Genomic DNA, 41,884 nt, shown 5'->3' on the forward strand with positions numbered 1-41,884 from the left:
GGCAATCGCGCCGCACCGCCCGTACCGGCGTCTGCTCCGTTTCTGCCCGGTCAGCGTCCTGCCTGCAGCGCCGCCCAGGTGCCGCTGCCGACGATCCCGTCGACCGTCAGCCCGTGGCCGCTCTGATAAGTGCGTACCGCCGTCACCGTTTTCGGACCGAAGCTCCCTTCGGCGTCCACGGTCGTGCCGAGTGCCGCGGTCAGCGAGCGCTGGAGCCGCTTCACGTCCGCACCCGAGTCCCCCTGCTTGAGCGTCGGCACGGCCCCGGCCGACAGCAGCGCCGTCCAGGTGCTCCCGCCGACGATGCCGTCGGCGCGCAGTCCGCGGGCAGTCTGGAACTTCTTGACCGCGTCCAGCGTGGCCGGGCCGAAGCTTCCGTCCACCGCGCCCGCGTCGAAGCCCTGCGCGGTCAACAGCTTCTGCACCGCCGTGACCTGGGCGCCCGTCGATCCGCTCTGCTGGGTGGCGTACGAGGCGAAGGTCAGCCCGTCACTGCTGCTGCCGCTGTCCTCGCCCCCGACGTAGCGCATGTAGCGGGCCCAGTCCCAGTGCGGGCCCGGGTCGGTGTGGTCATTGCCCGCTGCCTCGCTGTGGCCGATGATGTGCGCCCGGTCCTTCGGGATGCCGTACCTGTCGCACAGGGCGCTGGTCAGGGCGGCCGAGGAGCGGTACATCGTGTCCGTGAACCAGGACGGGTCGTCGATGAACCCCTCGTGCTCGATGCCGAGCGCCGAGGCGTTCAAGCCCCGGGCGTGGTAAGCGGTGTCGCTGTTGCGGACCATCTGGGTGATCTGCCCGTCGGAGGATCGGATCACGTAATGGGCGCTCACCTCGGCCGTGGGGTCCTGGAACCAGTTGATCGAGCCCGAGTACGACCCCTGCGTGACATGGATGATCACCTTGCTGATCGGCGCCGACCGGCCCTGGGTGAAGTTGTTCGGGTCGGCCGGGACCCACAGCGCCGACGGGTAGTCGGGGCTCTGGGTGCGTACCTCGCTGTCGGAGAAGGTGCCCTTCTCCGGGGCGACCGGTCGGGCGGTCACCGAGACCCGCTCGCCGCCGGGGACGGTGGTGACGATCCCGTTCTTGAGGAACGTGTAGACGGCGTCGGCGTAGAGGGCGGCGGCGCGGCCCGTCGTGCCGCTGTACTGCGCCACGGCCGGGTACCAGGCGTCGATGTCGTTGCGCTCGTCGCCGTCGAGGCCGATGCGGTCCGCGTACGCGCGCAGCACGGCCGCGCCGCCGAGGATGTTGGCCGCGGTGTCCCGACGGAGCTTCGACAGCGGCGTGCCGGTGAGTGCGGCCGCCTTTTCCAGTGTGCGGTTCCCGGGGTTGCTGACCAGGTGCATCACGCCGTACCCGTTCGCCTGACTGGGGCGCCCGGCGTGGCCGTCGAGGTGCGTCTCGCTGTAGCCGACGGCGGCGAGCAGATCGCGCGGTACGTCGAACTTCCGTGCCGCCTGCGCGAACGCCTGGTTCATGGAGGAGCCGGCGGCGACGGGAGGGGGTGCGGCGAGGACCGGCGTGCCGGTCGCGGCGAGCGCGGTGGCGGTGAGAGCCACCAGCACGGATGCGCGGCCCCTCGTGTGGGCTGCGGCGCGTCTGGGCATACCTGCTCCTGCTGTGTGGGGGAGAAAGAACGGCCCCCGGACCCGAGTGGGGTGGGTCGAGGGCCGCGAAGCGGGCTCAGGCTATCCATGCGTCCAGGGCATGACAATCATTTACCTGCGTGTCGAACTCCCTTTCACTCCAACAGGGTTGACCGGTACGCAGCAAGCCGCCCTGCGACCGTGCAACCGGTCCCCGGACGGATTGACTTGGCGTCAGATATGCGTCGCGCCTCGCTCGCGCTCCGCGACGAGCTGCAGCGCGACATCGGTGATCATGTCTTCCTGACCGCCGACACACCCTGCCTCGCTCACCTTTCGCAGGATCTCGTGCGCCGCGCCGTCGTACCGCGCGCCGGCCCGTTGCGCGTGCAGCAGGAAGCCGGAGTGCACCCCGGCGTACCTCTGCGTGATCGCCGCCCGGTCGGTGTACGGCAGCCGCGGGACGAACGGCCGGGCGACCCCCTCGGCGACGGCCGGCACCTTCTGGGTGTCCACCCCGGTGGGTACGCCCATCTGCTCCAGCACCGGCACCAGGCTCTCGGTCGGCGAATTGCCCGCGCCCGCGCCCAGCGCACAGGGTGCCGTCGATCTGCCGGGCCCCCGCCTGTTACGCCGCAAGGGAGTTCGCCACACCACGGCGCCGCCCTCGCCGGTGTCCCCGATCCGGGAGTCGACGATCTCCAGGACGGGCAGCACGTACGCGATGCCGACGGAGCCGAACCGGCGTGCACCCCTGAGGAGTTCGGGTCGACGAGCGGCTGGACGAACCCGTTCCGCCGCGGCGAGCCGTAGCTGTCGTCGTGCGCCCTCCGGGGATGACGGGACAGTCCCCGGGTCAGACGCTGCGGGAGAGCTCCTCGGCGGCGGCCAGCATGCCGGTGACCGAGGCGCGCGCCACCTCTTCCCGGGTGGTGATCAGGTTGACGCACAGCTGCATCGCCGGATCGGCCGAACGCAGCGGTACGGCAACCCCGAAGGCGCCCGGCTCCACCCGGCCGAACGTCATGGCGTAACCGCGCTCGCGCACCTCGGCGAGCTCGGCCGAATCGTCCGGCGACGGCGCCCGGAACGAGGCCAGCGCCAGACCGGCCGCGCCGACCCCGATCGGGTTGCGGCTGCCGACCCGGTAGGAGAGGTGGTAGTCCACCGACTGCGGCTCCACCACCGCCACCGCCACCGCGTCCTCACCCTCCGCGGCGATCAGCGCGACCGTGGCCCTCAGCTCGTCGGCGGTCCGCCGCAGCACCGGCAGCGACGCCTCCCGGATCCCGGCCGCATAGCCACGCGCCAGCGCGGCGGTGCCGGACCCCGCCCGGTAGCGGCCGTCCGCGCCCCGGAACACCAGCCGGAACTCCGCCAGGGTGGTCAGGATGCGGTACGCGATGGTGCGATGCACGCCCAGGCGGTCCGCCACGTCCTGCACCGCGAGCCCGTGCGGCGTCCCGGCCACCAGCCCGAGCGTGGTCAGGCCCCGAGCCAGGGTCTGGGACCCCGTGGCGCGGGAGGAGGTCTTGTCGGGAACCGGCTTGTCGCTCACCCGGCAATCCTAGGGCGTGTGTCGGAAGTCCCGCCGTCCGCCGGAAGGCCGCCGCCGTCGGCCGGTCCCGTCCCGGCGGGCGCGGCGTCGGCCGTTCCCGGTTCCTACCAGCGGTCGCGGTGGATGACGTCGGCCACCGGGCGCCGCCGCACCGGCCCGAAGTTGCCCTGCGGCCATCCCACCGGAATCGCGGCGAAGGTCTGCATGTCCTCCGGGATGCCGAGGGCTTCCTTCCACTCCTGCTCCAGCATCAGATGCCAGATGGTGATGTTCGCCGCGAGCCCCAGCCCGCGCGCGGCCAACAGGATGTTCTGCACACCCGGGTAGACGCAGGAACCCTCGGCGAGCGCCTGGAACCGCGTCTGCGTGTTCATCATGTGCTCGGTCCCCGCCGGACCGAGCGCCTGCGCGTAGGCCACCAGTCCCTCCTCCTCGATCCGTGGCTCCGGGAACCGGTAACAGGGGACGATCAGCGCGGGCGTGTCGGCGAAGTGGTCACGCTGGTACTCGATCGCGGCGACCATCCGCCCGTAGGCGGCGTCGTCCATGCCCTTCGGCGCGTATTTCCCGGTAGTCGCCAGATAGGCGTCCACGCACCGTTTCCACAGCGGCGCCAGACGGGCCATCACCTCCCGATCCGTCACCACCACGTACTCGTAACACTGCATGTTGCCGCCGCTGGGAGCCCAGACGGCGGCCTGTACGAGCTGCTCCAGCGTCTCCTCCGGCACGGGATCCGTCTTGAGGCGGCGCATGGCGCGCATGGTGGACATCGTTGCGAACAGGGTGGGTCCGTCGGTCGCGGACTCGGCGGTCTGAACCGTTTCGATGGTCATGATCGCGGAGTGTACGGGCGAAGCTCCCGCAGAGGGAGGCCCGTTGGCCGGGGCCGTCCGGTTCCCGTCCGTGCGGAGCCGAGGGATCTCACCGTCGTCGACGGCGCCACCACCTGCGCACCCCGCGCCGTCGGCTCGGCAGCGGCCGCGTCCACGAGCGCGGCGACATCCTTCTGCTCGGCGGAGGACTGCCCGACGACCACAATCCTGGCCCCAGCGACATCCAACGGCGCGTCAGGCCGGACAGCTCCCGCCGTTCGTGCACGTGGGCGGGGCCGGTGATCCCGTCCGTGCTTCCGGTTCATGCCCACACCGTGGACACACCGGTACCCGGGGCGAGCCGGGAGCAGGCCGGTCACGCGGTCGGGATCCATACACGCATGGCTCCGGCCCCCCGGTTCGCCCACACCGCGTACGGCACGGCGGTCAGCTCACCGGCCGTCACCACTGTTACGCCGTCCAGCAGTTCGGGGCGATGCTCGGCCCTGAGCGGAGTGTCCCGGTCGAGGGCCACCGCGTCCAGGCGTCGGGTCTGGTCGGCGGACTCCAGGCAGTACACGAGGGGCCCGCGCTCGATCGCGACACAGCCGCGCACCGCGTCGACGCGCGGGTCGGGGCGGGTCAGCCGCGGTTCCATCGGCAGATCGAGCACGATGGTCTCGCCCGGCTGCCAGTCGCGGCGTACCCGCAGCCAGCCCGCCTCGGCAGCGACGGGCGCACCGTCCAGAGCGGCGCCGGAACACCAGGCGGGGATGCGCAGGGAGAGCGTCCAGGTGCCGGGCCGGACGGCGGTCACGGCGATGCGCCCGTCCCACGGGTAGCCGGTCCGCACCGACACGGGCCCGTAGGTCCCCGTCGCGTACTGGTGCAGCTGTACGCCCTCCCGGCCGGCGTCGGTGCTCGCGACGTAGTGCGGGAGCGAGGCCAGCAGTCGCATCACGTTCGGTGGGCAGCAGGCGCACCGGAACCAGGAGGTGCGGCGAGCGGACTGGTCGTCGCGGTGGCCCTCGTACCCCTCGCGGACCTGGAGCGGGTTGACATACAGCCAGCTGTCCCCGTCGAGCCCCGCACCGGCGAGGAATCCGTTGAAGAGCGTGCGCTCGATCAGATCCGAGTAGCGGGCCTCGCCGGTGAGCAGCGCCAGCCGCCAGCTCCACTGGATGGATGCGATGGCGGCGCACGTCTCGGCGTACGCGCGGTCCGGCGGCAGTTCGTAGGGGTCGCCGAACGACTCCAGCTCGTGCCGGGCGCCGAGTCCGCCCGTGAGGTACGTCTTCGTCGCGACCATGGCGTCCCACAGCCGCACGGACGCGTCCCGCAGGCCGCGGTCGCCGGTCTCCGCGGCGAGATCGGTGGCACCCGCCAGGAGGTAGAGCTGGCGGACCGCGTGCCCGGTGACGGTCTCGGCCTCGCGTACCGGGGTGTGGTCCTGCCAGTAGGCGGCCCCGGGGAAGCTCTTCCCGCCGTCGCCGAGGAGTCCGTGCCCGCGACGCTCCACGAAGTACGCGGCGAGGTCCAGCCAGCGCCGTTCGCCGGTCTCCCGGTGGAGTTCGACGAGCGCGGTCTCGATCCCGGGGTGCCCGCAGACACCGTCGACGCGCCGGTCCGTACCGAAGACGGATTCGATGTGGGCGGCGAACCTCTCGGCAATGGCGAGGAGTTCGCGTCCGCCCGTGGAACGGTGATGGGCCACGGCCGCCTGGATGAGGTGCCCGGCGCAGTAGAGCTCATGGCCCCAGTCCAGCTCCTGCCACCGCAGCCCGGGGCGGGCGACCTGGTAGTACGTCTGCAGATAGCCGTCCGGGTCCTGGGCCGCACCGAGCAGCGCGGTCAGCCGTTCCACATCGGAGGCGAGCCGGCCGTCTCCCGCCGCGTCGAGGTCGGCCAGTTGCCAGGACGCCGCCTCCAGCCACTTGTGGACGTCGGAGTCCTGGAACGGGTAGTCCCCGGTGAAGTCGCCGCCCCCGGTCGCGGCCGCGCGCAGGTTCCCCAGGTTTCCGGCCTCTTCGAGCCTGCGGGGCCCCTGAGGGATGCTCACCTCCGCGTTGGTACGGCGACGGGCGGCCCAGAAGCCGCCGCTGATCCGGGCAGGGGTGACGGGATGCAGCACGGTGTGCGCGGTGCTGCTCGGTCGTATCGGTCCGGCGCTCATGGGCGGCGACGATAGCGATACGACCGGTCGAACAGAGGGGGGCCGCCCGTCGACCGGGCGGCCCCCTCCGGCTTTACGCGATCACTTCGGTGCGTTCACGTCCACGCGCACGACCTGCGGGTCGTGGTCGCTCGCCTGGTCGGCGAACTCCGCGTTGATGTGCACCACGTCGTAGTCGAAGCGGAGCACACCGGGGCTGGTCAGGATGTGGTCCAGCGTCTGCGAGTTGCCCTCGTACACATAGCTGTACTGCTCGCCCGCCGGCAGCGTGGTGATCAGCGGCTTGAGCACCTTGCCGTCGGTCAGCGCGTTCACCGTCGGCGAGAACGCGAAGTCGTTGAGGTCCCCGAGGGTGATGACCTGCGCCGACTTGTCGGCCGCCAGCAGCGACTTGACGAAGGTGTTGACCTCCGTCGCCTGCTTGACGCGCTTCGTCTCCGAGCTGCGCTTCGGCTCCTGGTAGCGGCCGTGCAGGGGCTGGTCACCGCCCTTGGAGGCGAAGTGGTTGCCGATGACGAACACCGTCTTCCCGTGGAAGCGGAACTCGCCGACCAGGGGCTTGCGGCTGTCCGCCCACGCGTCGTTGGTCGGGGAGATGCGGCCGGGCGACGCCGACAGAGTGACGCCCTGCTTCGTCTTGACGGCGGTCACGGGGGTGGTCGCATCGCCGCCCGCGCGGTCCACGAAGTCGACGCGCTCGGGGTTGAAGAGGAAGACGTTACGGATGTTGCCGCCGGGCTCGCCGCCGTCCTTGTTGTTCTCGGGGGCGATGTAGCGCCATGCGTACTGCGGACCGCCCGCCGCGACGATCGCGTCGGTGAACCGCTTGAGCGTCGCCTCGGAGCCGACGGTGCCGTCGTTCACCGCACCGTTGTCGTCCTGGATCTCCTCCAGCGACACGATGTCGGGGGAGGAGAGGTTGACCGCGACGCCCGCGGCGAGCGTGTCGAACTTGGTCTGCTCGTCGTTCGCGTCCAGGTTCTCCACGTTGTACGTGGCGACCGCGAGCTCCTTGTCCTTCTGCTTGCGGGTGACCTCGCGCTTCAGGTGGTGGTCGGTGACCGTGCCCAGCTCGGTCGCCTGGAGGTTGTAGCCGCCGAAGGAGGCGTAGTCCATGACACCGGTGGTGGTACCGGACAGCTCGTCGCCGACGTTCGCGACGGGGAAGGGGCGGGTGGTGTCCAGCGACATCACCTTGATGCGACCGGTGTTCTGGTCGGTGTACGAGGAGTAGAGCGTGCCGCCGCGCTGCGTCGGGTTCTCGTTCGGCTTGACCGTCACCCAGACCTCGTCGTACGCGGTCGTCGCACCCGTGACCCGCGCGTCGGCGATCTGCACACGGGTACCTTCGAGCGACTCGTACAGGTCGAGGGCGTACGTCGTCGGGTCGAGAGCCAGCGCGTCGATCGAACCGCCGCCTGCCGAGGGGGCATACGTGTTCGGCACGGACGCCGCGTCGAGCACGACCGGCGCGGGCAGCGCGTTGCCCGACGAGAGGACCGTGACCCTGGGGGCGGAGATCTCGGTGATCGACTGGGTGGTGCTCGACGGGTAGTACTCGTCCACCTTGCCGCTGACCAGCACGGAATCGCCCACGGAGACGGTCGGTGCGGTGGAGCCGGTGAAGACGAAGACACCTTCGCTGGTGCGGGCGTCCCCGTCCGGCGTGGCGTCCTGGATCCAGAAGCCGCGCGAACCGCTGGTCCGCACGCCGGTCACGATGCCGGGGACGCCGGTCACCGACTGGCCGTTCAGCGGCGAGACGCGGGTGGTGCCCTGGATGTCGTGCACCCGCACGGTGCCGGGCTCGGTCGGGTTGCCGGGGTCGCCGGGGCCCTCTCCGCCGGACGTCTCACCGGCCGCGTTGACCGGTGTCGGGGCGCCCGCGGTCAGGTCGGCGGCGTTGTCGTCGGTGTCGGCGAGCGACGTACCGCGCGCCACGGAGGCGGTGGCGGAGGCACCCGTGGCCGGGCCACTGCCCTCCCGCACGACCGCGGAGCCGTAGCCGACGAGGTCCACGATGCGGGTGTCGGCGGCGCAGTCGGCCGCAGTCTTGCAGGTCAGGGGGGTGGTTCCGGAGACGAGGGCGACGGTGCCGCTGGTCGCGGACATCGCCACGGTGCCGGTCGCGTCCGGGGTGGGCAGGGCGACGGTGCCGCCGGTGCCCGCGGCCTGGGCGACCAGGTAGCGGCCGCCGGGCGCGATGGACCCGGTCAGCGCGGAGACGCCCCAGGTCGAACCTGCGGACGGCGTGCCGGGCAGGTACTGGATGCTGAAGCCCGAGAGGTCGTACGCGGCCGAGCCGGCATTGGCCAGTTCGACGAAGTCGCGGGTGAGCGTCGCACCCGAGTTGCCCCCGCCCCCGTACACCTCGGAGATCACGGCGGTCGAGGACGGGGCCGCGAAAGCGGCAGGCAGCGCGGTCGCCGAGAGGGTCACGGCGACCGCGCCGGCCAGCAGGATGGAACGAGGTTTGGATATGTGCACGGTGAGCTGCCCCTCAAATTGTGATGAGGGGCCACAAGCTATGCGCGTAGACCGGGCTGTGACAAGGCAGCAGAGGTTAATTCCGGAAAACGCTCCGACGACCTCCGGGTCCGCACTCGGGCTCCTCCGCCGGACCGCGAGTTCGCCGACCGTGAAGTCACCGACCGTGAAGTCACCGACCCTGAAGTGGCCGAGGACGGTGCCGAACGCGAAGTGCCCGCCGGTGGGCGGTCCGGGGTTGCGGTGGTCGAAGCGCACTTCGCCGGCGTTCCGGCGGATCAGTAGGTCAGGTCCTCCGGACCGGCTGTCGGTGAGGCGTGCTTGGATGCGGGCTGTCGAGGAGGAGGGGAAGCATGACACGTACGACACCGCCGCGCCCTCGGGATGTGGCCTCGGTCTTTCCGGCCCTGGCGGGCATGGCACGGACGGCCACCCGGCTTCATCCGTCCCCGGGCGATCCCACGGTGCACGAGAGCTCGGTGGGCGGTCCGTTGCTGTGGCCGGCCGACGAGGCCTGGCCGGTCTGCGCCGACGACCATCACCCGCACCGGCTCACGACGTTGGAGGACGTGCGCACACTCCGCCGCATCCTCACGCGGGCGTGGCAGCGGCCCAGGCCGCCGCGGACGAATCTGCTCACCCCCGACGAGCAGGCGGTGGTGGACCGGATCCACGCCGGACACGAGCCGTCGCTGCTCCCGGCGGAGCCCCTGCCGCTGATCGCGCTGGCGCAGCTCTACGCCCGGGACGTTCCCGACCTCCCCTGTCCCGACGGCACGGACATGCTGCAGGTGCTGTGGTGCCCGTTCGCGGAGATCGAGGACTCGCCGTCGGCCGTGCATCTGCGGTGGCGGCAGTCCGGCGGTGTGCGGGACGTCCTCGCCCACCCGCCCGCGCCGGACTTCGTCGGCCTCGACGACTACGTACCTGCCCCGTGTGTCCTGCATCCCGAGCGGGTCGTCGAGTATCCGGCGGCCCATGAGCTGGATCACGCCTTGGCCGAGCGCATATACGCATGGGAGAAGGAGCAGCAACAGGGTGAGGGGCAGGGGCTGAGCTACCGGGGCGATCTGTCGGTCGCCCCGGGCTGGAAGGTCGGCGGCTGGTCCGCCCCCTGGACCTTCTGCGACCCGATGGAGGTCCGCTGCGACTGCGGTGCCCCGGTCGAACCCCTCCTCACCGTCGACAGCAGCGAATGGGACGGCGAGAGCACTGGCTGGCGTCCTGTCGAGGACCGGGACGACACGGGCCGGCCGTCGTATCCCGACCGGGACTGCCCCACGATGGTGAGCGTCGGCCGTGGGTACACGCTCCAGGTCTACCGGTGCACCGTCTCGTACGGTCATCCGCCCGTCACGGCCCTGCAGTAGTCCTGTCGCTGCGGACCCTCGGGTGGATCAGTTCCGGGTGCGCGCGGCGATCAGTACCTCCATGCCGTCCAGGATGCGGTCGAGGCCGAATTCCAGAGCCTGGTCCTGTCCCTGGGTTCCGGAGCGGACCGAGGAGGCCGTCGCCGCGGCCAGGTGCGGGTAGTTTGCGCCGTGGTCCCGCAGCACCGTGCCGAGCGCGGCGAGGAGTTGCGCCTCCGGTGCGCCGGAAGGGGCGGCCGCCCGGCTCTGGAGCGCGATGCCCCGAACATGGCTGGTGAGCAGCACCACCGCGTCCATGCGCTCCGCGCCCGTGAGCCCGGTGCCGTCCAGCGCGGAGAGGGCCCGCTCCATCCAGCCGAGTTCCTTCGGGCCCATCAGGCGCGGGCCGACCGTCGCCTCCAGCAGCCAGGGGTGACGGCGGAGCATCTCGACCAGGCCGTGCGACCAGGCCGTCAGGCGCGCCCGCCAGTCACCCTCCCCACCCTCCGGTGCGTCATCCAGCGCCGTTTCCACCATGACGGCGATCAGTTCCGCCTTGCCGGGCAGGTATCGGTAGAGCGACATCTTCGTCTTGCCGAGCTGTTCCGCGACCCGCTGCATGGACACGGCTCCGAGGCCTTCCGCGTCCGCGATCTCGGTGCCGGTGCGGGCGATGCCGTCCAGGGTGAGTGCGGGTTTGGGTCCGCGCCGGGGCTGTGGTCCGGGTCCCCAGAGCAGGCGCACCAGGTTCGTCGGGTCGTCCGTCACCGCTGTCTCCTTGCCGGGATCAGAAACTGTGTCTATCGTACACAACAAGAAATGGCGTCCGTGGGACGCAATTTGCTTGGATCAACGACCCCCGACACAGGAGCACCTGTCATGTCCCAGAAGGTTCTGATCTCCGGTGCGAGCATCGCGGGCCCCGCGCTCGCCCATTGGCTCGGTGAGTACGGTTTCGACGTCACCGTCGTCGAGGTCGCCCCGGCCCTCCGTGAGGGCGGACAGGCCGTCGACTTCCGCGGCGCGACCCATCTGACCGTCCTGGAGCGCATGGGCATCCTGGACGAGCTCCGGCGGCTGCGGACCGGCGGAAGCCCCATGCGCTTCGTCGACGAGGCAGGCAGGCTCAGGCTCGAACTGCCCGCGGACTTCGCGGGCGGAGACATCGAGGTCCTGCGCGGCGACCTCGCCCGCGTCCTGTACGAGCACAGCCTGCACCGCGCCCGGTACCTCTTCGGGGAATCGATCGCCGCGCTGCACGAGGACGAGGACGGTGTGCGTGTCACCTTCCGCGGCGGTGCGACCCGCACCTTCGACCTGGTCATCGGTGCCGACGGGCTGCACTCCAACGTCAGGCGCCTCGCCTTCGGCCCCGAGGACGCGTACGTGCGCCACCTCGGCCACTACGCCGCCACCTGGAGCCTGCCCAACTACGCCGGCTTCGGCTTCGGCGAGGGGTCCATCGGCTGCAACACCCCGGGGCGTCTCGCCTCCGTCGGCACCGACAACCGCAACCCCGACACCGCTCGCGCCTTCTTCGTCTTCGCCGCCGACCGGCTGGACCACGACCGGCACGACCAGCAGGCGCAGAAGGACCTCATCGTTGAGGCGTTCGCCGGAATCGGCTGGGACGTGCCCCGGCTGCTGGCCACCTTGGAGGACGCCGATGACCTGTATTTCGACTCCATCAGCCGCGCCGACGTGGACACCTGGTCCCGGGGCCGCATCGCCCTCCTCGGTGACGCCGCCTGTGGAGCCACCATCGGCGGCATGGGCACCGGGACCGCGATCGTCGCCGCGTATGTGCTCGCGGGAGAACTGGCCGCCCACCGCGGCGACCACGCCACCGCCTTCGCCCGCTACGAGAGCCTGCTGCGCACCTACGCGCAGGGCTGTCAGAAGAGCGGTGACCGGACCGGCCCCTTCCTCGCCCCCGGCTCCGCGTTCGCGCTGCGCATGCGCAACTGGATGCTCAGCCGTGCGTTCTTCCTCAACTGGATGCTGGAAGAGGGCAGGAAGGTCACGAACATCGAACTGCCCGACTACCGCGCGCACCGGAAGACCGCGCCGTTCGCGCGCTGAAGGAGCCGGTCATACGGCTGCAACACGCGGGCAACACGCGCCGCTGGTAAGGGTGTCCATGATGCGGGCAACGGTTTGACCGGGTTGCGTCAGTCCGGCTACGTTGCGCCACATGCAGCGATCCGCACACCTGACGACACGAGGTCATGTCGACCTCAAGCGTGTGTGCTCCGCCGCGTGTCATCGGTCCTGAGAGCACGGCGCCCACGCGAGCGGCCGCAGGGGTGGACGGACGCCCCGGGACCGGCCCACGGATCTTCGCAGGGCGTTCCTCTCTCCACGGGAGAAGCAGACCATCGCCGACCAACCGTCGGCAGAGGTCTGTCACGCCCTCCTTCGAGGAGTGCACGCATCGCGTCACCTGCCGTCGAGGACCTGGAAGACATGTGAAGAGTCTGTCTGCGCCCGCCCGCCGCCCCACCCCCCTTCTCCGCTCCGACATGCCGCGCTCGGTACCCGCCCGCCGCGTCTCCGGCACCGGGTCCGTACTGGGCGCGATCCTCGACCACGGTCCGGTCGCCAGATCCACCGTGGCCCGGCTCACCGGCCTGTCGCCCGCCTCCGTCACCGGCCACGTCGGCCAGTTGCTGGCTCGCGGACTGGTCAAGGAGCGCGGAGACCTCCGGCCCCCGGGGGCTCGGCATCGGCGAGCAGATGAAGGTCACCGTGATCGCGCTCGGCGTCGCGGTGAGCATGTACATCAACACGTACTCCTCACTGACCGGCATCGACAGCAGGTACGTCGAACTCGCCGAGGGACTCGACCTGAGCCGACTGCAGTTCATCCGCAAGGTCGTCGTCCCCGGCTCGCTGCCCGGCTTCTTCGTCGGACTGCGGCTCGGTGTCACCGCGTCCTGGCTCGGCCTGATCGTCGTCGAGCAGATCAATGCCACCAGCGGCATCGGCTACATGATGTTCCAGGCCCAGCAGTACGCCCAGTCCGACGTGATCATCGTGGGGCTGGTGGCCTACGGGATCTTCGGCTTCGCCTCGGACGCGGCGGTACGCGCAGCCGAGAGGAGGGTCCTGTCATGGCGACGCACACTGGCGGGCTGACCGGCACCCACGAAGTGGCCGCAACCGGCACCGGCCCGGCCACCGCGGTACGGCCGGCGGCGGTTCGGACCCGGAAACTGGTACGCCGATTCGGCGACCGGAACGTCCTCAAGGAACTCGACCTGACCCTGACCCAGGGGGAGTTCACCGCGCTCCTCGGCCGCAGCGGCTCCGGCAAGTCCACCCTCCTGCGGGCCGTCGCCCGCCTCGACCACACCGTCGAGGGCTCCGGCGAACTCACCGTCCCCGACCGGGTCTCCCTCTCCTTCCAGGACTCCCGGCTGCTGCCCTGGCTCCGCGTACTCGACAACGTCGTCCTCGGTCTGCGCGGACCGCAGACGCACGAACGCGGACTGACCGCACTCGCCGAGGTCGGCCTGGAGGGCCGCGACCGGTCCTGGCCCCATGAACTGTCCGGCGGCGAACAGCAACGGGCCGCCCTGGCCCGCGCCCTCGTCCGCGAACCCGAACTCCTGCTGGCCGACGAACCGTTCGGCGCACTCGACGCCCTGACCCGGATCAGGATGCACGGCCTGCTCCGCGAGCTGTACGAGCGGCATCGCCCCGCCGTGCTGCTGGTCACCCATGACGTCGACGAAGCCGTCGAGCTCGCCGACCGGGTGCTGGTCCTGGAGGACGGCCTGATCTCCGTCGACCTCGCCGTCGACCTGCCGGGCCCACGGTCCCGGCGCGACCCCCGGTTCCAGGAGTACCGCGACACCCTGCTCACCGCGCTCGGCGTGACGCAGCCCCGCACCACGCACGAGGAGAAGGAAACCCATGTCCCGCACGCCTGACCGCAAGCCGCTCCACCTCAACGCCTTCCTGATGTCCACCGGCCACCACGAGGCCTCCTGGCGCCTCCCGGAGAGCCCGGCCGAGGCGAACACGGACATCGAGCACTACAAGAACCTCGCCCGGATCGCCGAACGCGGCCGACTCGACTCGCTGTTCCTCGCCGACAGCCCCGTCCTGATGGGCGATCCCGGGCGGCGGCCCGCCGCCAAGCTGGAGCCCACCGTCCTGCTGACCGCGCTCGCCGGGGCCACCGAGCACATCGGCCTCATCGCCACCGCCTCGACCAGTTACAACGAGCCGTACAACCTGGCCCGCAGGTGCAGCGCGCCGAAGCCATCGGCCCGGACGACCTCGACCTCGACGCGGAACTGCCCGAGGACATCCCCACCGAGGACGAGATCGAGGGCGCGAAGAGCCGCTACACCCTCATCGTGGAGCTCGCCAGGCGCGAGAAGCTGACCGTTCGACAGCTGATCGGGCGGCTCGGCGGCGGGCGCGGACACCGCACCTTCGCCGGAACGGCCGAACAGGTCGCCGACACCATCGAGCACTGGTACGACAGCGGCGCGGCGGACGGCTTCAACATCATGCCCGCTGTTCTCCCCTCCGGCCTCGAGGTCTTCGTGGACCGGGTGGTGCCGATCCTCCAGGAACGGGGCCTGTTCCGCACCGAGTACACGGCAAGCACGCTCCGCGGCCACTACGGGCTGCCGCGCCCCGCCAACCGGCTCTTCGAGACCGTCGACCGGAGCGAGGGGCACATCGGCATCGACCTGGCGGAGGCCCGGTGACGGATTGTCCGCCGGCCTCCGACCGGGCCTCTCCAGCCGGTGGGGAAGCGTGGCCGCAACCTCTCCGCGCGGGACGCCGGATACCACCCGGCCGCGCTCACCGACCCCTCGCTGCCTTGCCGATCGGCCGCGCCCGCGTAGCGCCGGTCACGCTCCGGGGACCCGGTCCAGGAAGCCGCTGACCGAGGTGATGCGCCCGTCGTCGTCGAGGGTGACGACGTCGGACCCGGCGGCGGGAGCGGAGCCGTCGGCGGTGGAGACGAGGTCCCAGCTGAAGCGGACGATGTCGTGGTGTCCTTCTGGGGTGCCGGTCAGCTTGAACTCGAAGCCGGGGAACTGCTGATGGGAACCGCTGATCACGGCCACCAACTCGTCGTGGCCCCGCACGGAGGCCAGCGGGTCGGTGTACGTGGCGCCCTCGGTGAAGGCGGCGGCGACGGCCTTCGTCAGTTCCTCGGGGGTGGTCGCGTTCCAGGCGGTGAAGTAGCGCTGAACGGCGTCCTCGTATGCGGTCATCGTGCTGTCCTCCCGGTCACGGTCCCGGCCCTGCGGCCGGGCTCCTGTACGGCTTGTGAGGAACACGATGTCCGACGCGCGAAGAAGCGTCGATTACCTCCCGGGTCATGATCCGGACACCCGGCGGCGTGCGGCGCTCAGGACGCCGTCCGGCCCAGGAACCCCATGAGAATTGCGTTGAGTTCCTCGGCGTGCGTCCACCCGATGTTGTGCGGGCCGCCCGGGATCTCGACAAGACGGCTGTTCTTGATCAGGCCGGGCAGCCGCCGCCCGCAGGAGTCGATGGGCAGGATGCGGTCCGCGTCGCCCTGGACGATCAGCGTCTCCACGTCGATCTTGGGCAGGTCGTCGCGGAAGTCCGTCAGCCAGGCCGGCACGCAGGCCAGCGTGGCGTGCGCCGACGCACCGGCGGCCACCGTCCACTGGAGCCGCAGCGCTTCGTCACTGATCCGGGTGCCACCGAGCTTGTCGACGTTGTTGAAGTCGTGGAGGAAGGTCGTCAGATACGCGGGACGGTCCGAGGCGATGGCGCTCATGATGCCGTCGAAGACGCTCTGGTCGACCCCCTCGGGGTTGTCCCCCGTCTTCAGGAGGAACGGCGGGATCGGGGCGACCAGTACCGCCCGGTCGACCCGCGCGGATCCGTAATTGCCCAGGTAACGGACGACCTCGCCGGTGCCCATGGAGAACCCGACCAGGATGGTGTTCTGCAGGTCGAGCTTCTCCATGACGGCGTTGAGATCCGTGGCGAGAGTGTCGTAGTCGTACCCCGTGGTGGGCTGCGAGGAGCGGCCGAAGCCGCGCCGGTCGTACGTGATCACCCGGTACCCGGCGCGCAGCAGGACCGGGAGCTGCTTCTCCCAGGATGCGCCGCTCAGCGGGAACCCGTGGATCAGGACGACGGGCTGCCCCGTCCCGTGGTCCTCGTAGTACACATGGATGCCGGCGGAGTTCTCCTCGCCAACGGTGATGTACGGCATGGCTCTCCCATCGCACGGCCCGGTCCGGTCGTGGTCCGGGCTCCCGGGCCTCTTTTCGGAGCGTCCCCGGCTCGCCGGGTCCTGCCCGCACTCCCGATGGCGCGCCCGATCCGAAAGAGAGGTCCTAGCCCATTACGCCCCGATTCGGTGGTCCGCGCACTGTCGGCGGCCCTGAGCGGGTTCCTCGCACCGTTTCATGGGATTTTCACGGAGCACCTCTACGGTGGGCGTCGTGACCGAGATGAGCCCTCCCGGCTGGCATACGGACCCCGGGTATACAGGAAAAGGCCCTGTCCAGGAACGCTGGTGGGACGGAAGTCAGTGGACGGATCAGCTCCGGACGCCGCCCGCGGCCGTCCGGCGCCGTCGGATCCGGATCGGCGTCGGCGTCACCGCCGGCGTGGTGGTGCTGGCCGCGATCGCGGGTGGCGCCATCCTGCTGACTGATGGATCCCACAGCTCCGAGAACACCTCCCGTGGTGCCGTGTCGCCGGCGCCCAGTGCCCCCGGGGGACAGAACGGTCAGGGCGGTTCCGGTGGTCCCGGTGGCCGGAGTCCGGCGCCCGACCAGCAGCAACTGCCGTCCGAGGAGGGGTACGCCACGGACGCCAGCAGTGGCATCAGCCTGCCGGTGCCCGACGGCTGGACCGGTCGGTCGGCCCTGATCGGTGCCTCGGTGAGCACGGGATCGTACACGTGTCCGGCGGACGCCTCGCAGAAGTGCGAGCGCGGAGGGGCGTTCGTCGCCCCGGCCCAGGCGCTGAAGATCACGGCGAAGACGGCGGAGGCGGCGGCCAAGGCGGACATCTCCGTCAACGCCACGTCGTCTTACGGCGGCAAGGCCTACGGCGCCATCACCTCGCACGAGCAGCTCAAGTCCGAGGCGGTCACCGTCGCGGGCCGGAAGGGCTATCTGGTGCGCTGGAAGGTGGTCACGAAGAAGGGTGACGACGGCTACGTCCAGTCGCTGGCCTTTGCCTCCCCTCGCTCCGAGGACATGCTGGTTGTCGTACGGTCCGGCTTCGATGTCAGCCCCAAGGCGCCCGCGCTCTCGGTGATGGACGAGATCACCGAGGGGATCAAGGCGGCGGCCGTGACGGGCTCGGGATCAGGCCAGACCGCCTGAAGCGCCTCGGCGGGCACCGGCCCCCGGGAATCCTTCCCCGGGGGCCGGTTCCGCATGTCGGGCGCGCGTCGCAGGGGCAGGCGGCCGTATGCGCGCTCCGGCGACCTGGTGCGCGCCGCGCCGTAGGGGCGGGCGAGGCCGGATGGGCGTCATCCGGGGGCGTCCGGAACTCGCACTCTCTCCGTCGTGCCGGACTCAGCGGGCTCTGGGCCGAACAGGTGAGTCGGAGCAGGGCCACACCGCCACCGCGTGCGCCGTACGCCATCTCTGCGGCCGATCGCCGTCGCGCTGTTCGCCGGCCACCCCGACTTCGACCTCGTCGGCCCGCACCGGGACCCGGATGCCCGACCCCAGGGCCCGGTACGGGCCGTCACGTCACCCGGGTGCTGCGCCGCGGCGGTGCGGCGTGTCCTGAGGCCAGCGGCGAACGCGCCAGTTCGATACAGCCCAGCGCGATGAGAATCAGGGCGACCAGTTCCGGCAGCAGCCACCAGCCGGTGCGCAGTTCCTCGCCGAACAGCGTCACCCCGTACAGGATGCTGATCAGCGCGTCGCCCAGTGTCAGCATCGGTTGGACGGCGACCAGGGTGCCCGCCTGGAGTGCGTTCTGCAGCAGGAACAGCGCACCCACTCCGGCGGCGGCGGTGGCGTACAGCTGCCAGGACGTCATGAGCGCGGTCACCCCGCCGTCATCGAGCCGCCCCATGGCGTCCTTCATCAGTGCGGCGGTGAGCGAGTACCCGCATGCGGCGGCGAGCCCGAGCAGCGCCGCCCGGGGGTTTCCGCGGGTGCTCATCGCGCCGGTGATCAGCGCGGCCTCGAAGATCCCCGTCACGATCAGCGCCGGGACCCAGACCGCGCCGTGCACCGACGTGCTGCCGCCGCCCGGAGCGGCGGAGGCCATGCCGAGGGCCAGCCCCACGGTCACGGCAGCCACGCCGTACCAGACTCCGCGCGGTACCCGGACCCGCATCACGAACCCGGCCAGCAGCAGCGTCGCCGGGAGTTCGATCACGAAGATCGGCTGGACCACCGAGATCGGGCCGGTGGCCAGCGCGACGGCCTGGCAGACGGCGGCGACGATCACCAGCCCGATCCCGGCCAGCCACACCTTCTGGCGCAGCAGATGGCCGATCAGCGAGAGGTGCATCGTCTGCGTGTCGGGTACGGCGAGGGCGGCACGGCGTTGCAGCACGGACGCGGCGCCGTTGCTGAGTGCGGTCAGGATGGCGAACAGGACGCTGATCACCCGTCCATGATGCGGGCGGCCCACGCGTGATCCGGGGTCCTGCCGCTCTGCGGTGCGGCGGCCAAGGAAGGTGCGGCGGCCGAGGGAAGGAAGGAGAAAATGCATTGCGGACGGAAGTTGTCCGCGTGTCCGCGTACCGTGGCGCTCATGGCCGCGAAGACGAACCCCGCCGCACGAGCCGCATCCGCCCGGTCCCCGCTGCTCACGCCCCGCGCACTGGGCCGGGCCACCCTGGCACGCCAACTGCTCCTGCGCCGGAGCCCGATGTCCGCGAAGGAAGCGGTCGGGCATCTCGTCGGGCTCCAGGCGCAGAACACCAAGCCGCCGTACTACCAGCTCTTCGCCCGACTCGAAGGCTTCAACCCGGCCGAGCTCTCCGCGCTGATGGGGTCACGCGAGGTGGTCCGCATCGTCACCCTCCGATCCACCATCCACACCCACACCGCCGACGACGCGCTGACCCTGCGTCCGCTGGTGCAGCCGGCCCGCAGCCGGGAGCTGAAGATTTTCCGGCAGGGACTCGGCGGGGTGGACCTGGACCGGCTCGCGGCGATCGGCAGAGAGCTCGTCGAGGAGCGCCCGCGCACCCTGAAGGAACTGCGCGAGGCACTCCTCGCGCAGTGGCCGGACGCCGACCCGCAGGCCCTGACCGTGGCCGCCCGTTGCACTCTGCCCCTGGTCCAGGTCACCCCGCGCGGGCTCTGGGGCCGGAGCGGACAGGTCGCGCTGACCACCGCCGAGCACTGGCTCGGCCGGCCGTCGGAGCCGACACCCGCGCCCGACGCGACCGTGCTGCGTTACCTCGGCGCCTTCGGACCCGCCTCCGTGAAGGACATGCAGATGTGGGCCGGACTGACCCGGCTGCAGGAGGTCTTCGAACGGCTTCGGCCGCGGCTGATCACCTTCCGCGACGAGCACGGTGTGGAACTCTTCGACCTGCCGGACGCCCCGCGTCCCGACCCGGACACCCCCGCCCCGCCGCGCTTCCTGCCCGAGTTCGACAACGTCCTGCTCGGCCATGCGGACCGTACGCGCGTCATCCCGCCGCGGTTCAAAGGACGCAACGGGAACGGCAATCAGGCATACGGATCCGTGCTCGTCGACGGCCTCCTCGCGGCGATCTGGCGGTTCGGCACGCCCGGACAGAAGCCCGACGGCCAGGGGACCGTCACCGTGCAGGCGCTGGACAGGCTGAGCCCGGCGGAGCGCGAAGCCGTCACGGAGGAGGGGCTGCGGATGCTCGCCACGATGGGACCCGCGGACCCGGCCGCGCACGACGTCCGGTTCGCCCCCTTCGTCGACTTCGGGGACTGACCGGGAGCGTGACTCGGCTCCTCTCAGTCGGCGCGGCCCGTTGCCGCCACCGTCACGCCCAGACCGATCATCGCGAAGCCACCCGCCCCGCCGATCACCGACAGCCGCCTGTCCGACCGGGCGAACCAGCTCCGGGCCGCCGACGCGCCGAGCCCCCAGAGGGTGTCCGTCACCAGCCCGATCGCGATCGGCACCAGCCCCAACAGCAGCATCTGGGCCGGGAGATGACCGGTCGACGGGTCCACGAACTGGGGGAGTACCGCGGCGAAGAAGACAATGCCCTTGGGGTTGGTGACGCCGACGACCACACCGTCCATCACCGTTCGCAGATCACCGCGCGCGGGCCGCCGGGGCGACGCCTCGACAGCCCCCGGCCTCAGCTCCTTGCGGTGCCGGAACGCCTGCACGCCCAGGAGGACCAGATACGCCGCACCCGCCAGCTTCACGGTCATGAAGACCACCACCGAGCGTTCGACCAGCGAACCGACGCCCAGCGCGACCGCCACGACCAGGACGTACGAACCGGCGACATTGCCCAGCACCGTGGCCAGCGCGGTGCGGCGGCCGTGGGCCAGGGCCCGGCCGATCACGAAGAGGACGCTCGGCCCCGGGATCACGATCACCAGCAGGGACATCGCCGCGAAGACAAGATATTGATGCGTGGACACCATGTCCGTCACCCCCTGGCGCCGACCGTACGGCAGACACCCCGGCGGACGTCAGGCGTGCGACCGAGGCGAACACCCGGCGCGCGCTACGGCAGGAGCCCCGCCCGGCGCGCCGCCACGACCGCTTCCAGCCGGGTGTGCGCCCCCAGCTTCCGCATCGCCGCGCGCAGATACCCCTTCACGGTCTCCGGCCGCAGCCCGAGCCGGTCGGCCGCCACCGCATTCGTCGCGCCCGCGGCCACACAGGCGAGGACATCGATCTCGCGCGGCGCCAGCTGCACCCCGCGGGCGCCCGGCACCGATGTCCCGGACGCCGAGGCCAGCAGCCCGCACACCGAGAGGAGTTCCTCCCGAAGCGCCGGGTCGGCCACCTTCGGGACCAGAGCGCGCAGCTCGCGGTGCGCCTCGCGGACGTCCTCCCACGCACCCGGCGCCGCCCGCGGGTCCGTCACCTGGTCCCGGGTGACGGCCATGAGCTGCTGCACCTCGTCGCGCACGGCGAGCGCCTGTTCCACGTCGCGGGCCGCCGCGACGGCCGCGTCGAACGTACGGTCCCCGAGGGTGAGGGGCTCACGCAGCGCCCCGTACAGCACGCCCCGCACCTTGCGGCGTACGACGACGGGCACCGCGACCACCGAGCGCAGCCCCTCCGCGGCGACCGCGGTGTCGTACTCGTGGCTGATGTGCCGCGACGACGGGTAGTCGGTCACCGCGCACGGCCGGGACAGGGCGATCGACTTGCCGCCGAGTCCGCTGCCCGCAGTGATGACGAGGCCGCGCAGCGCCGTGGTCTGCGCCCCGTTCAGCTCCGCGATCCGGGCGTGACGCGCATCCGACAGCAGTCCGCCGAACGCCACGGGCAGCCCGCTCGCCCGGCGCAACCGCAGGAGGGCCGCTTGCATCTCGACCGCATCGACCGGCTCCGGCACGCTGTCGCCTCTCTGCCCCGCCCGCGTCACCCCCGTTCGGGGGTGGTGAGACCTGGGTCACTGTTTACATGATGTTAAGGGACCGGTCCGGTCCGCAATAAGGAGGGCACATGTCGGCAACCAGCGCGACGGAGACGTTCCGGGCCGCCCGGGACTTTCTGCTGCAGCATCGCGAGGACTATGCGACGGCGTACGAGGGCTTCCGCTGGCCCCGGGCCGACCGTTTCAACTGGGCACTGGACTGGTTCGACGTCATCGCGCAGAACAACGACCGCACCGCCCTGCACATCGTGGAGGAGGACGGCCGCCGCACCGAGGTGTCCTTCGCCGCGATGTCCGCCCGCTCCAACCGGGCCGCGAACTGGCTCCGTGCCCAAGGGGTACGCGCCGGCGACCGGATCCTCGTCATGCTCGGCAACCAGGTCGAACTGTGGGAGACGGCCCTCGCCGCGATGAAGCTGCGCGCCGTCGTCATCCCCGCCACCCCGCTCCTCGGCCCCGTCGACCTGCGCGACCGGGTGGAGCGCGGCCGGGTCCGACATGTGATCGTGCGGGACGCGGACGCCGTCAAGTTCGACGAGGTGCCCGGCGACTACGCCCGGATCGCCGTCGGCGAGGACGTACCGGGCTGGCTCCCGTACACCGGCGCCGACGAGCAGCCGGAGAGCTTCGAGACGGACCGGGAGACCGACGCCGACGAGCCGCTGATGCTGTACTTCACCTCCGGCACGACCGCCAGCCCCAAACTGGTCGAGCACACCCATGTCTCGTACCCCGTGGGTCACTTGTCGACGATGTACTGGATCGGTCTCAAGCCCGGGGACGTCCACCTCAACATCTCGTCACCGGGCTGGGCCAAGCACGCCTGGTCGAACCTCTTCGCCCCGTGGAGCGCCGAGGCCACCGTCTTCATCTTCAACTACACCCGGTTCGACGCGGGCCGCCTGATGGCCGAGATGGACCGCTCGGGCGTCACCAGCTTCTGTGCCCCGCCCACCGTCTGGCGGATGCTGATCCAGGCCGACCTCTCCCAGCTGAGCACCCCGCCGCGCGAGGTCGTCGCCGCCGGAGAGCCACTGAACCCCGAGGTCATCGAGACGGTCCGGCGCGAGTGGGGCGTCACGATCCGGGACGGCTTCGGCCAGACCGAGACCGCCGTACAGGTGGCCAACACCCCCGGCCAGGTACTGAAGGCCGGTTCGATGGGACGGCCCAGTCCCGGCTTCAAGGTCGAGCTCCTCGACCCGGTCACCGGTGAGCCCGGTGCGACCGAGGGCGAGATCTCCCTCGACCTGTCGTACCGCCCGGTCGGCCTGATGACCGGCTACCACGGTGACCCGGACCGTACCGCCGAGGCGATGGCCGGCGGCTACTACCGCACCGGCGACATCGGTTCCCGCGACGAGGACGGCTACATCACCTATGTCGGCCGCGCCGACGATGTGTTCAAGGCGTCCGACTACAAGATCTCGCCGTTCGAGCTGGAGAGCGCGCTGCTGGAGCACGAGGCGGTCGCCGAGGCCGCGGTCGTGCCCGCACCGGACCCGGTCCGGCTCGCCGTCCCGAAGGCGTACGTCGTCCTGGCGGAGGGCTGGGAGCCCGGCCCGGACACGGCGAAGGTGCTGTTCGCGCACTCGCGGGCGGTCCTCGCCCCGTACAAGCGGATCCGCCGGCTGGAGTTCGCCGAGCTGCCGAAGACCGTCTCCGGGAAGATCCGCCGGATCGAGCTGCGCGAGCGCACGGCCCAGGGCACCGGCACCGAATACGACGAGGGGGATCTGCGATGACCGGACGGACCGGGCTGTCCTACGCCCACGGCACCGGCACCACCGCTCTGCTCGGCGACACCATCGGGCGCAATCTCGACCGTGCGATCGAGGCGTACCCGGAGCGTGAGGCGCTGGTCGACGTCGTCTCGGGGCGGCGCTGGACGTACACCGAATTCGGCGCGGCGGTCGACGAGCTGGCGCGCGGGTTGATGGGCTCCGGGGTGGCCAGGGGCGACCGCGTCGGAATCTGGGCGATCAACTGCCCCGAGTGGGTGCTCGTCCAGTACGCCACCGCCCGCATCGGCGCGATCATGGTCAACATCAACCCGGCCTACCGGGCGCACGAGCTGCAGTACGTGCTCGGCCAGGCAGGGATCTCGATCCTGATCTCTTCGCTCGCCCACCGCACCAGCGACTACCGCGCCCTCGTCGGCCAGGTCCGGGCGGAGTGCCCCGCCCTGCGGTCCGTGCACTACATCGGCGATCCGTCCTGGGACGAGCTGACGGCAGCAGCCGGATCGGTCACGGCCGAGCAACTGGCTGCACGGGAAGCCGAGTTGTCCTGCGACGATCCGATCAACATCCAGTACACCTCGGGCACGACCGGCTTCCCCAAGGGAGCCACTCTCTCCCACCACAACATCCTCAACAACGGCTACTTCGTCGGGGAGTTGGTCGCCTACACCGAGCAGGACCGGGTCTGTCTGCCCGTCCCCTTCTACCACTGCTTCGGCATGGTGATGGGCAACCTCGGCATCACTTCGCACGGCGCCTGCATCGTGATTCCGGCTCCGTCCTTCGAGCCCGCCGCCGTCCTCGCCGCCGTCCAGCAGGAGCGCTGCACCTCCCTCTACGGCGTTCCCACCATGTTCATCGCCGAGCTCAACCTCCCCGACTTCGCTTCGTACGATCTCTCGTCGTTGCGCACCGGGATCATGGCCGGATCGCCTTGCCCGGTCGAGGTCATGAAGAGGGTCGTCGCCGAGATGCACATGGACGAGGTGTCCATCTGTTACGGCATGACGGAGACCTCTCCGGTCTCCACCCAGACCCGCCGAGACGACGACCTGGAGCGCCGCACCGGCACGGTCGGCCGCGTCATGCCGCACATCGAGGTGAAGGTCGTCGACCCGGCCACCGGCGTGACCGTGGAACGCGGGGAGGCGGGCGAGCTCTGCACCCGTGGCTACAGCGTGATGCTCGGCTACTGGGAGCAGCCCGAGCGGACCGCCGAGGTGATCGACGCGGGGCGCTGGATGCACACCGGCGACCTCGCGATGATGCGCGAGGACGGCTACGTGCAGATAGTCGGCCGGATCAAGGACATGATCATCCGCGGTGGTGAGAACGTGTATCCGCGGGAGATCGAGGAATTCCTCTACGGCCACCCGAAGGTCGCGGACGTGCAGGTGGTGGGTGTACCGGACGCCACGTACGGCGAGGAGATCCTGGCCTGTGTCATCCCCAGGGACCCGGCGGACCCGCCGAGCCTGGACGAGGTCACGGAGTACTGCCGCGAGCAGCTTGCGCACTACAAGATCCCGCGGAGGCTGCAGATCCTGGAGGTCTTCCCGATGACGGTCAGCGGGAAGGTCCGGAAGATCGAACTACGGGAGAGCTACGGATAGTCGGTGAGGCGGGAGGCGGTGCCCGGGGCGGTCAGGCGGCTTCGATGATGTCGCCGGCAGCGCCGCGGGTCGCCGCCGCCCACTCGATGAGCAGTACCTCGTACGCCGCGGACTCCACGGACGACCAGTCCTGCCCGGCTCGCGCGTCCACCAGCGCACGGATCGCCTCGTTCGCCTCGACGGCGGACGGGTGTGTCGGCTGTGTGTCGGAAGAGGGGGAGTGCCGTGGAATTAAGACCATGCGCGCCATCTTACGGCCGCCCACTGACACAGCCCGAACAATTGTGGCCCCAGGCGCGAACGTGACCGATTGCACTCGCTGTCGCCGACCGGTTCCGCTTCGGGGTCAGGAGGCTTGACGCCGGGTCAGAGTTCGCGTCTCATGCAGACCCTGGGCCAGCGGTCCAGGCCGTGTTCCGCCTCCTCCGCCCTGATCTTCCGCAGCCCGTCGGTGAGTTCGGACTCCGCGAGCGTACGGAAGCCGAGGCGCGTGTAGTACGGCGCGTTCCACGGGACATGGGAGAACGTCGTCAGGGTGAGGGCGACGAGCCGCCGGTCGCCCGCCCAGCCGGCCAGGTGGTCGATGAGCGCGCGGCCCACGCCGCGCCGGGCGGCCGACGGATGGACCGAGACCTGCTCGACATGGGCCGCGCCGTCGACTTCGTCGGCGATCAGATAGCCGACGGGGCGGTCGTCGGATGCGATGGCCACCCAGGCGCGGCCGGCCCTGCGGTAGTCGTCCAGCAGGTCGAGGGGTGGCGGGTCGTCGTCCGAGACGGCGGACATGCCGAGGGTGCGGAACGGTTCGCCGGCGGCGCGTTCGATGCCCTGGAGCAGCGGGAGATCGGAGCGGCGTGCGGGACGGATGCGCATGCCGCCAGTATGGCGCCGGCGGCCGGTGCGGGGGCAGGGGCCCGGATTACCGGCCCGCGGTACCGGGGCCGACCGGGCGCCGTCCCGGGGTGCGGGTGTGGTGCGTCGGCGTGAGGATCGGAGTACGGGTGGTGGCCCGGCAGCGTCCCGGCCCTGTCGCCGGTTCTCCCTTCCGGCGCTTCCTGGACCGCCCCCGGCCCAGCCGCCAGGGACTGGAGGCACCGGGGTCGCGGCCCCTGTGGACGGCGGCGGGCAGCCTGCGTGCGCCTGACCGGTCCTGTGAGCCGCGCGCACGCGGGGCCGGTTCCTCGTGGACGGGCCGGAGCGCGTAGGGCTTCCTCGTGGACGGTCAAGCACGACAAACGCCCGCCAAGGGTGATGCCGCTGGTGCCGAGGGGGCGTGTGGAGGCGTTTGTCGATTCCCACGTGACCCCAATGTCATCTGTGGCGCATGCAGCCGACTCGCTACCTTCTGTAGCGAGCTGATTGCGCACGGCGACATTGGGGTCGGTGTGTGCGGCAGCGGGATCGGAGAAATGAACGTGAAAACTTGCAAGCGGGCTGTGGGCCTGGGGGCCGTCGCGATCAGTGCCGCGCTGGTGTCGGGCTCATTCAGCCCGGCCGTCGCCAGCGACCCCGCGGGGGCAGCCTCACGGTCCGTCGTCGCCAAGCAGTTGACCCTGAGACTGGCCGCCGCTCCGGGGCAGGTCGCCAACGTGCGGGGAGCGGCCCAGGGCAACGGCGTCCCGATCATCCAGTACCCGTGGTCCGCTGCGGCCAACGAGCGCTGGGAAGCGAATGCGGTCGCGGGCGGCTACTACCGGTTCAGGTCCGTCAGCAGCGGCAAGTGCCTCAACGTCAGCGGAGGCGGCAGCGCCAACGGCACCCCGGTCATCCAGTACACCTGCGGCAACTCCGACAACGCACTGTGGAGGCTCGTGCCCAGGGGCATCGGTTACCAGATCGTCGTCAAGTCCAGCGACAAGTGCCTCAACGTCGCAGGGGGAGTCGGCGCCGGACGCCCCCTCGTCCAGTACGACTGCACCGCCCAGGGGGCGACCAATGACGTCTGGCTGCCCGTCTGGGAACCCAACGACCTCTGATTCCTCGCGGGGGTCCGTGGGGTAGGCGTTGACACCGTGTGGCTGGGTTCTCCTTCGGGGACCCGGCCACGTTCGGTCGTGGACCGCGGACGGCGCGCAGTGCGAAGATCCGGCACGCCGCCGGTCGCACGGATCCATCCGTGCGACCGGTCGACGGGGCGCCGCGTCGACCGCGTACCGGCTGCTCCTCCGTGACGTGCCTGCCGGGCTGCCGATCCGGCTCTCCCGGCCCTCGCCGGCAGCCGCCGGGGCCAACCGTGTGACCTGCTCGGACCCACGGGAATCGAAGTGCCGTTGCTTCGGCTCGCCGTGCCTATCGTGAAGAGACACACCAGCGGCGGCGTCGAGGCGGGGCGGACGTGACGGAACCGGAGATCGATTACGCAGCGGTGTTCCAGGCCCTGCCCGGTGCGGTGGCGCTGCTGACTCCGCAGCTGGTCTACGTGGACGTCAACGAAGAGTTCTTGAGCGTGCTGGGCCGCACGCGCAGCCAAGTCATCGGTTGCGACATGCGCGACGATTTTGCCCACAGCCCGAACGACCCCGGCGCGGCCGTGGTGCGCAACATCGAGGCGTCACTGCGTCGGGTGACGGAAACCGGTGAGCGCGACACCATGGAGGTGCAGCGCTACGACATGGAGGTTCCCGACCGGCCCTGGGTGCCGGGGGAGCGCTACTTCACCATGATCAACATCCCCGTCTTCGGCTCGGACGGGCGGGTGGAGTTGCTGATGCACCGCGTCGAGGACGTCACCGAGCTCATCCGCGCCCGCGTGGTCGCGCTGAGTCTGCAGGAGGCGATGCTGCCCGCACTCCGTCCGGTCGGGCGCCACCCGGCGGCCGCGCGCTACCGGCCCGCCGTCGACGCGCTGGACGTGTGCGGTGACTGGTACGACTTGGTCGAACTGCCCGGCGACCGCATCGCGGTCGCTGTCGGCGACGTCGTCGGCCACGGCCTGTCCGCGGCTCAGGTCATGGGGCAACTGCGCAGCGCGCTCAGCGCCGCCTCCCGTGTCACCGAAAGCCCCGCCCGTGCCCTGGAAGTCCTCGGGCTGTACGCCCGCTCGGTCGACGGCGCCGAGAACACCACGGTGGCGAACACGTTCATCGACTGGAACACCCGCACCATCACCTACAGCAGCGCGGGCCACCCTCCGCCGGCCCTCCTGCACGGGGACGGAACCGTCGAATTCCTGGACCGGGCCACCGACCCCCCGCTCGGCGCCCGCCCCGAACCGGCCCCCCGGCCCCAGGCCACCGTGCCCTTCACCGAGGGGTCCGTCCTCGCGCTGTACACCGACGGCCTGATCGAGCGCCGCCGCGAAGACATCGACGCCGGTCTCGCACGGCTCGCCCGTTCCCTGGCGAGCCACCGGACAGCCGACCCCGAAACCCTCGCGGACGCCCTGCTGGCCGACCTGCTCCCGCTCGACGGCGTCACCGACGACACCGCCCTGGTCATCGTGCAGCTTTGACCCGGCCGCTGTGTCCGCAGCGGCGTGCTCCAGCTGCCTTGAGCACGAGGGTTGTCGACAGCTGTGGGTCTTGATCAGCAGCTGACTGTCGCCGGGGATTTCCGCGGGCCCCGGCGGCGATCGCGTCGTGTACCCGCTCGTCCAGCGGCCCCTTCGGGTGGACGGCGATATGGCGCGGACGCCCTCAGGCCCCTGTGGAGAGCAGCTCGTCCGCCGGTCCGTTCACCGGCTGCGGGGTCCCGGTGAGGTCCATCACGAAGAGCGGGACACCGAGGTCGTCGGCGCGCGCCCCGGCATCCTGCGCATACCCCGCCAGCGAGAAGAAGACGCCGGTCACCGATGTGTTGAGGGCGTTCAGCCAGAGACATTCGACGTCGCGCAGGGTGCTCGGCCGGGTGGCCGAGTCGACCTGGGCGATCAGTCCGGCGGCGCGCAGATCGATCCGGGACGAGGGCCGCTCCGCCGGCATGACGACCTCGCGGTAGCCCAGCCACCGCAGATACATCGCGGCGGCCGTGACCGCGTCGCGGCCGGTGCGGATCGTCATCGGCCGGAACGTCGGGCGGGGGGCGGGTGCCGTGCGCGGCAGCGGGATGTGAGACGGCCGGACCCCGTCCGCAGGGTCGGCGCCGACCGCCGTGACCGGGATCCGCAGCACCGTCCCGCACGGGCAGCACAGCTCCGGCTGCGGCCACTGGTCGTGGCGTCCGCAGGCGCGGCAGCGCACGGTCACCCAGTCCTCGTTCCAGGTGCGGTGCGTGATCGGCTCGGGCGCGGCGCCGCGCAGCATCGGGGCGGCGGTGGGGGACCCGCACGGGCACGGGTAGACGGGTGCGAGGTACGCGTGGTCGCGGCGGCAGGCCGGGCAGCGTACCGGCACGGACTCCACCCTGGCCTCCCTCCGGCACCGCTGCCGTCCCGGTGCCTGTCCTCGGGCACGTCGGCGCTCCGCGGCCGTCACCGTCCGACCGCGTCCCGTGCCCCATGCTCCACCACGAGTGGGGCGTGGGGGGAGTGGCTTGGAGGATTCGCGGCTGTTCCGGCATCGCGTGGCAGCGGGCCCGGCGCCCTCTCTTGACGGCCGAGCGACGGCCGCTTAGATTGCTTCCGTATAGCAGAAATGAACTTCCGTAATGCGGAATTGGCGCTCTCAGGTGGCGCGACAGAGCCCGACTCCACCAGGTCCGAGCAGGAGTACTCAAATGCCTCGAATGACCGCTGCCCGAGCGGCAGTTGAGATCCTCAAGCTGGAAGGCGTCACCCACGCGTTCGGCGTGCCGGGAGCGGCCATCAACCCCTTCTATGCGGCGCTCAAGGCCGGTGGTGGCATCGACCACACCCTGGCCCGCCATGTCGAGGGCGCGTCGCACATGGCCGAGGGCTACACCCGGAGCAGGGCCGGCAACATCGGCGTCTGCATCGGTACGTCGGGACCCGCCGGTACGGACATGATCACCGGGCTCTACTCGGCGATCGCCGACTCCATCCCGATTCTCTGCATCACCGGCCAGGCGCCGGTGGCCAAGCTCCACAAGGAGGACTTCCAGGCCGTCGACATCGCGTCGATCGCCAAGCCGGTGACCAAGGCCGCGACGACCGTCCTGGAGGCGGCGCAGGTGCCCGGCGTCTTCCAGCAGGCCTTCCACCTGATGCGCTCGGGCCGCCCGGGTCCGGTCCTCATCGACCTGCCCATCGACGTCCAGCTGACCGAGATCGAGTTCGACCCGGAGACGTACCAGCCGCTGCCCGTCTACAAGCCGGCCGCGTCCCGCGCCCAGATCGAGAAGGCGATCGACTTCCTGCTCGCCGCCGAGCGCCCGGTGATCGTCGCCGGTGGCGGCATCATCAACGCCGACGCCTCCGAACTCCTCGTCGAGTTCGCCGAGCTGACCGGTACCCCGGTCATTCCGACGCTGATGGGCTGGGGCATCCTCGCCGACGACCACGAGCTCAACGCCGGGATGGTCGGCCTCCAGACCTCGCACCGCTACGGCAACGCGAACTTCCTGGAGTCGGACTTCGTCCTCGGCATAGGCAACCGCTGGGCCAACCGCCACACCGGCGACCTGGCCGTCTACACCGAGGGCCGGAAGTTCGTCCACGTCGACATCGAGCCCACCCAGCTCGGCAAGATCTTCCCGCCGGACCTCGGTATCGCCTCGGACGCCAGGGCCGCGTTGGAACTCTTCGTCGAGGTGGCCAAGGAGCTCAAGGCCGCGGGCAGGCTGCCGGACCGCAGCGCCTGGGCCGCCTCCACCCAGGAACGCAGGGCGAAGCTGCAGCGCCGCACCCACTTCGACCAAGTGCCGCTGAAGCCGCAGCGGGTGTACGAGGAGATGAACCGGGCCTTCGGACCGGAGACCCGCTACGTCACCACGATCGGCCTCTCCCAGATCGCCGGCGCGCAGATGCTGCACGTCTACCGGCCGCGCCACTGGATCAACTGCGGCCAGGCCGGCCCGCTCGGCTGGACCATCCCCGCCGCGCTGGGTGTCGCCACCGCCGACCCCGAGGGCCAGGTCGTCGCGCTCTCCGGGGACTACGACTTCCAGTTCATGCTGGAGGAACTGGCGGTCGGCGCGCAGCACAACATCCCGTACGTCCATGTCCTGGTGAACAATTCCTACCTGGGGCTGATCCGCCAGGCACAGCGCAACCTGGACATCAACTTCCAGGTCAACCTGGAGTTCGAGAACATCAACTCCCCGGAGCTGGGTGTCTACGGCGTCGACCACGTCAAGGTCGTCGAGGGGCTGGGCTGCAAGGCGATCCGGGTCACCGAGCCGGACAAGCTTCTGCCCGCGTTCGAGGAGGCCAAGAAGCTGGCCGCCGAGTTCCGCGTCCCGGTGGTCGTCGAGGCGATCCTGGAGCGCGTCACCAACATCTCGATGAGCGGCGCCGGGATCGACGCCGTGAACGAGTGGGAGGACATCGCCACCGAGCCGGGCCACGCCCCGACGGCGATCCGCCCGTTCGTGGCGAGCTGACGCACCACTCCTCGGCATGACTCCCAGGTGGGGGCGGATCACCGGCACCGGGTGATCCGCCCCCACTGCCCGTCCTGGCCGGGGCGAACCCGGCCGACGCCCCTACCCGTAGTACTTGAGAGCTACCTGGAAGGTGTCCTCCACGGACGGACGCCGACCACACGGTCTGCTCCCTAGCTTCTGTACCGGAAGCACGACGGACATCCGGTACGGAAGGACCATCCACCCATGGCGCTCCGCCAGCTCAGGATCCGCCCGCGCATGCGCCGCCTGTTCACGAGCCGCCCGCGCGGCGCCCGTACCCTCCTCGCCGCCCTCGTCATCGCCGCGGTCGCCGTGCCCGTCTCGGGTGCGGCACGCCCCTCCGCCGTCCCGGCACCCGCCCCGGCCGCCCTCGCCCCGCTGCGCGCGACCCCCGCCGCCCTGGCCGTGCGATATGCCGTCAACCGAGGCTCCATCCAGGCGGCCGAACGGATGGCCACCGGCCACGGCGACCGGAAGCGGGCCGCCGCGCTGCGCGAACTGACCGACCCGGAGCGCCACTTCCTCTCCTTCGACGGCCGCGACGGCGGACGCAGCGTCGAGGTCTTCGGTGATCTGTCCACGGCGCGCCGGATCGCGGTGCTGGTCCCGGGCGCGGGCATCGGTCTCGACAAGTACTGGCGGTTGCGGGCCGGCGGCGTCGCGCTCCAGCGGGAGCTCGGCGACGGATCGGCGGTCATCGGCTGGCTCGGGTACGCAACGCCCGCCACGGTGAGCCCGGAAGCGGTGACCCCCGGCACGGCCGAACATGCCGCCCACGAACTTCGCCCATTCCTGGCTGAGTTGAAGAGGTCCAAGCCGTCCACCCGGATCACGCTGCTCTGCCACTCCTACGGCTCGGTCGTCTGCGCCGAGGCCGCGTCCGGTCTGAAGGTCTCGGCCATCGTCCTGTACGGCAGTCCCGGCACCGGCGCGCACAGCGTCGCAGCGCTGCACACCCCGGCCACCGTCTGGGCGGGCCGGGGCGGCAGCGACTGGGTCGCTCACGTACCGCACGCACAGCTCCGACTTCCGTTCGTCACCCTCGGGTTCGGGACCGACCCGGTCTCGCCCGAGTTCGGCGCCCGGCACTTCGCGGCCGGCGACGGCGGCCACAGCGACTACCTGAAGCCCGGCTCCCTGTCCCTGAAGAACCTCGCCCGGATCGTCTCCGGCCGGACCCCTGCCGAGGAGGGCCGTCATGCGTGAACTCGTCCGGCGGATCGACGCAGCCACCCCGCCCGACCGCGACCGGGCCGTCGACGCCCTGCGCGCTCTCGCCATCCTGGGCGTGGTGCTCGGCCACTGGCTGGTCACCGCCCTGATCGCCGACACCGGCACGGTGCGCGCCGCCAGCCCCCTCCAGCACATGCCCGAACTGATCCCGGTCTCCTGGCTGTTCCAGACCCTCGCGGTCTTCTTCCTCGTCGGCGGACAGGTGGCGGCGACGAGCTACGCCTCCGCCCGCGCCCGCTCCACCACGTACGGGCAGTGGCTCGGCGCCCGGACGCTCCGGCTGTTCCGGCCGGTCGCCGCCGTGCTGGTGGTGTGGACGGTGATCGCGGGCACGCTGCTCGTCTCCGGGGTGGGCACGGAGACCGTGCACGCACTGCTCAAGCTGGTCCTGTCACCGCTCTGGTTCCTGCTCGTCTTCGCGGCGCTGACTGCGGTCACCCCATTGGTCTCCAGGCTCCATCCGCTCTGGCCGCTCGCCGTGGTGCTCCATGTCGACCTGATCCGGTTCGGACTGGGCGGCCCCGCCTGGCTCGGCTGGATCAATGTGGCGGCCGGCTGGCTGGTTCCCTACTGCCTGGGTGCGACCTGGGCCCGCGGCGGCCTTCGGAGCCGGGCGACCGGATGGGTGCTGCTGCTCGTCGGGGCCGCCGCCACCGTCGGACTCGTCCTGTGGGCCGGCTACCCCGCCTCCATGGTCGGGGTACCGGGCAGCAGGGTCTCCAACCTTGACCCGCCCACCCTCGCGGCCGTGACCTTCGGTCTCGCCCAGTGCGGTGCAGCCCGGCTGCTGCTCGGTCCGCTGCGGCGGGTCCTGCGTCGCCCCGCGGCCTGGGCGGCGGTGGCGCTGGTCAACCTCTCCGCGATGACGGTATTCCTCTGGCACCAGACCGCGATGATGGCGGTCACCGCCATCGGCCTGCTCGCCGGAGAGGCGCTGCCCGGACTGCACACGGTGCCCAGGGATTCGGGCTGGGTGTTCGCCCGTCTGGTGTGGCTGCCGGTGTTCGCCGTGGCGCTGCTGGTCTGCTGGGCGGCGTTCCGCAAGTACGAGGAGGGGCGGCCCCGACGCGAGAAGGGCCGGATCGTCCGCGAGAACCGTCCCGCCAGGACCTCGGTGATGCGCCGTGCCTGAGAGAGGAGATCGCAACATGGGAGTCCGATCGGCTCGCGGCGTCGGATGCGATGCATCGCACATAGGGTGGCCCGGATGATGTGGAAACCGGTGGGGGACAAGGAGCGGGTGATGGCCGCCCTGCGGAGGGCGCCTCGCGTCCTGTTCGAGGATCTGACGGCGCCCGCCGACCCGCTGCCGGGCATGGGCCGGCCCGGATGGCCGGTCTGGCGGCCGGTGTTCGGGATGCTGCTGGTCATCTGCGCGGCCTTCCTCACCGTGTTCTATGTGAAAGAGATGAGTCCGGGGGACGGTGGCGGCATCCCCAAGTACGGGGTGCTGGGCATCGCCCAGGGGGCGGCGCTCGTCGCCGTGATGTTCCGCCCGGTGTCGGCCTGGTGGGCGTCGACCGTCCTCATGGTCGTCACCGTGCGGCTCGCCGAGCCCGATATGAGCCGTGACCAGTTGTTCCCATGGAGCGTTCCCGGGCTCGCGCTCCAGTGCGGGGCGCTCTTCCTGCTGGCGCTGCGGGTCCCGCCCCGCCGCGCGGCCGGGGCGCTGGTGATCACTCTCCTCGCCGGACTGTCCTGCACCCTCTTCACCACCACGCCGCACAACTACGTCATCTACCGCTCCACTCCGGTCCTGATCGCCGCCGTGGTGCTCGGCGCCTCGCTGCGCGGCCTGCGGGTGGCCCGCACCCAGCTCGTCGTCCAGGAAGAGCTCACCGCCGGTGAGCGGGCCCGGCGCACCCTCCTGGAGGAGCGCAACCGGATCGCCCGCGAGCTGCACGACGTGGTCGCCCACCACATGTCGGTGATCTCCATCCAGGCGCAGGTCGCCCCGCACCTGGTCGAGAACCCGTCCGACGAGCTCCGGGAGAACCTCGCGGGCATCCGGCAGAATGCCGTCGAGGCGCTCACCGAACTGCGCCGTGTGCTCGGCGTACTGCGGTCCGAGGACGCCTTGTCGCAAGGGGTGAGGCACACCCCGCAGCCCACCCTCGACCGGCTCGACGAGCTGGTCGCCAATGTGCGCGCCGCCGGGCTCACGGTCACCACCGCCACCACCGGTGCGCCGCGCTCGCTGCCGCCCGGTGTCGAGCTGTCGGCCTTCCGGATCATCCAGGAGGCGCTCAGCAACGCGATGAGGCACGCCCCCGGCGCGCAGATGCGGGTGGAGACGGTCTACGGGGCGACCGGGCTGACCGTCCGCATCACCAACACCGCGCCCGACGGGGCGCCCGCGCGCTCGCAGTCCATGGGACACGGGCTGCTGGGGATGCGCGAACGCGCTGCCATGCTGGGCGGCGAACTCGCGGCCGGGGCGACCCCGGACGGCGGCTACGAGGTCACGGCTATCCTGCCGGTGAGCTCCCCTGCCCTGGCCGCCGTACCTGCCGAGGAAACCCCGTGACGACCATTCGCGTACTCATCGCCGACGATCAGGTGATGGTTCGTCAGGGTTTCACGGTGCTGCTCGACGCCGAACCCGGCATCGAGGTCGTCGGTCAGGCGGTGGACGGCCTCGACGCCGTCGCCAAGGTCGCCGAACTCGCCCCGGACGTCGTCCTCATGGACGTCAGGATGCCGGTGCTCGGCGGTATCGAGGCGACCCGCCGCATCACCTCACCGCCCGACGCCCGGGTCAAGGTGCTCATCCTGACCACCTTCGATCTCGACGAGTACGTGTACGAGGCGTTGCGTGCCGGGGCGTCCGGCTTTCTCCTCAAGGACGCATCGGTCGAGGAACTGGCCCACGCGGTCAGGGTGGTGGCGGCCGGTGACGCGCTGCTCGCCCCGAACATCACCAAGCGGCTGATCGTGGAGTTCTCCCGGATGACCGCCGCCCCCCGGGCCCCGCTGAAGGACCGTATCGGTGATCTGACGGAACGCGAGACCGAGGTGCTGTCCCTGATCGCACAGGGTCTGTCGAACGCGGAGATAGCCCAGTTGCTGGTGGTGGCGGAGCAGACCGCGAAGACCCATGTGAGCCGGATACTGGCCAAGCTGGGGCTGAGGGACCGGACGCAGGCGGCGGTCTTCGCCTACGAGACGGGCCTGGTGCGACCGGCCGGCTACTGACGTGCAGGCGAAAAGGCGGGGGTACGGGATCGCCGTACCCCCGCCCGGCTTGGTGACCGCCCGACGGCGCGAGGCCGGCGCGACCGTTTCGTTCGCGCCGCCGGGCGGAGTTCTGCAGGCTGAGAGGCTGGTTGTCGCACCGGGACCGCGGCGGCGGGCGATGGGCGGCCGGGGCCGCTCTCTCTCAGGTCGAGAGCGGCCGACGGCTGCCTTCACCACCGCACTGGCTCGCACGCCGCCGCGGTCCTCGGTCACGTCCGTCCCGCCGGACACCCCTCAGGGCCGGCCGGACGGACAGCGCAGGAGAGATGACCTCCCGTCATCTTTCTTGCGCAGTCCTGGTGTTCCGGACGGAAGTGCTAGTCCTCGCGCAGGGCGCGGACCGCTTCCTCGACGCGCTTGCCGTAGTCGGTGTCGGCGGCGTGGAAGTGGGCGAGGTTCTTCTCGATCACGTCGTCGCGGGTGACCTGGGAGAGGCCCCCGGCGATGTTGGCGACCAGGCGGCCCTTCTCGTCCTCGGACATCAGCCGGTAGAGCTCGCCCGCCTGGAAGAAGTCGTCGTCCTTGGTGTGGGCGGGCGCCGCGTGGGTGCCGGTCCAGCCGTGGATCGCGAGCGGGGCGGAAAGCGCCGCGTCGGTCTGGGCGGGGCCCGCATACGAGTTGGGCTCGTAGTTCTTGTCGTGGCGCGCACCGTTGCGGGTGGCGTGCAGACCGTCACGGCCGTAGTTGTCGACGACAGCCGTCCGCGGCGCATTCACCGGGAGGTGGGTGTGGTTGACGCCCAGCCGGTAGCGGTGCGCGTCGGCGTAGGCGAACAGACGGCCCTGGAGCATCTTGTCCGGGGAGGGGCCGATGCCGGGCACGAAGTTGTTCGGGGAGAACGCGGCCTGCTCGACCTCGGCGAACACATTGTCCGGGTTGCGGTCCAGGACCAGCCGGCCCACGCGCTGCAGGGGGTAGTCGCTGTGCGGCCACACCTTGGTGAGGTCGAACGGGTTGAAGCGGTAGTCGGCGGCCTCGGCGGCCGGCATGACCTGCACGTACAGGGTCCAGGACGGGTTCACGCCCCGCTCGATGGCCTGCAGCAGGTCCGTCTGGTGCGAGGTGCTGTCCTTGCCCGCGAGCTCGGCGGCCTGCTCGCTGGAGAGGGAGCGCACGCCCTGGTTCGTCTTGAAGTGGTACTTGACGAAGAAGGCCTCGCCCTCGGCGTTCGTCCACTGGTAGGTGTGCGAGCCGTAGCCGTTCATGTGGCGGTACGAGGCAGGAATGCCCCGGTCGCCCATCAGCCAGGTCACCTGGTGCGTCGCCTCGGGGGCGTGGGCCCAGAAGTCCCAGACGTTGTCCGGCTCCTGACGGCCGGTGAACGGGTCACGCTTCTGCGAGTGGATGAAGTCGGGGAACTTGATCGGGTCCTTGATGAAGAAGACCGGGGTGTTGTTGCCGACCAGGTCGTAATTGCCCTCGTCCGTGTAGAACTTGAGGGCGAAGCCGCGCGGGTCGCGTACGGCGTCGGCGCCGCCGAGAGAGTCGGCGACCGTCGAGAACCGGATGAACGTCTCGGTGCGCTTGCCGACGGCGGAGAGGAAGTCGGCCCGGGTGAAGCCGGTGACGTCGTCGGTCACCTCGAAGTAGCCGTACGCGCCGGAACCACGGGCGTGGACCACGCGCTCCGGGATGCGCTCCCGGTTGAAGCGGGCGAGCTTCTCCAGCAGGTGCTGGTCCTGGAGGAGGATCGGGCCACCGACGCCGGCGGTGGCGGAGTTCTGGTTGTCGGCGACCGGGGCGCCTGACTCGGTCGTAAGCACACGCTGCGTCATGGTGTCGGGGCGACCTTCCGTACGGGAGCTGCTGAACTGCTACGCCCTGGGGGCTCCAGGAGCGTAGGTACGCTCCGAACCAGACGTCAACAGTTTGTTGAAATTGAAGGTGAGGTGTTCCGGATGGTGCCGACGCCTGGGCGCGACAGGACAGGTGTCAGCGCCGACACCATCCGGAAGTCTGTGGGGCGGCCGGTCAGGCCTGGACGGGCCGACCCGAGAGGCGCTCGACCGCGAGCAGCAGGGCCGAGTGGTCCAGGCCGCCGTCGCCCTGCGCACGGAGCGAGGCGACGAGCTGGGCGACCACGGCCCCGACGGGGAGCGCGGCACCGACATTACGGGCGGCGTCGGTGACGATGCCCATGTCCTTGTGGTGCAGGTCGATCCGGAAGCCCGGCGCGAAGTCGCGCCCCAGGAAGTTGTCCTTCTTGCGGGTCAGCACGGTCGAGCCGGCCAGTCCGCCGTTCAGCACGTCGAGCGCGGCCGTGAGGTCGACCCCGGACTTCTCCAGGAAGACGACGGCTTCGGCGCAGGCCTGGATGTTGACCGCGACGATCAGCTGGTTGGCGGCCTTCACCGTCTGGCCGGAGCCGTGCGGGCCGCAGAGCACGATCGTCTTGCCGAGCGCCTGCAGGATCGGCTGCGCGGCGTCGAAGTCGGCCTGCTCGCCGCCGACCATGATCGACAGCACGGCTTCGATCGCACCGGCCTCGCCACCGGAGACCGGGGCGTCCAGGACCCGGATGCCCTTCTCCTCGGCGTTCTTTGCGAGGTCCACGGAGGTCTGCGGGGTGATCGAGGACATGTCGATCAGCAGGGCGCCCGACTTGGCGTTCGCCAGGATGCCCTCGGGGCCGTAGGCGATGGCCTCGACGTGCGGGGACGCGGGCACCATCGTGATGACGACATCGGCGTCCCGGACCGCCTCGGCGATCGAACCCGCGCCGTGCCCGCCGGCCGCGGCCAGCCGGTCGATCTTGTCCTGCTCCAGCGTGTATCCGGTGACGTCGTAACCGGCCTTGATCAGGTTCTCGGACATGGGGGAGCCCATGATGCCGAGTCCTATCCATGCAACCTTGGGGAGGTTGTTGCTCATGAGGGTGCCTTCCTGAAAACGTGTGTACGAGGGGGAGTCCGACGGCCTCAGCGGGCCGCTCGGGCCTCGGCCGGGAGCCATGCGAAGGACTCGGCGCTCGGCTGGTCGCCCGGCTTGTACTCCAGGCCGACCCAGCCGTCGTAACCGGCCTTCGTCAGCTCGTCGAGGAGCTGCTCCAGCGGCAGGGAGCCGGTGCCCGGCGCGCCGCGCCCCGGGTTGTCGGCGATCTGGACGTGACCGGTCCGGTCGGCGTACGCGGAGATGACCTGGCTCAGGTCCTCGCCGTTCATCGACAGGTGGTAAAGGTCCAGCAGGAACTTCGCATTGCCGAGCCCCGTCGCGGCGTTGACCTTGTCGACGACCTCGATTCCGGCCGGTGCGCTCACCAGCGGGTAGCGCGGCGACTCCGGCTTGTTCAGGGTCTCGATCAGCAGGACCGCCCCGATCCGGTCGGCCGCGCGGGCGGCCAGGACCAGGTTCTCCAGAGCGAGCTCGTCCTGCACGGCCGGGTCCACGCCGTCGACGCGGTTGCCGTAGAGCGCGTTGAGCGCCTTGCAGCCGACCGAAGCGGCGAAGCCGGCCGCCACCTCGATATTGGCGCGGAAGCGGTCCGACTCCGGGCCGGGCACGGAGAGTGCGCCACGGTCGGGTCCGGGCAGCTGTCCGGCGTAGAAGTTCAGCCCCACCAGCTGCGTGCCCGCGTCGTCGAGCGCCTTCTTGAGGGCGTCGAGTTCGCTCTGAGGCGGGGTGGGGGTCTCGATCCAGGGCCACCACAGCTCGACCGCCGTGAAGCCCGCCGCGGCAGCGGCGGCGGGGCGCTCCAGGAGCGGGAGTTCCGTGAAGAGGATCGAAAGGTTCACATCGAAGCGCTGGTCCGGGTATCCCATGAGGGTCAGGCGCTCCTTCCGTATTGCGGAAGTTAGTTTCTGCTTAACGGAAGATTGCCTGGGGAGTGGAGTGGCTGTCAAGGGGGTGGCCGGAATTCGGGCCGGTCAAGGGCTCGTCCGGACATGCGCCGGTCGGGTCGGACGCCTTCCGGTCGTCTGCCCTGCGGCTGTTCTCCGCCTTCCGGGCTCGCCGCCGCAAGGGCCCGGGCGCCCCTTGCGTCGGCGATCGGGGCGGGACAGTGTGGCCGGCACAGCCGCCGCCGATCTCCCGAGGTGCCCCGCATGACCGTCCCCACCAGTCGCCGCACCCTTCTCGGAGCGCTCCTGGCGGGTGGCGCTCTCACCACCGCGCCGGCCCCGCCCACGACGGCCCGGCCGGCGAGTCGACGGGAGACTTCTGTCGTCCCGGACCGACGGCCCGGGACGCTCCTCCTGGGGACGTACACCTCGACCGCCGGAGGGGGTACGGGGATAGGTGTGGCCGGGTACGACCGGCCGGCCGGGAGGATCACCGGGCGTACCACCGTCACCGGCGTCGACAACCCCTCGTACCTCGCCCCGCACCCCTCCGGCACCACGGTCTACGCCGTCGACGAGCAGGAGCAGGGCGGCGTGACCGCCGTGGCCCTCGCCGCGGACGGGACCTTCCGGGTGCTGGGCACCCGCTCCACCGGCGGCGCCGGCCCCTGCCATCTCTCCGTCCACCCGTCCGGGCGGTGGCTGCTGAGTGCCAACTACGCCTCGGGCAGTGTCGCCGTCCACCCGATCGCCGCCGACGGTTCCCTGGGGGAGCGCACCGCTCTGGTCGCCCACACGGCCCCGTCCCCCGGCCCCGGCCAGGACGGACCTCACGCCCATCAGATCGTCACCGCCCCCGACGGGGGTCATGTCCTCGCCGTCGACCTGGGCAACGACACCGTGTACACCTACCGGCTCGATCTGCGCCGGGGCGTGCTCCACCAGGTCTCGTACGCGCTGCTGCGCCCGGGTGCAGGACCGCGCCACCTGACCTTCCACCCCGGCGGCCGTTTCGCCTACCTCGCCTGCGAGGTCGACAACACCGTCGTCGTCTGCGGTTACGACCCCGCGACCGGCACCCTCACCCCGGGGACCCCGCAGGCAACCGGAACGGGCCCGGGCACCAGCTATCCCGCCCAGCTCCTGGTCACCGGCGACGGCCGTTTCGCCTACCTCGCCAACCGCGGGCACAACAGCCTGACCCGCTACGCCGTCGAGGGCGGCGGGGCGGCACTGCGGCTGATCGACACGGTGCCGGTGGGCGGTGACTTCCCCCGGCACATCGCCTTCTCGCCGGACGGGGGCCTGCTCTTCGCCGCCAACCAGAGGTCCGGGACGGTGACGGTCTTCGCGGTCGACCGGGCCGACGGCGGGTTGCGCCGCACCGGTACCCCGTTCGCCGCTCCGGCGGCCGTCTGCGTGCTGCCGCTCGGGTCCCGGCGCGGCTGATCCGAACGAGAAACCCCAGTGGTCCGTTAGGGTCGGGGCCGAGCCGCGGGCCCCGGGTGCGGCGAGCACATGATGGAGGCACAGTGCGCTTGAGAGTGGAGTTCACCACCGAGCCCTTCGATCTCGACGAGGCGCCCGCCCATGCGGTGGTGGCCCGCGAGGTGATCCAGACGGCCGAGCTGGACGCCGTGGATGTCGGCCCCTTCGGCAATACGGCGGAGGGCGGCGCCGACGCGGTGCTCACCGCGGTGGACTCCCTGCTGCGCAAGGCCCTGGAGTCCGGTGCCACCCGCGTATCGCTCCAGGTCAACGTCATCGGGGAGGACTCGAAGTGACCGAACCGGCGGACCACCCCCTCGTCACCGCGGTCAAGCCGCTCGTCGACGCCATGGGCGCCGAGCTGGTCGGGCCCGAGGATGCCCGGACCGACGACGTGGTGCTGGCCTGGGAGGGCGAGGACGTCATAGCCGTACGGCTGCCGCAGCTCTCGGACTCGCTCGACCACATCCTGGCCGCCATGGAGCGGCGGCACGGCATGCCACTGGCCGAGCTGGACCGTAGGACCAAACAGTCGGTCGTACGGACCCTGGAGGCACGGGGTGCCTTCTCGGTGCGGCACGGCGTGGAGACGGTGGCGGGGGCGCTGGGGGTCAGCCGCTTCACCGTCTACAACTATCTGAACCGGGAAAATGCCGCCAAAGGTGAGTAGTTGAGCGAAGACCGCGGAAGGGCGGGGCCCCCCGCGGCGGGGGGCGGCCCTGCGGGGTGGCCCGAATTAAAAAAAAAGTTTTAGTTGTTTTTTTTTGGGGGGTTGGAAAAAGCCCCCCCCCCAACACCCCCCCCCAAAAAC

Annotated in this window: 35 protein-coding genes and 2 pseudogenes; 19 read left to right on the forward strand and 18 right to left on the reverse strand. The window is 70.8% G+C overall.

What is annotated here, in order from left to right:
* Window positions 1-50 precede the first annotated feature (50 nt).
* From ACFU6I_RS31575 to ACFU6I_RS31600, 6 genes are all read right to left on the reverse strand, one after another.
* The gene (locus tag ACFU6I_RS31575; RefSeq protein WP_384372817.1) at window positions 51-1,610 is read right to left on the reverse strand and encodes a peptidoglycan-binding protein; all 1,560 of its coding nucleotides are present in this window, start codon (window positions 1,608-1,610) and stop codon (window positions 51-53) included.
* Between the two features lie 213 nt (window positions 1,611-1,823).
* Complete coding sequence (locus tag ACFU6I_RS31580) at window positions 1,824-2,306, reverse strand: hypothetical protein (protein WP_384372819.1); 483 nt, start codon at window positions 2,304-2,306, stop codon at window positions 1,824-1,826.
* A gap of 139 nt (window positions 2,307-2,445) precedes the next feature.
* Entirely contained in the window at window positions 2,446-3,147 is a 702-nt protein-coding gene (locus ACFU6I_RS31585; protein WP_384372821.1) for an IclR family transcriptional regulator, read from the reverse strand.
* A gap of 104 nt (window positions 3,148-3,251) precedes the next feature.
* Window positions 3,252-3,983 carry a nitroreductase family protein gene (locus tag ACFU6I_RS31590; protein ID WP_384372823.1) on the reverse strand — a complete coding sequence of 244 codons (732 nt, stop codon included), beginning with the start codon at window positions 3,981-3,983 and terminating at the stop codon, window positions 3,252-3,254.
* A gap of 355 nt (window positions 3,984-4,338) precedes the next feature.
* A complete protein-coding gene (locus ACFU6I_RS31595) occupies window positions 4,339-6,135 on the reverse strand; it encodes a glycoside hydrolase family 127 protein (protein ID WP_384372825.1) in 1,797 nt (598 codons plus the stop codon).
* 81 nt (window positions 6,136-6,216) lie between these two features.
* Window positions 6,217-8,622 carry a lamin tail domain-containing protein gene (locus tag ACFU6I_RS31600; RefSeq protein WP_384372827.1) on the reverse strand — a complete coding sequence of 802 codons (2,406 nt, stop codon included), beginning with the start codon at window positions 8,620-8,622 and terminating at the stop codon, window positions 6,217-6,219.
* Between the two features lie 353 nt (window positions 8,623-8,975).
* On the opposite strand from ACFU6I_RS31600, the gene ACFU6I_RS31605 reads away from it, so the two are divergent.
* Window positions 8,976-9,992 carry a hypothetical protein gene (locus ACFU6I_RS31605; protein WP_384372829.1) on the forward strand — a complete coding sequence of 339 codons (1,017 nt, stop codon included), beginning with the start codon at window positions 8,976-8,978 and terminating at the stop codon, window positions 9,990-9,992.
* A 27-nt stretch (window positions 9,993-10,019) separates the two neighbouring features.
* Here the strand turns inward: ACFU6I_RS31605 and ACFU6I_RS31610 are convergent, their stop codons facing one another.
* On the reverse strand, window positions 10,020-10,739 hold the full coding sequence (locus tag ACFU6I_RS31610; RefSeq protein WP_384372831.1) for a TetR/AcrR family transcriptional regulator: 720 nt from the start codon (window positions 10,737-10,739) through the stop codon (window positions 10,020-10,022).
* A gap of 111 nt (window positions 10,740-10,850) precedes the next feature.
* On the opposite strand from ACFU6I_RS31610, the gene ACFU6I_RS31615 reads away from it, so the two are divergent.
* The 4 genes and pseudogenes from ACFU6I_RS31615 to ACFU6I_RS31630 all read left to right on the forward strand — a co-directional run bounded on the left by ACFU6I_RS31615 (window position 10,851) and on the right by ACFU6I_RS31630 (window position 14,698).
* Complete coding sequence (locus tag ACFU6I_RS31615) at window positions 10,851-12,053, forward strand: FAD-dependent monooxygenase (protein WP_384372833.1); 1,203 nt, start codon at window positions 10,851-10,853, stop codon at window positions 12,051-12,053.
* 636 nt (window positions 12,054-12,689) lie between these two features.
* Window positions 12,690-13,109 (forward strand): annotated as a pseudogene (locus ACFU6I_RS31620) (ABC transporter permease); the annotation flags it as partial.
* Window positions 13,085-13,906, forward strand: a complete 822-nt coding sequence (locus ACFU6I_RS31625) for an ABC transporter ATP-binding protein (protein ID WP_384372835.1) — start codon at window positions 13,085-13,087, stop codon at window positions 13,904-13,906. The pseudogene ACFU6I_RS31620 and the gene ACFU6I_RS31625, both read left to right, overlap by 25 nt.
* Window positions 13,890-14,698: pseudogene (locus tag ACFU6I_RS31630) on the forward strand (hypothetical protein). The gene ACFU6I_RS31625 and the pseudogene ACFU6I_RS31630 overlap by 17 nt, the downstream one beginning before the upstream one ends.
* Window positions 14,699-14,845: 147 nt before the next feature.
* Here the strand turns inward: ACFU6I_RS31630 and ACFU6I_RS31635 are convergent.
* Window positions 14,846-15,214: a nuclear transport factor 2 family protein gene (locus ACFU6I_RS31635; protein ID WP_384372837.1), complete on the reverse strand. Its 369-nt coding sequence runs from the start codon at window positions 15,212-15,214 to the stop codon at window positions 14,846-14,848.
* 137 nt (window positions 15,215-15,351) lie between these two features.
* The gene (locus ACFU6I_RS31640) at window positions 15,352-16,194 is read right to left on the reverse strand and encodes an alpha/beta fold hydrolase (RefSeq protein ID WP_384372839.1); all 843 of its coding nucleotides are present in this window, start codon (window positions 16,192-16,194) and stop codon (window positions 15,352-15,354) included.
* Window positions 16,195-16,426: 232 nt separating this feature from the next.
* On the opposite strand from ACFU6I_RS31640, the gene ACFU6I_RS31645 reads away from it, so the two are divergent.
* Window positions 16,427-17,320 carry a DUF2510 domain-containing protein gene (locus ACFU6I_RS31645; protein ID WP_384372841.1) on the forward strand — a complete coding sequence of 298 codons (894 nt, stop codon included), beginning with the start codon at window positions 16,427-16,429 and terminating at the stop codon, window positions 17,318-17,320.
* A 370-nt stretch (window positions 17,321-17,690) separates the two neighbouring features.
* Here the strand turns inward: ACFU6I_RS31645 and ACFU6I_RS31650 are convergent, their stop codons facing one another.
* Window positions 17,691-18,569 carry a DMT family transporter gene (locus tag ACFU6I_RS31650; protein WP_384372843.1) on the reverse strand — a complete coding sequence of 293 codons (879 nt, stop codon included), beginning with the start codon at window positions 18,567-18,569 and terminating at the stop codon, window positions 17,691-17,693.
* Window positions 18,570-18,716: 147 nt separating this feature from the next.
* On the opposite strand from ACFU6I_RS31650, the gene ACFU6I_RS31655 reads away from it, so the two are divergent.
* A complete protein-coding gene (locus ACFU6I_RS31655; protein ID WP_384372845.1) occupies window positions 18,717-19,883 on the forward strand; it encodes a winged helix DNA-binding domain-containing protein in 1,167 nt (388 codons plus the stop codon).
* 23 nt (window positions 19,884-19,906) lie between these two features.
* Here ACFU6I_RS31655 and ACFU6I_RS31660 read toward each other — a convergent pair whose 3' ends face one another.
* Together ACFU6I_RS31660 and ACFU6I_RS31665 are read right to left on the reverse strand one after the other, a co-directional pair.
* On the reverse strand, window positions 19,907-20,554 hold the full coding sequence (locus ACFU6I_RS31660; protein WP_384372847.1) for a LysE family translocator: 648 nt from the start codon (window positions 20,552-20,554) through the stop codon (window positions 19,907-19,909).
* Between the two features lie 83 nt (window positions 20,555-20,637).
* Window positions 20,638-21,480 carry a response regulator transcription factor gene (locus ACFU6I_RS31665; protein ID WP_384372849.1) on the reverse strand — a complete coding sequence of 281 codons (843 nt, stop codon included), beginning with the start codon at window positions 21,478-21,480 and terminating at the stop codon, window positions 20,638-20,640.
* A gap of 110 nt (window positions 21,481-21,590) precedes the next feature.
* Here ACFU6I_RS31665 and ACFU6I_RS31670 point away from each other — a divergent pair, with 110 nt between their 5' ends.
* Window positions 21,591-23,267, forward strand: coding sequence for an AMP-binding protein (locus ACFU6I_RS31670; RefSeq protein WP_384372851.1), 1,677 nt, complete (start codon window positions 21,591-21,593; stop codon window positions 23,265-23,267).
* Window positions 23,264-24,877, forward strand: a complete 1,614-nt coding sequence (locus ACFU6I_RS31675; RefSeq protein ID WP_384372853.1) for an AMP-binding protein — start codon at window positions 23,264-23,266, stop codon at window positions 24,875-24,877. Before ACFU6I_RS31670 ends, ACFU6I_RS31675 begins: the two co-directional genes overlap by 4 nt.
* Before the next feature lie 31 nt (window positions 24,878-24,908).
* Here the strand turns inward: ACFU6I_RS31675 and ACFU6I_RS31680 are convergent, their stop codons facing one another.
* Both ACFU6I_RS31680 and ACFU6I_RS31685 read right to left on the reverse strand, forming a co-directional pair.
* Window positions 24,909-25,118 (reverse strand): hypothetical protein, encoded by a 210-nt coding sequence (locus tag ACFU6I_RS31680; RefSeq protein ID WP_384372854.1) that lies wholly within the window; start codon window positions 25,116-25,118, stop codon window positions 24,909-24,911.
* A gap of 125 nt (window positions 25,119-25,243) precedes the next feature.
* Window positions 25,244-25,750, reverse strand: a complete 507-nt coding sequence (locus ACFU6I_RS31685; protein WP_384372856.1) for a GNAT family N-acetyltransferase — start codon at window positions 25,748-25,750, stop codon at window positions 25,244-25,246.
* 536 nt (window positions 25,751-26,286) lie between these two features.
* On the opposite strand from ACFU6I_RS31685, the gene ACFU6I_RS31690 reads away from it, so the two are divergent.
* On the forward strand, window positions 26,287-26,853 hold the full coding sequence (locus ACFU6I_RS31690; protein WP_384372858.1) for an RICIN domain-containing protein: 567 nt from the start codon (window positions 26,287-26,289) through the stop codon (window positions 26,851-26,853).
* A 359-nt stretch (window positions 26,854-27,212) separates the two neighbouring features.
* The gene (locus ACFU6I_RS31695; protein ID WP_384372861.1) at window positions 27,213-28,328 is read left to right on the forward strand and encodes a PP2C family protein-serine/threonine phosphatase; all 1,116 of its coding nucleotides are present in this window, start codon (window positions 27,213-27,215) and stop codon (window positions 28,326-28,328) included.
* 184 nt (window positions 28,329-28,512) lie between these two features.
* On the opposite strand, the gene ACFU6I_RS31700 is transcribed toward ACFU6I_RS31695, so the two are convergent.
* A complete protein-coding gene (locus ACFU6I_RS31700) occupies window positions 28,513-29,217 on the reverse strand; it encodes a hypothetical protein (RefSeq protein WP_384372863.1) in 705 nt (234 codons plus the stop codon).
* A 313-nt stretch (window positions 29,218-29,530) separates the two neighbouring features.
* Between ACFU6I_RS31700 and gcl the strand changes: the two genes are divergently transcribed.
* From gcl to ACFU6I_RS31725, 5 genes are all read left to right on the forward strand, one after another.
* A complete protein-coding gene (gene gcl / locus ACFU6I_RS31705) occupies window positions 29,531-31,315 on the forward strand; it encodes a glyoxylate carboligase (RefSeq protein WP_384372864.1) in 1,785 nt (594 codons plus the stop codon).
* Between the two features lie 228 nt (window positions 31,316-31,543).
* Window positions 31,544-32,545, forward strand: a complete 1,002-nt coding sequence (locus ACFU6I_RS31710; RefSeq protein WP_384372866.1) for an alpha/beta hydrolase — start codon at window positions 31,544-31,546, stop codon at window positions 32,543-32,545.
* Complete coding sequence (locus ACFU6I_RS31715) at window positions 32,538-33,704, forward strand: acyltransferase (protein ID WP_384372868.1); 1,167 nt, start codon at window positions 32,538-32,540, stop codon at window positions 33,702-33,704. Before ACFU6I_RS31710 ends, ACFU6I_RS31715 begins: the two co-directional genes overlap by 8 nt.
* A 75-nt stretch (window positions 33,705-33,779) precedes the next feature.
* Entirely contained in the window at window positions 33,780-35,099 is a 1,320-nt protein-coding gene (locus ACFU6I_RS31720; protein ID WP_384372870.1) for a sensor histidine kinase, read from the forward strand.
* The gene (locus ACFU6I_RS31725) at window positions 35,096-35,767 is read left to right on the forward strand and encodes a response regulator (protein ID WP_384372872.1); all 672 of its coding nucleotides are present in this window, start codon (window positions 35,096-35,098) and stop codon (window positions 35,765-35,767) included. The genes ACFU6I_RS31720 and ACFU6I_RS31725 overlap by 4 nt, the downstream gene beginning before the upstream one ends.
* Before the next feature lie 359 nt (window positions 35,768-36,126).
* Here ACFU6I_RS31725 and ACFU6I_RS31730 read toward each other — a convergent pair whose 3' ends face one another.
* The 3 genes from ACFU6I_RS31730 to ACFU6I_RS31740 all read right to left on the reverse strand — a co-directional run bounded on the left by ACFU6I_RS31730 (window position 36,127) and on the right by ACFU6I_RS31740 (window position 39,567).
* Window positions 36,127-37,584 carry a catalase gene (locus tag ACFU6I_RS31730; RefSeq protein WP_384372874.1) on the reverse strand — a complete coding sequence of 486 codons (1,458 nt, stop codon included), beginning with the start codon at window positions 37,582-37,584 and terminating at the stop codon, window positions 36,127-36,129.
* Window positions 37,585-37,780: 196 nt separating this feature from the next.
* A complete protein-coding gene (locus tag ACFU6I_RS31735; RefSeq protein ID WP_384372876.1) occupies window positions 37,781-38,680 on the reverse strand; it encodes a 2-hydroxy-3-oxopropionate reductase in 900 nt (299 codons plus the stop codon).
* 47 nt (window positions 38,681-38,727) lie between these two features.
* Window positions 38,728-39,567 (reverse strand): TIM barrel protein, encoded by an 840-nt coding sequence (locus ACFU6I_RS31740; protein ID WP_384372878.1) that lies wholly within the window; start codon window positions 39,565-39,567, stop codon window positions 38,728-38,730.
* Window positions 39,568-39,849: 282 nt separating this feature from the next.
* On the opposite strand from ACFU6I_RS31740, the gene ACFU6I_RS31745 reads away from it, so the two are divergent.
* From ACFU6I_RS31745 to ACFU6I_RS31755, 3 genes are all read left to right on the forward strand, one after another.
* Window positions 39,850-41,034 (forward strand): lactonase family protein, encoded by a 1,185-nt coding sequence (locus ACFU6I_RS31745; RefSeq protein ID WP_384372880.1) that lies wholly within the window; start codon window positions 39,850-39,852, stop codon window positions 41,032-41,034.
* 83 nt (window positions 41,035-41,117) lie between these two features.
* Window positions 41,118-41,369 carry a hypothetical protein gene (locus ACFU6I_RS31750; protein WP_037692010.1) on the forward strand — a complete coding sequence of 84 codons (252 nt, stop codon included), beginning with the start codon at window positions 41,118-41,120 and terminating at the stop codon, window positions 41,367-41,369.
* Complete coding sequence (locus ACFU6I_RS31755; RefSeq protein WP_376663150.1) at window positions 41,366-41,743, forward strand: helix-turn-helix domain-containing protein; 378 nt, start codon at window positions 41,366-41,368, stop codon at window positions 41,741-41,743. The genes ACFU6I_RS31750 and ACFU6I_RS31755 overlap by 4 nt, the downstream gene beginning before the upstream one ends.
* Window positions 41,744-41,884: the final 141 nt, after the last annotated feature.

The organism is Streptomyces sp. NPDC057486, assembly GCF_042802415.1.
Taxonomy (GTDB): domain Bacteria; phylum Actinomycetota; class Actinomycetes; order Streptomycetales; family Streptomycetaceae; genus Streptomyces; species Streptomyces yanii.

Bases quoted from the DNA above. Each gene is read 5' to 3' on its own strand.
- ACFU6I_RS31575 (WP_384372817.1), bottom strand. From the start codon at position 1,610: ATGCCCAGACGCGCCGCAGCCCACACGAGGGGCCGCGCATCCGTGCTG.
- ACFU6I_RS31590 (WP_384372823.1), bottom strand. From the start codon at position 3,983: ATGACCATCGAAACGGTTCAGACCGCCGAGTCCGCGACCGACGGACCC.
- ACFU6I_RS31595 (WP_384372825.1), bottom strand. From the start codon at position 6,135: ATGAGCGCCGGACCGATACGACCGAGCAGCACCGCGCACACCGTGCTG.
- ACFU6I_RS31605 (WP_384372829.1), top strand. From the start codon at position 8,976: ATGACACGTACGACACCGCCGCGCCCTCGGGATGTGGCCTCGGTCTTT.
- ACFU6I_RS31615 (WP_384372833.1), top strand. From the start codon at position 10,851: ATGTCCCAGAAGGTTCTGATCTCCGGTGCGAGCATCGCGGGCCCCGCG.
- ACFU6I_RS31625 (WP_384372835.1), top strand. From the start codon at position 13,085: ATGGCGACGCACACTGGCGGGCTGACCGGCACCCACGAAGTGGCCGCA.
- ACFU6I_RS31635 (WP_384372837.1), bottom strand. From the start codon at position 15,214: ATGACCGCATACGAGGACGCCGTTCAGCGCTACTTCACCGCCTGGAAC.
- ACFU6I_RS31640 (WP_384372839.1), bottom strand. From the start codon at position 16,194: ATGCCGTACATCACCGTTGGCGAGGAGAACTCCGCCGGCATCCATGTG.
- ACFU6I_RS31655 (WP_384372845.1), top strand. From the start codon at position 18,717: ATGGCCGCGAAGACGAACCCCGCCGCACGAGCCGCATCCGCCCGGTCC.
- ACFU6I_RS31660 (WP_384372847.1), bottom strand. From the start codon at position 20,554: ATGGTGTCCACGCATCAATATCTTGTCTTCGCGGCGATGTCCCTGCTG.
- ACFU6I_RS31670 (WP_384372851.1), top strand. From the start codon at position 21,591: ATGTCGGCAACCAGCGCGACGGAGACGTTCCGGGCCGCCCGGGACTTT.
- ACFU6I_RS31675 (WP_384372853.1), top strand. From the start codon at position 23,264: ATGACCGGACGGACCGGGCTGTCCTACGCCCACGGCACCGGCACCACC.
- ACFU6I_RS31680 (WP_384372854.1), bottom strand. From the start codon at position 25,118: ATGGTCTTAATTCCACGGCACTCCCCCTCTTCCGACACACAGCCGACA.
- ACFU6I_RS31685 (WP_384372856.1), bottom strand. From the start codon at position 25,750: ATGCGCATCCGTCCCGCACGCCGCTCCGATCTCCCGCTGCTCCAGGGC.
- ACFU6I_RS31690 (WP_384372858.1), top strand. From the start codon at position 26,287: ATGAACGTGAAAACTTGCAAGCGGGCTGTGGGCCTGGGGGCCGTCGCG.
- gcl (WP_384372864.1), top strand. From the start codon at position 29,531: ATGCCTCGAATGACCGCTGCCCGAGCGGCAGTTGAGATCCTCAAGCTG.
- ACFU6I_RS31710 (WP_384372866.1), top strand. From the start codon at position 31,544: ATGGCGCTCCGCCAGCTCAGGATCCGCCCGCGCATGCGCCGCCTGTTC.
- ACFU6I_RS31715 (WP_384372868.1), top strand. From the start codon at position 32,538: ATGCGTGAACTCGTCCGGCGGATCGACGCAGCCACCCCGCCCGACCGC.
- ACFU6I_RS31720 (WP_384372870.1), top strand. From the start codon at position 33,780: ATGATGTGGAAACCGGTGGGGGACAAGGAGCGGGTGATGGCCGCCCTG.
- ACFU6I_RS31730 (WP_384372874.1), bottom strand. From the start codon at position 37,584: ATGACGCAGCGTGTGCTTACGACCGAGTCAGGCGCCCCGGTCGCCGAC.
- ACFU6I_RS31735 (WP_384372876.1), bottom strand. From the start codon at position 38,680: ATGAGCAACAACCTCCCCAAGGTTGCATGGATAGGACTCGGCATCATG.
- ACFU6I_RS31740 (WP_384372878.1), bottom strand. From the start codon at position 39,567: ATGGGATACCCGGACCAGCGCTTCGATGTGAACCTTTCGATCCTCTTC.
- ACFU6I_RS31745 (WP_384372880.1), top strand. From the start codon at position 39,850: ATGACCGTCCCCACCAGTCGCCGCACCCTTCTCGGAGCGCTCCTGGCG.